This window comes from Tabrizicola sp. T74 (assembly GCF_057219935.1).
In genome coordinates this window covers 56136-110680 of sequence record NZ_JBXVVT010000003.1, presented here as the reverse complement: position 1 = coordinate 110680, position 54545 = coordinate 56136, and the positions used below count along the sequence as shown (strand labels likewise).

59 protein-coding genes and 1 tRNA gene (1 of these 60 only partly in view) are annotated in these 54545 nt (G+C 66.4%); 40 read left to right on the top strand and 20 right to left on the bottom strand.

Features of this window, described 5'->3' with window-relative positions:
• On the top strand, positions 1-478 hold the 3' end of the coding sequence (locus AC2EAL_RS09985) for a Kelch repeat-containing protein (protein WP_484724065.1). Its footprint begins 560 nt before the window's first position; the window shows 478 of its 1038 coding nt (coding positions 561-1038); its start codon lies beyond the left edge, outside the window; it ends in the stop codon at positions 476-478.
• Between the two features lie 23 nt (positions 479-501).
• On the opposite strand, the gene AC2EAL_RS09980 is transcribed toward AC2EAL_RS09985, so the two are convergent.
• From AC2EAL_RS09980 to AC2EAL_RS09970, 3 genes are all read right to left on the bottom strand, one after another.
• Positions 502-1890, bottom strand: a complete 1389-nt coding sequence (locus AC2EAL_RS09980) for a glutamine synthetase family protein (protein ID WP_484724064.1) — start codon at positions 1888-1890, stop codon at positions 502-504.
• Between the two features lie 2 nt (positions 1891-1892).
• Complete coding sequence (locus tag AC2EAL_RS09975; RefSeq protein ID WP_484724063.1) at positions 1893-3266, bottom strand: aspartate aminotransferase family protein; 1374 nt, start codon at positions 3264-3266, stop codon at positions 1893-1895.
• A gap of 130 nt (positions 3267-3396) precedes the next feature.
• A complete protein-coding gene (locus tag AC2EAL_RS09970; RefSeq protein WP_484724062.1) occupies positions 3397-4560 on the bottom strand; it encodes an alpha-hydroxy acid oxidase in 1164 nt (387 codons plus the stop codon).
• Positions 4561-4685: 125 nt separating this feature from the next.
• Here AC2EAL_RS09970 and AC2EAL_RS09965 point away from each other — a divergent pair, with 125 nt between their 5' ends.
• On the top strand, positions 4686-5828 hold the full coding sequence (locus AC2EAL_RS09965) for an Acg family FMN-binding oxidoreductase (protein ID WP_484724061.1): 1143 nt from the start codon (positions 4686-4688) through the stop codon (positions 5826-5828).
• The gene (locus tag AC2EAL_RS09960) at positions 5821-6279 is read left to right on the top strand and encodes a MarR family winged helix-turn-helix transcriptional regulator (protein ID WP_484724060.1); all 459 of its coding nucleotides are present in this window, start codon (positions 5821-5823) and stop codon (positions 6277-6279) included. Before AC2EAL_RS09965 ends, AC2EAL_RS09960 begins: the two co-directional genes overlap by 8 nt.
• On the opposite strand, the gene AC2EAL_RS09955 is transcribed toward AC2EAL_RS09960, so the two are convergent.
• On the bottom strand, positions 6276-6692 hold the full coding sequence (locus tag AC2EAL_RS09955) for a MarR family winged helix-turn-helix transcriptional regulator (RefSeq protein WP_484724059.1): 417 nt from the start codon (positions 6690-6692) through the stop codon (positions 6276-6278). The genes AC2EAL_RS09960 and AC2EAL_RS09955 overlap by 4 nt on opposite strands.
• A 124-nt stretch (positions 6693-6816) precedes the next feature.
• On the opposite strand from AC2EAL_RS09955, the gene AC2EAL_RS09950 reads away from it, so the two are divergent.
• Entirely contained in the window at positions 6817-7134 is a 318-nt protein-coding gene (locus AC2EAL_RS09950) for a hypothetical protein (RefSeq protein WP_484724058.1), read from the top strand.
• Complete coding sequence (locus AC2EAL_RS09945) at positions 7119-7739, top strand: class I SAM-dependent methyltransferase (protein ID WP_484724057.1); 621 nt, start codon at positions 7119-7121, stop codon at positions 7737-7739. Before AC2EAL_RS09950 ends, AC2EAL_RS09945 begins: the two co-directional genes overlap by 16 nt.
• On the opposite strand, the gene trpA is transcribed toward AC2EAL_RS09945, so the two are convergent.
• The gene (gene trpA / locus AC2EAL_RS09940; RefSeq protein ID WP_484724056.1) at positions 7740-8531 is read right to left on the bottom strand and encodes a tryptophan synthase subunit alpha; all 792 of its coding nucleotides are present in this window, start codon (positions 8529-8531) and stop codon (positions 7740-7742) included.
• A 113-nt stretch (positions 8532-8644) separates the two neighbouring features.
• Here trpA and AC2EAL_RS09935 point away from each other — a divergent pair, with 113 nt between their 5' ends.
• Positions 8645-8842, top strand: coding sequence for a hypothetical protein (locus AC2EAL_RS09935; RefSeq protein ID WP_484724055.1), 198 nt, complete (start codon positions 8645-8647; stop codon positions 8840-8842).
• Positions 8843-8906: 64 nt separating this feature from the next.
• The gene (ychF, locus tag AC2EAL_RS09930; protein WP_484724054.1) at positions 8907-10004 is read left to right on the top strand and encodes a redox-regulated ATPase YchF; all 1098 of its coding nucleotides are present in this window, start codon (positions 8907-8909) and stop codon (positions 10002-10004) included.
• Here ychF and AC2EAL_RS09925 read toward each other — a convergent pair.
• From AC2EAL_RS09925 to AC2EAL_RS09905, 5 genes are all read right to left on the bottom strand, one after another.
• A complete protein-coding gene (locus AC2EAL_RS09925; RefSeq protein WP_484724053.1) occupies positions 10001-11668 on the bottom strand; it encodes a hypothetical protein in 1668 nt (555 codons plus the stop codon). The two genes, ychF and AC2EAL_RS09925, sit on opposite strands and share 4 nt — an antisense overlap.
• A 94-nt stretch (positions 11669-11762) precedes the next feature.
• Positions 11763-12368, bottom strand: coding sequence for an amino acid synthesis family protein (locus AC2EAL_RS09920; protein WP_484724052.1), 606 nt, complete (start codon positions 12366-12368; stop codon positions 11763-11765).
• Between the two features lie 13 nt (positions 12369-12381).
• Positions 12382-13284 (bottom strand): flavin reductase family protein, encoded by a 903-nt coding sequence (locus tag AC2EAL_RS09915; protein ID WP_484724051.1) that lies wholly within the window; start codon positions 13282-13284, stop codon positions 12382-12384.
• On the bottom strand, positions 13281-14066 hold the full coding sequence (locus AC2EAL_RS09910) for an alpha/beta fold hydrolase (protein WP_484724050.1): 786 nt from the start codon (positions 14064-14066) through the stop codon (positions 13281-13283). The genes AC2EAL_RS09915 and AC2EAL_RS09910 overlap by 4 nt, the downstream gene beginning before the upstream one ends.
• Positions 14063-14443, bottom strand: a complete 381-nt coding sequence (locus AC2EAL_RS09905) for a RidA family protein (protein ID WP_484724049.1) — start codon at positions 14441-14443, stop codon at positions 14063-14065. The genes AC2EAL_RS09910 and AC2EAL_RS09905 overlap by 4 nt, the downstream gene beginning before the upstream one ends.
• 133 nt (positions 14444-14576) lie before the next feature.
• On the opposite strand from AC2EAL_RS09905, the gene AC2EAL_RS09900 reads away from it, so the two are divergent.
• Both AC2EAL_RS09900 and AC2EAL_RS09895 read left to right on the top strand, forming a co-directional pair.
• Complete coding sequence (locus tag AC2EAL_RS09900; protein ID WP_484724048.1) at positions 14577-16049, top strand: aldehyde dehydrogenase; 1473 nt, start codon at positions 14577-14579, stop codon at positions 16047-16049.
• 19 nt (positions 16050-16068) lie between these two features.
• On the top strand, positions 16069-17103 hold the full coding sequence (locus AC2EAL_RS09895; RefSeq protein ID WP_484724047.1) for an LLM class flavin-dependent oxidoreductase: 1035 nt from the start codon (positions 16069-16071) through the stop codon (positions 17101-17103).
• A gap of 61 nt (positions 17104-17164) precedes the next feature.
• Here AC2EAL_RS09895 and AC2EAL_RS09890 read toward each other — a convergent pair whose 3' ends face one another.
• Positions 17165-18262, bottom strand: a complete 1098-nt coding sequence (locus AC2EAL_RS09890; protein ID WP_484724046.1) for a GlxA family transcriptional regulator — start codon at positions 18260-18262, stop codon at positions 17165-17167.
• Positions 18263-18408: 146 nt separating this feature from the next.
• A tRNA-Thr gene (locus tag AC2EAL_RS09885) sits at positions 18409-18483 on the bottom strand.
• Between the two features lie 113 nt (positions 18484-18596).
• On the opposite strand from AC2EAL_RS09885, the gene AC2EAL_RS09880 reads away from it, so the two are divergent.
• Genes AC2EAL_RS09880 through AC2EAL_RS09870 form a run of 3 tightly spaced genes read left to right on the top strand, consistent with a single transcriptional unit; the run spans position 18597 to position 20514 of the window.
• Positions 18597-18770 (top strand): hypothetical protein, encoded by a 174-nt coding sequence (locus AC2EAL_RS09880; RefSeq protein ID WP_484724045.1) that lies wholly within the window; start codon positions 18597-18599, stop codon positions 18768-18770.
• 5 nt (positions 18771-18775) lie between these two features.
• Entirely contained in the window at positions 18776-20044 is a 1269-nt protein-coding gene (gene murA, locus AC2EAL_RS09875) for a UDP-N-acetylglucosamine 1-carboxyvinyltransferase (protein ID WP_484724044.1), read from the top strand.
• The gene (locus tag AC2EAL_RS09870) at positions 20041-20514 is read left to right on the top strand and encodes a DUF2948 family protein (protein ID WP_484724043.1); all 474 of its coding nucleotides are present in this window, start codon (positions 20041-20043) and stop codon (positions 20512-20514) included. The genes murA and AC2EAL_RS09870 overlap by 4 nt, the downstream gene beginning before the upstream one ends.
• Before the next feature lie 3 nt (positions 20515-20517).
• On the opposite strand, the gene AC2EAL_RS09865 is transcribed toward AC2EAL_RS09870, so the two are convergent.
• The 3 genes from AC2EAL_RS09865 to AC2EAL_RS09855 all read right to left on the bottom strand — a co-directional run bounded on the left by AC2EAL_RS09865 (position 20518) and on the right by AC2EAL_RS09855 (position 23100).
• A complete protein-coding gene (locus AC2EAL_RS09865; protein ID WP_484724042.1) occupies positions 20518-21222 on the bottom strand; it encodes a sirohydrochlorin chelatase in 705 nt (234 codons plus the stop codon).
• A gap of 39 nt (positions 21223-21261) precedes the next feature.
• Positions 21262-22392 (bottom strand): aromatic ring-hydroxylating oxygenase subunit alpha, encoded by a 1131-nt coding sequence (locus AC2EAL_RS09860; protein WP_484724041.1) that lies wholly within the window; start codon positions 22390-22392, stop codon positions 21262-21264.
• A gap of 66 nt (positions 22393-22458) precedes the next feature.
• On the bottom strand, positions 22459-23100 hold the full coding sequence (locus tag AC2EAL_RS09855) for an SGNH/GDSL hydrolase family protein (protein ID WP_484724040.1): 642 nt from the start codon (positions 23098-23100) through the stop codon (positions 22459-22461).
• Between the two features lie 153 nt (positions 23101-23253).
• On the opposite strand from AC2EAL_RS09855, the gene AC2EAL_RS09850 reads away from it, so the two are divergent.
• The 10 genes from AC2EAL_RS09850 (at position 23254) to AC2EAL_RS09805 (ending at position 32981) form a co-directional block, all read left to right on the top strand.
• Positions 23254-24306 carry a LacI family DNA-binding transcriptional regulator gene (locus AC2EAL_RS09850; RefSeq protein WP_484724039.1) on the top strand — a complete coding sequence of 351 codons (1053 nt, stop codon included), beginning with the start codon at positions 23254-23256 and terminating at the stop codon, positions 24304-24306.
• Between the two features lie 158 nt (positions 24307-24464).
• Entirely contained in the window at positions 24465-25787 is a 1323-nt protein-coding gene (locus tag AC2EAL_RS09845) for an ABC transporter substrate-binding protein (RefSeq protein ID WP_484724038.1), read from the top strand.
• A gap of 90 nt (positions 25788-25877) precedes the next feature.
• Positions 25878-26585 (top strand): hypothetical protein, encoded by a 708-nt coding sequence (locus AC2EAL_RS09840; protein ID WP_484724037.1) that lies wholly within the window; start codon positions 25878-25880, stop codon positions 26583-26585.
• Positions 26586-26588: 3 nt separating this feature from the next.
• Entirely contained in the window at positions 26589-27533 is a 945-nt protein-coding gene (locus AC2EAL_RS09835; RefSeq protein ID WP_484724036.1) for a carbohydrate ABC transporter permease, read from the top strand.
• Positions 27534-27708: 175 nt separating this feature from the next.
• Positions 27709-28650: a carbohydrate ABC transporter permease gene (locus AC2EAL_RS09830; RefSeq protein ID WP_484724035.1), complete on the top strand. Its 942-nt coding sequence runs from the start codon at positions 27709-27711 to the stop codon at positions 28648-28650.
• 67 nt (positions 28651-28717) lie between these two features.
• Positions 28718-28906: a hypothetical protein gene (locus tag AC2EAL_RS09825; RefSeq protein ID WP_484724034.1), complete on the top strand. Its 189-nt coding sequence runs from the start codon at positions 28718-28720 to the stop codon at positions 28904-28906.
• Positions 28903-29274 carry a bleomycin resistance protein gene (locus tag AC2EAL_RS09820; protein ID WP_484724033.1) on the top strand — a complete coding sequence of 124 codons (372 nt, stop codon included), beginning with the start codon at positions 28903-28905 and terminating at the stop codon, positions 29272-29274. The genes AC2EAL_RS09825 and AC2EAL_RS09820 overlap by 4 nt, the downstream gene beginning before the upstream one ends.
• On the top strand, positions 29267-30361 hold the full coding sequence (locus tag AC2EAL_RS09815) for an ABC transporter ATP-binding protein (protein WP_484724032.1): 1095 nt from the start codon (positions 29267-29269) through the stop codon (positions 30359-30361). The genes AC2EAL_RS09820 and AC2EAL_RS09815 overlap by 8 nt, the downstream gene beginning before the upstream one ends.
• Positions 30354-31346, top strand: coding sequence for an ABC transporter ATP-binding protein (locus AC2EAL_RS09810; protein ID WP_484724031.1), 993 nt, complete (start codon positions 30354-30356; stop codon positions 31344-31346). Before AC2EAL_RS09815 ends, AC2EAL_RS09810 begins: the two co-directional genes overlap by 8 nt.
• Positions 31347-31358: 12 nt before the next feature.
• The gene (locus AC2EAL_RS09805) at positions 31359-32981 is read left to right on the top strand and encodes a dihydroxyacetone kinase subunit DhaK (protein ID WP_484724030.1); all 1623 of its coding nucleotides are present in this window, start codon (positions 31359-31361) and stop codon (positions 32979-32981) included.
• Positions 32982-33090: 109 nt separating this feature from the next.
• Here AC2EAL_RS09805 and AC2EAL_RS09800 read toward each other — a convergent pair whose 3' ends face one another.
• The 3 genes from AC2EAL_RS09800 to AC2EAL_RS09790 all read right to left on the bottom strand — a co-directional run bounded on the left by AC2EAL_RS09800 (position 33091) and on the right by AC2EAL_RS09790 (position 35190).
• Complete coding sequence (locus tag AC2EAL_RS09800) at positions 33091-33267, bottom strand: hypothetical protein (RefSeq protein WP_484724029.1); 177 nt, start codon at positions 33265-33267, stop codon at positions 33091-33093.
• Between the two features lie 261 nt (positions 33268-33528).
• Positions 33529-34746 (bottom strand): ROK family transcriptional regulator, encoded by a 1218-nt coding sequence (locus AC2EAL_RS09795; RefSeq protein WP_484724028.1) that lies wholly within the window; start codon positions 34744-34746, stop codon positions 33529-33531.
• Positions 34747-34761: 15 nt separating this feature from the next.
• On the bottom strand, positions 34762-35190 hold the full coding sequence (locus tag AC2EAL_RS09790) for an RbsD/FucU family protein (RefSeq protein WP_484724027.1): 429 nt from the start codon (positions 35188-35190) through the stop codon (positions 34762-34764).
• Positions 35191-35424: 234 nt separating this feature from the next.
• On the opposite strand from AC2EAL_RS09790, the gene AC2EAL_RS09785 reads away from it, so the two are divergent.
• From AC2EAL_RS09785 to AC2EAL_RS09725, 13 genes are all read left to right on the top strand, one after another.
• A complete protein-coding gene (locus AC2EAL_RS09785; protein WP_484724026.1) occupies positions 35425-36447 on the top strand; it encodes a substrate-binding domain-containing protein in 1023 nt (340 codons plus the stop codon).
• 123 nt (positions 36448-36570) lie between these two features.
• Positions 36571-37650, top strand: coding sequence for an ABC transporter permease (locus AC2EAL_RS09780; RefSeq protein WP_484724025.1), 1080 nt, complete (start codon positions 36571-36573; stop codon positions 37648-37650).
• A 13-nt stretch (positions 37651-37663) separates the two neighbouring features.
• Positions 37664-38440 (top strand): ATP-binding cassette domain-containing protein, encoded by a 777-nt coding sequence (locus AC2EAL_RS09775; protein ID WP_484724024.1) that lies wholly within the window; start codon positions 37664-37666, stop codon positions 38438-38440.
• A 271-nt stretch (positions 38441-38711) separates the two neighbouring features.
• Positions 38712-41540 (top strand): monovalent cation/H+ antiporter subunit A, encoded by a 2829-nt coding sequence (locus AC2EAL_RS09770; protein WP_484724023.1) that lies wholly within the window; start codon positions 38712-38714, stop codon positions 41538-41540.
• Positions 41540-41881, top strand: a complete 342-nt coding sequence (locus AC2EAL_RS09765) for a Na+/H+ antiporter subunit C (protein ID WP_484724022.1) — start codon at positions 41540-41542, stop codon at positions 41879-41881. Before AC2EAL_RS09770 ends, AC2EAL_RS09765 begins: the two co-directional genes overlap by 1 nt.
• A complete protein-coding gene (locus AC2EAL_RS09760) occupies positions 41878-43383 on the top strand; it encodes a monovalent cation/H+ antiporter subunit D (RefSeq protein WP_484724021.1) in 1506 nt (501 codons plus the stop codon). Before AC2EAL_RS09765 ends, AC2EAL_RS09760 begins: the two co-directional genes overlap by 4 nt.
• Complete coding sequence (locus AC2EAL_RS09755) at positions 43380-43868, top strand: Na+/H+ antiporter subunit E (protein WP_484724020.1); 489 nt, start codon at positions 43380-43382, stop codon at positions 43866-43868. Before AC2EAL_RS09760 ends, AC2EAL_RS09755 begins: the two co-directional genes overlap by 4 nt.
• Positions 43865-44137, top strand: a complete 273-nt coding sequence (locus tag AC2EAL_RS09750) for a K+/H+ antiporter subunit F (protein ID WP_484724019.1) — start codon at positions 43865-43867, stop codon at positions 44135-44137. The genes AC2EAL_RS09755 and AC2EAL_RS09750 overlap by 4 nt, the downstream gene beginning before the upstream one ends.
• Complete coding sequence (locus tag AC2EAL_RS09745; protein ID WP_484724018.1) at positions 44134-44496, top strand: cation:proton antiporter; 363 nt, start codon at positions 44134-44136, stop codon at positions 44494-44496. The genes AC2EAL_RS09750 and AC2EAL_RS09745 overlap by 4 nt, the downstream gene beginning before the upstream one ends.
• 99 nt (positions 44497-44595) lie before the next feature.
• On the top strand, positions 44596-45585 hold the full coding sequence (gene deoC / locus AC2EAL_RS09740) for a deoxyribose-phosphate aldolase (RefSeq protein ID WP_484724017.1): 990 nt from the start codon (positions 44596-44598) through the stop codon (positions 45583-45585).
• A 3-nt stretch (positions 45586-45588) separates the two neighbouring features.
• Entirely contained in the window at positions 45589-45951 is a 363-nt protein-coding gene (locus tag AC2EAL_RS09735) for a hypothetical protein (RefSeq protein WP_484724016.1), read from the top strand.
• Positions 45948-48287, top strand: a complete 2340-nt coding sequence (locus tag AC2EAL_RS09730; protein WP_484724015.1) for an aldehyde dehydrogenase family protein — start codon at positions 45948-45950, stop codon at positions 48285-48287. The genes AC2EAL_RS09735 and AC2EAL_RS09730 overlap by 4 nt, the downstream gene beginning before the upstream one ends.
• A 105-nt stretch (positions 48288-48392) precedes the next feature.
• Entirely contained in the window at positions 48393-48800 is a 408-nt protein-coding gene (locus tag AC2EAL_RS09725) for a hypothetical protein (protein WP_484724014.1), read from the top strand.
• 18 nt (positions 48801-48818) lie between these two features.
• Here AC2EAL_RS09725 and AC2EAL_RS09720 read toward each other — a convergent pair whose 3' ends face one another.
• The gene (locus AC2EAL_RS09720; protein ID WP_484724013.1) at positions 48819-49292 is read right to left on the bottom strand and encodes an REP-associated tyrosine transposase; all 474 of its coding nucleotides are present in this window, start codon (positions 49290-49292) and stop codon (positions 48819-48821) included.
• 249 nt (positions 49293-49541) lie between these two features.
• Complete coding sequence (locus AC2EAL_RS09715; protein ID WP_484724012.1) at positions 49542-50099, bottom strand: YqgE/AlgH family protein; 558 nt, start codon at positions 50097-50099, stop codon at positions 49542-49544.
• A gap of 117 nt (positions 50100-50216) precedes the next feature.
• On the opposite strand from AC2EAL_RS09715, the gene AC2EAL_RS09710 reads away from it, so the two are divergent.
• From AC2EAL_RS09710 to AC2EAL_RS09690, 5 genes are all read left to right on the top strand, one after another.
• Positions 50217-51008, top strand: coding sequence for a protein-disulfide reductase DsbD domain-containing protein (locus tag AC2EAL_RS09710; RefSeq protein WP_484724011.1), 792 nt, complete (start codon positions 50217-50219; stop codon positions 51006-51008).
• Positions 51009-51050: 42 nt separating this feature from the next.
• Positions 51051-51839 carry a uracil-DNA glycosylase gene (locus AC2EAL_RS09705; RefSeq protein ID WP_484724010.1) on the top strand — a complete coding sequence of 263 codons (789 nt, stop codon included), beginning with the start codon at positions 51051-51053 and terminating at the stop codon, positions 51837-51839.
• Positions 51839-52468 carry a LysE family translocator gene (locus tag AC2EAL_RS09700; protein WP_484724009.1) on the top strand — a complete coding sequence of 210 codons (630 nt, stop codon included), beginning with the start codon at positions 51839-51841 and terminating at the stop codon, positions 52466-52468. The genes AC2EAL_RS09705 and AC2EAL_RS09700 overlap by 1 nt, the downstream gene beginning before the upstream one ends.
• A gap of 3 nt (positions 52469-52471) precedes the next feature.
• Positions 52472-53014, top strand: coding sequence for a molybdenum cofactor biosynthesis protein B (moaB, locus tag AC2EAL_RS09695; RefSeq protein ID WP_484724467.1), 543 nt, complete (start codon positions 52472-52474; stop codon positions 53012-53014).
• 152 nt (positions 53015-53166) lie between these two features.
• Positions 53167-54129, top strand: a complete 963-nt coding sequence (locus AC2EAL_RS09690) for an aspartate carbamoyltransferase catalytic subunit (RefSeq protein ID WP_484724008.1) — start codon at positions 53167-53169, stop codon at positions 54127-54129.
• Positions 54130-54545 lie beyond the last annotated feature (416 nt).

Genomic DNA, 54545 nt, shown 5'->3' with positions numbered 1-54545 from the left:
GTCCCGGTTCAACGCGGCGATGGCCCTGCCCGATGGCGGTGCGGTCCTCGGCGGATGGGCCGCAGTGAATGGCTCCCGATACGGCAGCGAAGCCCTGGTGATGATGGTCGATCCGGCGGGAAAGCCGGTCTGGCGGCTGCGTCTGCCCGGTTGGCCGAATCGCAAGGATGGAGGCTCGGAGCAGACCGAGGTCACCGGAGTGACGGTCGTTGCAGACGGCATCTACCTCTCCGGTTGGCGCGAAGATCCGACCACTGGTCAGCGACACGCCTGGGCGGCGATGGTCGGGCTGGATGGACGGCCGATCTGGCAGGATTGCTTTGGCGGCGATCTCAGCGGGGCTTTCAACAGCGTCGTTGCGCTGGATGATGGAACTGCGCTTTTCGCAGGCCGGATCCGGGATGCTATCGGCAAGGACGAGGCCTGGCTGGCCCGGATCGACGCCACGGGCAAGCTGCAGGACGAACCCCGGAACTAGGGGCCGAGGCCCCTGCCCCGTCGTCAGACCGTGTGCAGGTAGAGGTCGAAGTCCACTTCGCTGACCGTCCGCATCACGCGGGCATATTCGGCGGCCATGATCGCGGTGAAGGTGCGGTGCATGTCCTCGCCCAGCGCGTCCTTGAGGAAGGTGGAGCGCTTCGCGGCCTCGATGGCGGATTTCCAGTCGGCCGGGATCTCGGCGCCGCTTTCGTCCTCGTAGCCGTTGCCGGTGGTTTCGGGACCGGGGTCGATCTGTTCCTTCAGTCCCTTGCGGACTCCCGCGAGCACGGTGGCGGCGACGAGATAGGGGTTCGCGTCCACGCCTGCGGGGCGGTGTTCGATCCGGCGGGCCTTGATGTCTCCGGCCGGGATGCGGAGGGCCACGGAGCGGTTGTTGACGCCCCAGGTGGGCGAGACCGGCGCGTAGCTTTGGTTCGCAAAGCGCCGCCAAGAGTTGGCGTGGGGGGCGAAGACCAGCATCGACTCGCCCATCGTTGCCTTCAGGCCACCAAGCGCGTGAAGGATGGTGGGGTTCCACTTGCCCTCCTCCTTCTCGATGAAGACGTTCTTGCCCTTGTCGTCCAGCAGTGAGACGTGGAAGTGCATCCCCGAGCCCGCGTAGTTCTCGTTCGGCTTGGCCATGAAGCAGGCGACGACGCCATGCGCGCGGGCCTGCGCCCGGACGATCCGCTTCAGCCGCATCAGGTCGTCGGCGGCCTGCATGACGTTTTCGCGGTAGTGGAGCGTCAGTTCGTACTGGCCGGGCGCGTATTCGGAGATGAGCGTCTCGGCCTTGATCCCGGCCTTTTCGGCGCCCGCGTAGATGTCGGAGAAGAGCGGCAGCATCCCGTGCAGGTGGTCGACCGAATAGACCTCGGTCTTGGCGGACTTGCGGCGGTCCAAGACGTCTCGGGCGGGCTGCATCTTGCCGTCGGGGCCGCGTTCGGGGTCGAGGAGGAAGAACTCCAGCTCGAAGGCCCCGGCGGGATGCAGGCCCTCGGCGGCCAGCGCGTCCACCTGCCGCTGTAAGGAGTGGCGGGGGTCCGAGGTCATCGGCGCACCGTCGAGCGTGTACATCGACATGAACACTTCGCCGCGCGGCGGGGTGGTGTTGTGCAGCGCCTTCAGCGTGCCGGGGATCGGCCAGGCCCGCAGGTCGCCGTCGCCCTGGTCCCAGATCAGGCCCGTCTCGTGGACATCCTCGCCGCAGATGTCGAGGCCGAGGATGGAGATCGGCAGATGGCGGCCATTGTTGTAAAAGGACAAAAGTTCATGCCGCCGGATGATCTTTCCCCGGCCAATCCCGTTGGCGTCATGCAGGATAATGTCAAAAGCCTCGATCTCGGGATGGGCGGAAAGGAAGGCTTCGGCCTCGGCCACGGTGGAACCGGAGGGGCTAACTTGGGGCATGTTCAGGCTGCTTTGAAAAGGTCCGTCAGGATGGTGTCGAAGTTTGCGATCAGCCTGTCAACCTGCGCCTTCTTCGTGGCCGGGCTGATCAGCATCATGTTGTGAAACGGCGCGATGAGCGTGCCGCGGTTGATGAGGCCGGTGTGGATCGCGGCCTCGACCTGGGGCTGGTGGGCGTATCCGGCTTGCGTCCCGTTCTTCAGGGGGCCGGGGGCGCAGATGAACTCCACCCGCGCGCCGACTCGGACGACGTGCCAGGGGGCTTTGTGCCGGTCGATGATCCGCGCAAGGCCGTGGGAGAGGCGTTCGGCAAGCTTCTCCATATGGGCGTAGCTGTCGGGGGTCATGACCTCGGACAGGTTCGCGACCAGGCAGGCGAATTGCATCGGGTTGGCGGAGAGCGTGGTGCCCATGCCGGTGCGGCCGGGCTCGCGTTTGGCGTCGGCCTCCTCGTACCGCTTCGCGGTCTCGTCGGTGAGGCCCCAGACGGCGGTGGGCATGCCGCCTGCCACGCATTTGCCGACGACGAAGATGTCGGGGCGAAGGGAATGGACACGGGTATAGCCCCCAAGGCCGGAGGAGATTGTGTGCGTCTCGTCGACGATGAGGAGCGCGCCGTACTTCAGCGACAACTGGCGGAGGCCGTCGTGGAACCCGGCCTCGGGCAGGACCATGCAGGAGTTGGTCATGACGGGTTCGGTCAGGATGGCTGCGACGTCGCCTTTGGCCAGCGCGGCCTCGACCGATGCGAGGTCGTTGAACTCGGCGCAGACGGCGGTCTGCGTCAGGTCGTTCACCTGGCCGAGGAGGCCGGGGGAGTTGACGGTCTTGCCGTTCTCCAGGGAGACGAAGGTGTCGTCCACCGTGCCGTGGTAGCAGCCGTTGAAGACCAGGACCTTGGGCTTGCCGGTGATCGCGCGGGCGACGCGCAGGGCGAAGCGGTTGGCGTCGGTGGCGGTAGTGGCGATCTGCCAGCGGAAGGGGCCGAAACGGTCGGTCAGCAGGCGTCCGGCCTCAAGCGCGGCCTTGGTGGGCAGCATGTAGGTCAGTCCGCGGCGGGCCTGGTGGCGGATGGCTTTCGCCACGGGGGCCGGGGAATGGCCGAACATCGACCCGGTGTCGCCAAGGCAGAAGTCGTCGAGTTTAAGACCGTCGATATCCTCGATCCTTGTGCCGTGCGCCTTGGCCACCAGCGGCAGGTGTGGCATCGGCCAGTCGGCCATCCAGTGCATCGGGACGCCGCCAAGGAAGTTCCCGGCGCCAGCGGCGAGGGCTTTCAGGGCCTTGGGGCGGGCCTTGGCGTAGATCTCGGCCTCGCGCTTGGCAAAGGCGGCAAGGCAGGCGGTGGAAATACCGGCGATGGTTTCGGCAGTCATGGCAGGCCCCAGGGACGTCGCAGCGTTTATGCCGGAATTTGATCAAATAGCAAGAAGCTCCTCGTGCGCCTTCGGCTTCTCGTCGCGGGCGGTGAGCGAGGAGCGCCGAAGGCGAACGACAAGCGGGGGATCAGGCCCAGCGGCCCTCGAAATCCTCGGGGACCAGCACGTTGTGGCGACCCATGTTCTTCACGTCGCGCTCGCCGCAGAGGGCCATCGTGATGTCCATCTCTTTCTTGATGACCTCCAGCGCCTTGGTCACCCCGGCCTCGCCCATCGCGCCCAGCCCGTGGATGTAGGCGCGGCCGATCATCGTGCCCTTGGCCCCCAGCGACAGCGCCTTCAGCACGTCCTGGCCCGAGCGGATGCCGGAATCGAGCCAGACCTCCGTCTGGTCGCCGATGGCGCGCACGATGGACGGCAGCATGCGGATCGAGCTCAAAGCGCCGTCCAGCTGCCGTCCGCCGTGGTTCGAGACGATGACGGCGTCGGCACCCATGTCGGCGGCAATCTTCGCGTCTTCGGCGTCGAGGACGCCTTTCAGGATGAACTTGCCCTTCCACTGGTCGCGGATGCGGGCGACCTTGGCCCAGTCGAGCTTGGGGTCGAACTGCTCGTTGGCCCAGGCGGCGAGGTCGGCGAGGTTGGTCACGCCCTTCACGTGGCCCACGATGTTGCGGAACTGGCGGCGGGGCGTGCCAAGCATCCCCATCGACCAGCGCGGCTTGGTCATCATGTTGATGATGTTGGGAATCGTCAGCTTCGGCGGCGAGGACAGCCCGTTCTTCAGGTCCTTGTGCCTTTGCCCGAGGATCTGGAGGTCGAGCGTCAGGACCAGGGCCGAACACTTCGCGGCCCGGGCGCGTTCGATGGCGGCGTCGACGAAATCCTCATCCGTCATCACGTAAAGCTGGAACCAGAACGGGTCGGGGCTGGCCGCTGCCACGTCCTCGATCGAACAAATGGACATGGTGGAGAGGGTGAAGGGCACGCCGAACTTGGCGGCGGCGCGGGCGGCGTGGATTTCGCCATCCGGGTGCTGCATCCCGCAGGAACCGACGGGGGCAAGCGCAACGGGGATCGAGACCTTCTGGCCCGCCATGGCGCTTTCGAGGACGCGGCCCGAGAGGTCGCGGGCGACGCGCTGGCGGAAGCGGATCTTCGCAAAGTCCGAGGTGTTCTCGCGGAAGGTCTGCTCGGTGTAGCTGCCGCTTTCGCAATAGTCCCAGAACATCTTCGGCGTGCGCTTCTGGTGGAGGCGCTTCAGGTCCTCGATGCAGGTGATGACGGGCATGGGCAGCCTCCGGATTGGTCATCTTTGGTTACCAATCCGCCAGGCTGGGCGCAATGGAAATCCAGGGTTGATATTCGTACGGTATCGTACTATATGGTGCGATATCGTATCAAATGGAGACCGCCATGCCCCTGTCTCGCCGCCGCACGCTTGCCCTGATCGGAGGTGGCCTGATCCTTGCCGCCACGGGATCGCTGGGCGCCATCGCCACCCGCCAGCCGCGCACCGCGCTTTTGCCCTGGGGGCAGGCCGGCCAAGGCGAGGATGTGCGGCACCGGGCCTTGTCCTGGGCGCTCTTGGCGCCGAACCCGCATAACCGGCAGCCCTGGCTGGTGGACCTGCGTGAGGAGGGGGTGGTGACGCTGTATGTGGATACGGCGAAGCTTCTGCCGCACACCGACCCCTACAGCCGGCAGATCACCATCGGCCTCGGCTGTTTCCTGGAGCTGATGCGCATGGCGGCGAGCCATGACGGGCAGCGGGTCGAGATTACGCCCTTCCCAGAAGGCTTTGACGACCGGGCGCTGGACGCTCGCCCCGTGGCGCGGGCGGTGTTCACGGCGGATGCAGGGGTGACGCCCGACCCGCTGTTCCCCCATGCCCTGGCACGGCGGTCGAACAAGGAGCCCTATGATCTGGCCCGCCCGCTGCCCGACGGTACGCTGGAGAAGCTGGCCGTCGCCAACACCGCCCGCTTTGGCGGCACGCTGGACGCGAAGGAGGTCGCCGACTGGCGCGCCTTCACGCGTGAGGCGCTGCGGATCGAGATCGAGACGCCGCATACCTTCAAGGAATCGGTTGACCTGTTCCGCATCGGCCGGGCGGAAGTGGACGCAAACCCGGACGGGATCGACTTCACCGGCCCCCTGTTCGAGGTCCTCGGCGCAACCGGGCTGATGACGCGGGAGGCGTCGCTCGACACCTCTTCGCAGGCCTACAAGGCGGGGCTGGACGCCGTCTATGCCAATGCCGACACCGCGATGGGGCATGTCTGGCTGGTGACCACGGGCAACAGCCGCCCGGACCAGATCGCCACCGGCGCGGACTGGCTGCGGGTGAACCTGGCCGCGACGGCGGCGGGAGTGGCCTTCCAGCCGCTGAGCCAGGCCCTGCAAGAATATCCCGAGATGGCCAAGCTTTACGCAGACCTGCACGCAAGGCTTGCGCCAAAGGGCGGGACGGTCCAGATGTTGGCGCGTATCGGTTACGGGCCCGAGGTGGCCCCTTCCCCTCGCTGGCCGCTGGAGACGAAGATCCTGAATGCCTGACCAAGGCCCGACCCCGGAAGCGACGCTCTTCGCCTTCTTCAACGAGGTCGGGATTCTTGCGCAACTGAGCCGTGCCCTGTTCGAGGCGCGGCTTCCGCCCGGGTTCAACCTGCCGCAGTTCGCGGTCCTGAACCATCTGGTGCGGGTGAAGGACGGGCAGACCCCGCTGGCGCTGGCCCGCGCCTTCCAGGTGCCGAAGACCTCGATGACCCACAGCCTTGCAGTGCTGGAGCGGCACGGCCTGATCGAGATGCGCCCGAATGCGCGCGACGGCCGGTCGAAATGCGTCTTCCTGACCGAAGCCGGACGCGGCTTTCGCACGCAGGCCATTGCCGATCTTGCGCCGGACATGACGGCGATCGCTGCGCAGTATCCGGTGGACCGGCTGGCCCAGGTGCTGCCGGTCCTGTCCGAGTTGCGCAAGGTGATGGACGCGATGCGCGAGGCCTAGCGCCCGACAACCCGCCGAAGGAGGGCGTCCAGCTGGTCGAAGTCTGCGCTCCCAAGCTTGGCCCGCCACTTCTCCTCGATTTCTAGCTTGATCCGGTCGGCATCGCGCATCGCGGCCTCTCCCGCCGGGGTCAGGCGGACCCAGCGGGCGCGGGCATCCTTTTCGTCGCGGGTGCGGTGGACGATGCCGTCCGCTTCAAGCTCGTCCACGAACTGCTGGACGGCCTGCTTCGTAAGGCCCGCTTTTTCCACCAGGTCAGCCTGCCGGATGCCATTCGGACCGACATGGACCAGGATGTTGCCGCGCGCATGGGCGAACCAGCCATGGCCTGCCGCCGCCATTGCCGCGACGAAGTCCCGGCGCCACGCAAGCGTCGCCTGCCAGAGCGTCCAGCCGATATGGTCGGGAACCATCTATCCCCCGAATGGTCAAGTGTCTTGACAATGCGCCACGCATCGCCAATAGTCAAGCTACTAGACCAATTCCGGTCAGTTGCCAAGCGCCCCTCACAAGGGGGCGTGATGAAAGGATATTGTCATGACGGTTCTTGAGAAATCGGTGCTGGAGGTGCTGTTGCCCGGCTTCACCCACCATGTGGACATCGGCCAGGGCGAGGATGCGCGGATCAGCTATGGCGCGGGCGGGCTGGCGCAGATGGTGCTGCCGGGCCAGCCCGCGATGAACGGCGAATGGAAGCCCCTGCCCGACGGCTATCACGTCGCCTGGTCGGGCGGGCCGGAAGGTGCCTGGAAGATCGCGCATGATGTGGGGCGCCTGGTCTACATCGACCCGACGGGCCGCGAGGCGGGGACGGTCACGAAGATCGAGCCGATTGCCCCATGGCCCGCGACCTGACTGCAGCTTACGACGCTGCGGCAGAGCAATGGGGGCGGCGGATTGCCTGGCTGGGCTTTCCTGCCGCCTACCGTGCCATGGCGGCACGGGCAGCAAGCTTGCTGCCGCCTGCGGGCATGATCAGGGCCGTTGATCTTGGCGCGGGCGATGGTGCCCTTGCCGAAGCGCTGCTGGATCAGTTCGGCCCAAGGCTGAGGCTGGCGCTGCTAGACCGGTCACAGGCGATGCTCCGGGCTGCCGAGCGGAGGTTGGGCGCGGGGCGGGCCGAGCTGATTGCGGGCGATCTGGAGACGACCGACCTGCCTTCGGGCGGCTTTGATCTGGTGGCGGCTGCGCACCTTCTGGAACACCTGCCAGACCCAGAGGCGGCCTTGCGCCGGATGATGCAGCTGCTGCGGCCTGGTGGGACGCTGCTGCTTGCGGTCAGTCGGCCGCATTGGTGCAGTCGACCGGTCTGGTTCACCTGGCGCCATCGGCGCTTTCGCGCGGCTGAAATGCTTTGCCTGCTGGATGACGCGGGATATGTCGCCCGGCAAATCTGGCCGATGACCCCCGGTCCGCCGCGTCGGCTGAGCCTGGCCTACGCCGCCCGCCGCCCAGACTGATCAGGCGTAATGCGCGCCGTCGGCCAGCGCCTTGACCTTGGCCAGCACCTCCGCCACCGGGCGGCCTTCGCCGATGTCCTTGACGATGGCCGAGCCCACGACGCAGCCGTCCGCGACCGAGGCAATGGTCTTCGCGGCTTCGGGCGTGTTGATCCCGAAGCCCACGATGATCGGCAGGTCGGTCGAGCGCTTGATCCGCGCGACTTCGGGGCCAACATCGGTCGCCTGCGCGGCGGCAGCGCCGGTGATGCCGGTGATCGAGACGTAGTAGACAAACCCGCTGGTGTTCTGCAGCACCTTGGGCAGGCGCTTGTCGTCCGTTGTCGGCGTCGCCAGCCGGATGAAGTTCAGGCCCGCGGTCTGCGCGGGGATGCAAAGCTCGTCATCCTCCTCGGGCGGCAGGTCGACGACGATCAGACCGTCGATCCCGGCCTCGACCGCATCTTTTAGAAAACGGTCGACCCCGCGCGAATAGATCGGGTTGTAATAGCCCATGAGGACGATGGGCGTCGTGTTGTCCCCGGCGCGGAAGGCGCGGACCATGGCCAGCACCTTGTCCATCGTCATCCCACCTTCCAGCGCGCGCTGGCCTGCGGCCTGGATCGTCGGACCGTCGGCCATCGGATCGGTGAAGGGCATCCCCAGTTCGATCACGTCGACCCCCGCGGCCGGCAGGCCCTGCATGACGGCCAGCGAGGTCGCCTCATCCGGGTCGCCGCCCATGATATAGGCGACGAAGGCCTTCTTCCCCTCGGCCTTGAGCCGCGCGAAGGTGTCGTCGATCCGTGTCATGGTGGCCCCCCTTGTGAACGGCTCCATCTGCCACGCGGCGACGGGGGAAATCAATGGGCGGCTTTGCGTGCGCGGGTCTTGGAACTTCGCCCCGACATCCCATCTTTAGGGCCATGAACTACCTGCTCGCCCTCTTGCTCCCGCCACTCTCCATCGTCCTGACCGGACGGCCGTTCCTGGGCATCCTGGTCTTTCCGATCTGGGTGCTGGCACTTATCTTCTCCGGAGGGCTGACGCATCCGATGTTCATCCTCCTGGCCTGGCTGCTGATCTTCCAGTCGCGGGAAAGGGCTGACCTGCAGCGCTACTGACGGCTCCGGCTTGCGCAGGAACAGTCCGCGCCGTAGAGACAGCCGCGCGTGAATGGAGGGCAGCATGGGTTTCAGGATGGGTATCGTCGGGCTGCCGAATGTGGGCAAGTCCACCCTCTTCAACGCGCTGACCCGCACGGCGGCGGCGCAGGCGGCGAACTTCCCGTTCTGCACCATCGAGCCCAACGTGGGCGAGGTGTCCGTCCCCGACGCGCGGCTTGAAAAGCTGGCGGCCATCGCGCAGTCCAAGCAGATCATCCCGACGCGGATGACCTTCGTCGACATCGCCGGGCTGGTGCGGGGCGCGTCGAAGGGCGAAGGCTTGGGCAACCAGTTCCTGGCCAACATCCGCGAATGCGATGCCATCGCCCATGTGCTGCGTTGCTTTGAAGACGGCGACATCACCCATGTCGAGGGCCGGATCGACCCGGTGGCCGATGCCGAGACGATCGAGACCGAGCTGATGCTGGCCGACATGGAATCAATCGAACGCCGCCTGACCGCTTTGGCCAAGAAGCTGCGCGGCGGCGATCAGGAGGTTCAGGACCAGGACCGTCTGCTGCGCGCCGCTCTGGCGGTACTGAACGAAGGCAAGCCCGCCCGGACGGTGAAGATCGCGGACGAGGACAAGAAGCAGTGGCGGATCCTGCAGCTTCTGACGGCGAAGCCGGTGCTGTATGTCTGCAACGTCGAGGAGGCTTCGGCAGCCTCCGGCAACAGCCAGTCCGCCCGGGTGGCAGAGATGGCCACCAAGCAGGGCGCGGCCTCGGTGGTGATCTCGGCCCGGATCGAGGAGGAGCTGGCGCAGCTTCCCGAGGACGAGGCCGCGATGTTCCTGGAGGAGATGGGGCTGGCGGAGGCGGGTCTGGATCGGCTCATCAAGGCGGGCTACGCGCTTCTGGGCCTGCAGACCTATTTCACGGTGGGCCCGAAAGAGGCGCGGGCCTGGACGATCACCAAGGGTACGCTCGCCCCGCAGGCGGCGGGGGTCATTCACGGGGACTTCGAGAAGGGCTTCATCCGGGCGGAGACCGTGGCCTACGACGACTACATCGCCGGGAACGGCGAGGCGGGGGCCAAGGAAGCGGGCAAGTTCCGGGTCGAGGGGAAAACCTACGAGGTCAAGGACGGGGACGTCCTGCACTTCCTGTTCAACGCCTAAGGCGGCGCGACCCGGGTGTGTTCGGCCTCGACCGCGGCGCTGAGGCCGTAGAGGCCCTTGATCGTCAAGCCGTCCGCCGTGCAGGCAAAACTGAACGCGCCCGGCAGGAAAGGCGGGAAGTCCTCGGACGGGGGCAGCGCCTGCAGTTCGAGGCCACCCAAAGTGACCCTGCCTTCGGTCGCGACGCTGGTCTCGCCGTACCAGGCGGTGGCCACGCCCTCTTCGCGCACCTGCCAGTCAAAGTCGGCCGCTCCCCGAACGGTGGTCCGGGTATCGATGTCACCCTTGTCGGTCGACAGCGTGCAGCTGGTGGTCTGGTCATTGAAGGCGAGCGTGGCGGTGCCGTCCTCGCGGAAGGTCAGCCGCCAGTCACCGCTGCGGTGGCTGCACATCGTGGTGCCACTTTCGCCACCAAACATGAGCAAGGTCGCGCCGATGTCCTCGCTCATCACCGCCTGTCCCTCCAGCGCCTCCTGCGTCGGCGCCCATTCGCCCACCAGACAGCAGGTGCCGCCGCCAGTATCAGCGTCGGTCGTGACATTCAGCGTCCCTTCGCCGGTGCCTTCGGTCGTGGTCATGTAGAGGAAGTGCCTTTGCGCGCCGTCGCAGGTGCTGATCATCTCTGGCGGGTCCGCCCAGTCACCCCCTTCTGACGGGCGCATCGCCAGGTGGCCCGAGCCGGTGATCGTATGTGTCAGGTCATAGCGTTTGTCTGCGACGAAGTCCGCCCCGGCCCGGTCGATGACATAGGGCCGTGCCGTAAGGGTCAGCGTGCCCGACCGGCGAAAGACCTCAAGCCTACCCGAAAACTCCGGCTCGATCGCCCGACCACCCGGCAGGAGGATTTCACCTTCCAACCAGGTTTCGACAAAACTGATCCAGTCCGCCTCGGGCACCAGCCCGCGCAGCACCGCGATCTGGTCGCCGCCGCGCATCTGGTTGAGGAAGGTCGCAACCGCCGCTGGCCCGCCGCGATGGCCAAGCCAGGCGAAAATGACGACGTTCTGGTACTGCATCTGCGTCGGATCCATGCTGTACGAATCCGCGGTGAACGCATCGATCCAGATGTCGCTGACGTCGAGTCCGGGCACCGCGAGGTAGGCAAAGTATTCGGCGCTGCCTTCCACCCACCATTCTGATCCTTCGGCCGACGCGGCCATGCGCCAAGTCGCGAACTGGATGCAATGGAAGATCTCATGGGCGAGCGTGAACGCAAACAAATCCGGACTGGCCCCCTCGGCCAGCTTGTAGAACGTCACCTGGCACTCGCCGCTGGGATCGATGACAGTGGCATCGGCATGGGCTTCGCCCAATTCTTCGATCGTCATAGTCTTGTAAGAGAGGAACACGGTGATCTCGGACGGCAGTCGACCCGCCCCCATCTCATCCAGTGCGCGACCGACGCCGTTGGCCACGGCCAAGGCCTGGGGATGCCAGTCGCCGACGTCACGCGCGGCGGTCGACGGCAAGCTGATGAAGCGCAGCGTTGCCGTGCCGGAACTGGCGCGGATCGTGGTGTAGTAGTCCTCGTCGCAGACCTGTGGGGCAAGGCCCGGAATGAAGCGGGCAAGGTAACCGGGGTCGAGGCAACGTCCGAAGGCAAGGGCCGATTGCGGCACAAGGCCAGTCAAGACAAGGGCCAGCACAAGGAGAATGGCGCGCATTGGCACCTCTCTATTGGAGAGTGTGAGTGGGCCGATCCTACATTGGAAGGCCGTCGCCGCCTAGCCTTGCCTGGGCGACCGGCCGCACCTGCCTCTACACCCCCGCCGGATTGTCCACCTCGCCGCCCATTTCCTTCAGGTCCTGATAGCGGTCGCCGATGCGGTGGTGCGGGCGGCCTCCAAGTGACGCGCCAAGGGCGATGACCAGTTCGTCATGGCCCGGCGCGTCGGGGATCGAGAACTGGACGGTCAGGTAGTGCGACCGGCGCCCCGCATCATGCTTGTCCATCAGCGGGATCTGGATCTGCGTGTTGGCGGGGCCGCGGGTGTTGGTGAAGCCGAGATAGGTCTTGGCCCCCACCGCCTCACGATAGAAGTTGCCGAAGCGCAGGGTGTGGATGAGCGCCGAGCAGTGTTCCAGCTCGCACGCCGTGCCGCAGAGGGCAGCCTTGCCATAGGCCTCGATGGCGTCGCCGGACCCGGCGAGGCGGATCAGGCGGTCGGTGAGGAGTTTCCCCAGCGCCGGGCCCATGCGCTTGATCTCGGGTGAGAGGTCTTCGACGAAGCCACGTCCGTACCAGGGGTTCGTCACCACGGCGGCGACGGCGATCATGCGCAGGGGCGGCGTGCAGGCGCGGCCGCCGTCGGTGACGGTGTCCTCGTCATAGGTGACCAGTTTGCGGAGTTCGGGGAGGGACATGGTTTTCCTTTCTTCACGCGCCGATCTGGCGGGTTTGGCCCGTGGTTTCGGTGCCGTGGTAGATCGAGAAGCTGCCGTTGCGGAAGTCCTGCGCGTAGCGGGCCAGCATGGCGGCCTCGGCGGAGTTGGCGATCTGCGCGGTGGCGAGGTCGGCCAGGGGCAGGATGCGGTAGCCCGTCGGCAGGGGGCCGGAGACGGTGCCGTGGTAATAGACGGCATGGCCACCGGTCGTGCGGTCGTCGAAGGCGGCGTAGACGAAGTCGATCTGCGGCTGCAGGCCCAGACCGGCGAGCTTGGCGGTCAGGCTGTCGAGCGTCGGCTCCGGAGCGAGCGGCAGGCGAAGCTGGTTGGCTTCCTCCCTGAGAAGTACCCCGTCGTTGCAGGCCAGCACCGCGCCGAGACGATTGCCCTTGGCGGAGGCGGCCGCTTCGGCGAGGTCTTTCTCGATCCCGATGGAGAAGTAGTTGCCCCGGAAGTAGCCGAGGGGTTGGCCTTCGTTGGTCGAGAACGCCTCGATCCGGCCGATCAGGATCAGGTGGTCTCCGGCGTCGACAAGCTGATGGTTCGCGCAGGTGAACTGGGCGAGCGCACCGTCGATCAGGGGGATGTCCGACGGCCCCGGAGTCCAGGCGCATTGGGCGAACTTGTCCGGCGTGCGCGAGGCGAAGAGGCCGGAGACGGCTTTCTGGTCCTCGGCCAGGATGTTGACGGCGAAATGGGGGGCTTCGGCGAAGGTGTCGGCGGAGTGCGCGGTCTTGGCAAGGCAGACGAGGAGGAGCGGTGGGTCGAGCGAGACCGAGGTGAAGCTGTTCGCGGTGAAGCCCCGAGGCGTGCCGTCGGGCTGGCGGGTGGTGACGACGGTGACCCCGGTCGCGAAGGCGCCGAAGGCGTTTCTCAGCGCTTTTGGGTCGCTCATCGCAGCACCTCGGTCAGGAAGTCGACGACCGGGCGGTTCACGGCCTCCGGCGCCTCGGCCAATGCCATGTGGCGCAGGCCCTTCACGATGACAAGGCGCGCGCGGGGGATTTCCTCGGCAATGGCCATGCTCATCTCTGGCCCGTTGCCGGTATCCTCGTCGCCAGTGAGGACGAGAGTGGGGACGGTGAGGGGCGGCTGGGGCGCGACGATCTCCTCCACCCCATTCGCGAGGATGCGGTAGAGCTTGACGTAAACCTCACGCTTGTTGGCGAGGACCCAGCGGCGCGTCAGGTCCATCAGGTCGGGGCGGGTGGCCTGTGCGGCCTCGGTATACCAGCGTTGGAGGGCAAGCTCGACGGTGGCCTCGGGGCCGTGGTCCCGCGCCTGGTCGACGCGGTAGAGGATCGCGCCTTGCTGTTTCTCGGTGCGCTTGTGGGCGGAGTGGAGGACGACGAGGGCGGTGGTGCGGTCGCGGTGATCCTGCGCAAAGCGGCGGGCGATCATTCCGCCGAGGGAGAAGCCGACGATGGCGGCTTTCTCAATCTGCAGGTGGTCGATGAGGATTGCGAGTTGGTCCGACAGGTCCTTGAGGGTCGGGTCGCCCTGCGGCGGGGCGGACTGCCCATGGCCAATCAGGTCATAGGTTAGGACGCGGAATTTCTTGAGGTCGGGCAGCATCCACTGCCAGACGGAGCGGGTCAGGCCGAGGCCGTGGATCAGGACGACGACGGGGGCGTCCTCGGGGCCGGTCAGGTCGTAAGTGGTGCCGTTGTGGATCATTGCGGGTTCCAGGCGATGACCTCGACCTCCACCCGGATGTCGACGAGGAAGTCGGAGACGAGGGCGGAGCGGGCGGGCGGGTTCGTCGGGAAATATTCGCCGTAGACGGCGTTGAAGCCGGGGAAATCGGCGCGATCCTTCAGCCAGACCATCGTTTTCACGACATCGTCTCGGGTGCAGCCGGCCTCGGCGAGCGTCTCGGTGATCCGGTCGAGGCAGGCGCGGGTCTGGTCCTCGATGCTGCCGGTGGTCAGGACCTGGCCATCCACCATCGGGACCTGGCCAGTCAGGAACACGAAATCGCCCGCGCGGACGGCTTTCGAGAGGGAAAGCGTCCGTCCGTTGATGACCAGCGGGCCGCCGATGATTTCCTTCATGTCGTCCTCCGTGGTCTTTGGATGTGCCATTCCGGCGGAAGTGTCGATTGCGGATTTTCGTCAGCCGGTGGCGAAAAATCGGAAACATGCGGCATTTGCGCGCGGCATCAAGGGGGAAAGCCAGGAGGGTGGGATGGCCGAGTTGAAGCGCTGCCAGATGCTGATCGACGGGGAGTGGGTGGGCGCCTCGGATGGGGCCGTGTTCCCGTCGGTCTCGCCGGTGACGGGTGCCGTGTGGGCCGAGGTACCGGAGGCGACGGCCTCGGATGTCGATCGGGCGGTGCGGGCGGCGGACCGGGCCTTGTCGGGCCCTTGGGGGGCGATGACGCCCTCGGCGCGGGGCAAGTGCTTGCGGAAGCTCGGGGATTTGCTGGCCGACGCCTCGGAGGAGCTGGGGCGGGCGGAGACGCTGGACACCGGCAAGATGCTGAAAGAGACGCGCTGGCAGGCCAAATACATCGCGGAGTTCTTCCATTTCTACGCAGGCGCTGCGGACAAGATCGCCGGCGAGGTGCTGCCGATCGACAAGCCGGATCTCCTGGTCTTCACCAACCGCGAGCCGCTGGGGGTGGTTGCGGCGGTGGTGCCGTGGAACTCGCAGCTGTTCCTGTCGGCGGTGAAGCTGGGGCCGGCGCTGGCGGCGGGGAATACGGTGGTGCTGAAGGTGTCCGAGCACGCCTCGGTGCCGATGCTGGAGTTCGGGAAGCTGATCGAGGCGGCGGGGTTTCCTGCGGGCGTGGTGAACATCATCAGCGGGCATGGCGAGGTGGGGCGGGTGCTGACCTCTCATCCATTGGTCGCGCGGGTATCGTTCACCGGGGGCCCGCAGACGGCTCGGCATGTGGTGCGGAACTCGGCTGAGAACTTCGCGGAGGTGTCGCTGGAGCTGGGCGGGAAGTCTCCGTTTGTGGTGTTTCAGGATGCGGACCTGGACAGCGCGGTGAACGGCTGCATGGCGGGGATCTTCGGCGCGACGGGGCAGAGCTGCGTGGCGGGGTCTCGCCTGATCGTGCAGGACAGCGTGGCGGAGGAGTTCCTGGCGCGGCTGGTGGCGGCGGCGAAGGCGATCCGGATTGGCGATCCTCTGGCGGAGGAGACGCAGATGGGGCCGCTTTGCACCGAAGCACAGGTGCAGTTGATCGAAACGCAAGTGGCTTTGGCGGTCAAGGAAGGCGCGAAGGTCCTGACCGGGGGCAAGCAGCCAAGCCAGGGCGGGACCTACTATGAGCCGACGATTGTCGACTGCCCGTCGCCGGACCTGACCATCGTGGATACGGAGCTCTTCGGGCCGGTCCTGTCGGTCCTGCGCTTCAAGGACGAGGCCGAGGCCGTGGCTCTGGCGAACAAGTCCGTGCATGGGCTGGCGGCCGGGGTCTTCACCCGGGACGGGGCGCGGCAGATGCGGGTGGCGAAAGCCATCCGGGCGGGGATCGTCTGGGTCAACACCTACCGCGCGGTGTCGCCCATCGCGGCCTTCGGGGGCGTCAAGGGATCGGGCTACGGGCGCGAAAGCGGGTTCCAGGCGCTTTACGACTACACGCGGCCCAAGACGATCTGGGTCAACACCTCATCCGAGCCCATCGCCAACCCCTTCGTGATGCGCTGAGTTTTCAAGGAGATACGACATGAAATTCCACCTGGCGATCAACTTGGAGCGGATCGACGACTCTCTGGACATGAAGGAAGTCGCCCGCCACACGTTGGAGATGGTGCAGATGGCCGACCAGGGCGGCTTCCGCATCGCCTGGGCGGCAGAGCATCACGCGCTGGAGATGACCATCGCGCCGAACCCCTTCTCCATCCTCGCCTGGTGGGCCGAGCATACCAACGACATCCGCCTTGGCACGGCAGTGATCGCGGCGCCCTACTGGCACCCGATCAAGGCGGCGGGGGAAGCGGCGTTCATCGACCTGATCTCTGGCGGGAGGCTGGAGTTCGGCATCGGATCAGGCGCTTATCAGCGCGAGTTCGACCGGATGCGGCCGGGGCTGAAACAGACCGACGCCTGGAAGTACATGCAGGAGATGCTGCCGGTGATCCGGGAGCTGTGGAAGGGCGACTACGAACACAACGGCGAGTTCTGGTCCTTCCCGGCCTCGACCTCTTGCCCGAAGCCGGTGCAGAAGGACGTCCCGGTCTGGGTCGCGGCCCGCGCGCCGATCACCTATGACTACGCGGTCAAGCATGGCTGCAACATCCAGTCCTGGCCGCTGACCCGCGACATGGCCGAGGCCGAGCTTTACATGGCACGGATGGCCGAGGCCTTGGCGAACAACCCCGGCAAGAAGCGCCCGGTGATGGCGATGATGCGCCATACGGCGGTCTATGACCGGAAGGAGGACTGGATGGTCCCGGTCCGCGCGGCGCAACGGCAGCTTTCCCAGTTCGAGAACCTGTTCAAGAACATGGGCGATGTGGAGAACGGCTTTCCGAAGTCGATCCCCTTCGACCAGTTGGGCAACCGGGCGGAGTACGACCCGGAGATGCTGTCGCGGAACCTGATGTTCGGGACGCCGGACGAGGTGATCGCGAAACTGAAGCTGTACGAGGCGATCGGGGTGGACGAGTTCATCTACTACGCGTCGCTGGGCCTGGGGCTGAAAGAGCAGAAGCGGTCGATGGAACTGTTCTGCAAGGAGGTCATCCCGGCCTTCGCGTGACTGGTGCACGATTTTTCGGCGAAAAATCGGCAGCGATCCTTCGCCGAAGGATCGTCGCCCGTCAGGGCTGCGCGGCGGCCTGCGTGGCGCGGCGCTGCAGGTTCTCGATATAGGCGCTCAGCGTGCCGGGCCAGGACGGCGTGGCCTCGCTTGGGGCCCAGCCCTGGCGATAGTCGCTGGGCCGTCGGTCAAAGCATTTGCGGAAGGCGGATGCGAAGTGTGAAAGCGCGTTGAAGCCCGTGGCCGTGGCGATCTCGCGTACGGAAAGCTTGGTCGCGATCAAGAGGACGCGGGCGTGCTGCAGGCGGACCAGCGTGCCGAACTGCACCACCGAACAGCCAAACCCCTTGTGGAACTGCCGTTCCAGCTGGCGCTGCGACAGACCAAGGCGCGCGGCGATCTCGGGCACCGTCAGCGGCTCGGCGATGTTCGCCTCGATCAGCGCGATGGCCTGGCGCAGGATGGGCGGGAACTGGTCGGTTCCCTGCCCCAGTGTCCGGCGCTGCGGCGCGGTGGCCGGCCGGAGAGGCTGATGGAGGATCTGATCGGCGACCTCGCCCGCCATCCCCTCGCCATACCGGTCGGCGATCAGGCGCAGCATGAGGTCGACCCCGGCCATGCCGCCGGCACAGGTCATCACGCCGTCGCCCAGGGTGAACAGTTGCTCGACCAGCGGGATATCCGGATAGCGTTCCTGAAAGCCCGGCGCCCAGGACCAATGCGTGGCGACCGGGCGGTCGGCAAAGAGACCCGCCCGGGCCAGAAGGTAGCAGCCAAGCTCCACCGCACAAATCCGCGCGCCGTCGCGGGACTGGCGGCGCAGCCAGGCTGCAAGGTCGCGGTTCACATAGTCCTCGGCCCCCCATGAGGCGAGGACAAAGACCGTCTCGCCCCGGCGGTTCCGGTCATCCAGCGGCTCTGCCGTGATCGACAGCCCGTTCGATGCCGGGATGTCCGTGCCGTCGGGGGACAGGATGTCCCAGTGATAGAGCGGCGCGGGGGCGAGGTAATTCGCCACGCGCAGGGGTTCGATCATGGTGATCAGCGTCGCCATGTTGAACCGGGGGACGAGAACAAAGGTGACCCGGTCCGCCGACGCGACCGGACTGCCGGGACGCGGGGCGGCAGCCTGACCCACAGAGATGCGGTTTTTCGCCATGACAGCAGCCTATCTGGCGGAAAACCGGCAGGAAAGCCACAAAGGTGCCGGGCGGGATTACTCCTTGGCCGCAGGGGTTCTGTCGGAACGGCCCAGTGCTGGCCAATGCCATGGAACCGGAGGCGCACGCATGTGTGTGGGGGAAATGGTGCTGCAAGAGAGGATTGAACTCTCGACCTCTCCCTTACCAAGGGAGTGCTCTACCACTGAGCTACTGCAGCGCCGTCGGTGGGCGGCTGATTAGACGCAATCATTTCCGGGCGCAAGGGGGTTTGGGCGGGAAATCCGGACCCTCTCTGGACCCACCCGCTCCCTTACGGTAGAAGCCTTGGCCATGCGCAAGCCATCGGACCCCTCGCCTGGCGAAAAGTCCCGGAAACCTGAGCGCGCCCTGTCCCGGGAAGACCGGCTGAAGGCGGCGCTCAAGGCCAACATGGCGCGGCGGAAGGCACAGGCAAAGGCTCGGACTGCCGAAGACGCAGCCGGGGAAACCGGGGACAAGGAGTAGGGCAGATGGATTCGATTCTGGTGCGCGGCAACGGGGCCCTGTCGGGTGCGATCCCGATCGCGGGGGCGAAGAACGCTTGTCTCACGCTGATGCCGGCAACGCTGCTCAGCGATGAGCCGCTGACCCTGACCAATGCGCCGCGCCTGTCGGACATCCGCACGATGACGCAGCTGCTGCAGTCTCTGGGCGCGGAAGTGGCCTCCCTGCAGGACGGGCTGGTGCTGGCGCTGTCGTCGCATTCGATCACCAATTTCAAGGCCGACTACGACATCGTCCGCAAGATGCGCGCCTCGATCCTGGTCCTCGGCCCGATGCTGGCGCGCTATGGCCATGCGGTCGTGTCCTTGCCCGGCGGCTGTGCCATCGGCGCGCGGCCCGTCGACCTGCACCTCAAGGCGCTGGAGGCGATGGGCGCGGACCTTGACCTGCGTGACGGCTATGTCCATTCCAAGGCCCCCGGTGGCCGCCTGAAGGGCGCCGTGGTGGACTTCCCCTTCGTCTCGGTCGGCGCTACGGAAAACGCGCTGATGGCGGCGACGCTCGCCAAGGGGACGACCGTCCTGAAGAATGCCGCCAAAGAGCCCGAGATCGTCGATCTGGCCCGCTGCCTGAAGAAGATGGGCGCGAAGATCGACGGCGAAGGCAGCGCGACCATCACCATCGAGGGCGTCGACCGCCTCGGCGGGGCGACGCACCAGGTCGTCACCGACCGGATCGAACTGGGCACCTACATGCTCGTCCCCGCGATCTGCGGCGGCGAGGTCGAGTGCATCGGCGGCACGCTGGACCTCGTCGGCGCATTCGCCGAGAAACTGGACGCGGCGGGGGTCTCTGTCACCCAGACCAACCGGGGCCTTAAGGTTTCGCGCAAGAACGGGCGGGTGAAGGCGGTGGACGTCACGACCGAGCCGTTCCCGGGCTTCCCGACCGATCTGCAGGCGCAGATGATGGCTCTGCTGTGCACCGCCGAGGGGACCAGCGTTCTGGAAGAGAAGATTTTCGAGAACCGCTTCATGCATGCGCCGGAATTGATCCGGATGGGCGCGAAGATCGACGTGCATGGCGGGACGGCCACGGTGACGGGGGTCGAAAAGCTGAAAGGCGCGCCGGTGATGGCGACGGACCTCCGCGCCTCGGTCTCGCTGATCCTCGCAGGACTGGCGGCAGAGGGTGAGACGATCGTCTCCCGCGTCTATCACCTCGACCGCGGCTATGAGCGGGTGGAGGAGAAACTCCGGGCCTGTGGCGCGCATATCGAGCGCATCCAGGCATGACGGACGCCCGATTCGAAGAGGGTGGCGAAGGCCCGCTGCGGCTGATCGCGCAGGATGGTGATGACCTGAAGGTCATCTCCTCCCTGGTGCAGGATGCCGTCCTGCCGGTGACGGAACTTCAGTACGACGCCAAGCGGCGGCGTTTCGCCCTGATGCTGAACCGCTTCCGCTGGGAGGACCGGGCCGAGGCCGAACAGGTGGGCCGCGCCTATGAACGGGTGCGCTCGGTCATGGTGGTCGAGGATGTGCTGAAGGTTCGGACGCAAGGCTTTGACCGGGCCGACAAGGACCTGATCCTGTCGCTTCTGTCCTTGGACTTCACCCCCGGCGAGGAGGGCGCGGGGCGGGTGACGCTGGTCCTCGCCGGCGACGGCGCCATCGCGCTGGAGGTCGAGGCGCTGGAAGTCCGGCTGGACGACGTGACCCGCCCCTACCGCGCGCCCTCGGGCAAGCTGCCGCGGCACGACTGACGCCTAGTCCTGCCCCCTGGCCCAGCGGCAGGCCCCCGCGCAGACCGGCACGCCCCGCCGGATCGCCGCCGCGATGATCCCCGGCACACGGTCGTCCAGTCCCACAGGAGGCAGGATGCGGCCAGTGAACCCCGACTTTGCCAGTGCTGCCGGGATATCCTCGCCGACATGCCCACCTTCGGCGGCGAAGAACGGCAGGCAGACCCCTGCCCCTCCGGGCAGACTGGCAAGCTGCGGGTCTTGGTCGATGAAACCCGCCTCGGCCACCACGCCGGCCTCGCTGGCTATCCGCCCCGCCACGTGGAAGGCGATGTCGGAAGGCGCGGGCGACTTGAACGATCCGTGCGCGGCCAGGATCACGCGGGCCTCCCCCGCCTCGCGCACCAGCGTCACGCAGAGGTCATGCACCAGGGGATCGCAGCCGAAGGGTTCCAGCACTGTCCAACCTACTGCCCCCGCCTCGTCCAGCCTTTTCGGGATCTGTATCCGGGTGAACCAGCCCCCGGCCATGAACATCGGGAAGACGACCCCCCCGGCCCGCCCTGCCACGGCCTGCGCAATTGACCCTTCTTCAGCCAAGGTCGCCGCACTTATGGTCCAGCCCGGCATGAGCTCCGCGACCCTGGCCGCCAAAGCCTCCAGCGCCGCGCCTGCAGGGCGGGGATCGGAGGGCTGGCCATGGGCCACGATCAGGGCTTGTTTCGTCATGCGCCGATAGGTGACCCGCAAAGCGTCGGGGTCAACCCGTCACGGCATCCGCCCCGCGATATAGCGGGCGAAATCGTAGTTCGGTCGTTCCAGATGGCTCAGCGCCCCCGGCGCGGACATCCCGGCACGCAGCCCCTTCCACACCCGCTCCACACAGCCCTTGTCCTCGACATTTACGTCATCCAGCAGCGCCTTGACCTTCGCCAGATGCGCCGGCGCCTCGGGGTCGGCCATCCAGTCCGCGCTCATCCCGCCGCCGAACAGCACCTTGACCGACCCCGGCCCGTCGGGCGTCAAAGACAGATACCAGAAGTACCCCGGCGTGAGCGTGATCAGCAGCGCCGGGTAGATCGCCAGCAGCCAGGTGATCCGCCGGTCATCGCCCTGCAAAGTGGTGTTCGACGGATGCGCCAGCGCCAAGGGCACCAGGTCGTTCTTGACGATCCAGTGGTAGTTGAAGGCCTCTTCGCCTTCCGGGCATTCCATCTGGTTCAGGTCCGACGCGCCCCCAATGGTCCCCGCATGGCAGACCGGCAGGTGGTAGCTTTCCATGAAATTCTCGGCCAGGACCTTCCAGTTGGTGTCCCAGCTGAACTCCTCCCGGAAAACCTCGCGGTAGCCCGCCATCGGCAGGTGCCCGACCAGCCGCTCCACCCCTGCCAGCCGCTCCGCCACCGGCGGCGCATCCGGCGACAGCGTCACCATGATCCAGCCCTGCCAGTCCTCGACCCGGACGGCGGGCAGCTTCACGTCCTCCTTGCAGAACCCCTCATTCCGCGCCATCGCGGGCGCCCCACGAAGTGACCCATCCAGATTGTAGGTCCAGGCGTGATAGGGGCAGACGATGGACCGCACATTCCCCCGGCCCTCCAGCAGCGTGCTCATCCGGTGGCGGCAGACGTTTGACATGCCGCGCAAGACGCCCTCGCGGTCGCGCAGGATGATCACCGGTTCACCCGCGATCTCCATCGTCAGGTAGTCGCCCGGGTTCGGCAGCGCATCCGCCCGCCCCGCGCACAGCCATTCCTTCGAGAAGATGTGCTCCTCCTCGGCGCGGGCGAAATCTGGCGAGGTGTAGACCGACTTCGGCATCGCCCGGGCGCGTTCGAAGGGCACTCCGACATTGGCGCGCAGCTCGGCAATGGCAAGCGAGGGATCGTGCTGGGTCATGGGCCGCACCTCCTGCCGCCATCCTGCTCCCGGACCGGCCGCCCTTCCAGCAGAAATCCGACGCGATCAGGGAAAATGCGCCCGGATCGCCTCGGCGAAAGCCTTTGCCAGCTTGGGGTTCGCCTCGGCGTCGTAATGGATGCCGTCGATGGGCGAGACCTTCACCACCTTCCCCGCATCGAGGAACGGCACGCCCGCCCGCTTGGCCGCTGCTTCCACCTCGGCGGCCAGCCGCTGCGACTTTGCCGCCCCGCCCGCGAACATCTCCTTCAGGCAGCCCACCTCGATGATCGGCGGCGGCGCGACCAAGAGCACCCCCGGCGCTGCCCCATCCGGGCCGCAGTCGCTTGCCCGGATCACCCGCACCACCCGCTCCAGCGAGTGCCCGATGTCGCCCGCATTGACCGAAAAGCGTGGCTTCAGGTCGTTGGTCCCCAGCATGACCAGCACCACGTCGATGGGCTTGTGGCTCTCCAACAGCGCCGGCAGCACCCGCAGCCCGTTGCGGTGTTCGCCCTCAACCGGGTCGTCATGAACCGCCGTCCGGCCCGGGTGGCCTTCGGTGATGACCTCCCAATCCGGCAGTAGCTTCGCCAACCGCCCCGCCCAGCGTTCGTCCCGGTCAAAGCGACCCGCACCGTCCAGGTCGGGCAAGGGCATCGTGCCATGCGTGTTGCTGTCGCCGAATAGCAGGATCGTCCGTGTCATGCGCTTCCCCCCGATTTGCAGGCAGGCTAGCGCCCGGACCGCGGGAAATCCACCGTAGTCCTGACTGCCGCCATCGCGCATCACTGATTGACGTACCTCAGTCCGCGCCCGATACTGCCCCCCGGAAACCTGGAGCCCATCTTGCGGCCAACCGTGATCGATATTGCCCGCGAGGCTGGGGTCAGCCTTGCGACCGTGGACCGTGTCCTGAACGCCCGCCCCGGCGTGCGGGAAAAGACGATCCGCGCGGTCAATGACGCGATTGCCAAGCTGGGCTATGTGCGCGACCTGACCGCGGCGAACCTGGCGCGGGGGCGGACTTACCGGGTCGCCGTCGTGCTGCCGGACACGGAAAGCCAATTCATTCAATCTCTTGCCATGGCGCTGACCGAGGCAGGCTCAGCCGCCGCCACCAGCCGGACGGAACTCAAGCTGCACCGCTTCCCCGCCGAAGACCCGCATGCGCTGGCAGCCCTCCTCTCCACCCTGCCCGACCGCGACTATGTCGGCGTCGCTCTGATGGCCCCCGAGACGCCGGTCCTCCGCGACGCGGTCCGGTCCCTGCGCGCCAAGGGCATCCCGGTCGTCGCGCTCGTCTCTGACCTGCCCACCGCCGACCATTTCGTCGGCATCGACAACCGCGCCGCCGGGCGCACCGCCGGGGTGATGATGGGCCGCTTTCTGGGCGGCGGACCGGGGCAGGTCATGGTGCTGGGCCAGTCGCTTCTGGCACGCGACATGATCGAACGCCGCCGCGGCTTTGACGAGGTGATGCAGCGCGACTTCCCCGGCATCGAGGTGCTGCAGTCGCTGGAAACCCACGGCTCCACCACCACCCTGCGCCAGGTCGTGACCGAAATGCTGGCCAACGCGCCGCGTATCCGGGGCATCTATGCGATGGGCGACGGCAACCGGATGCTGACCCAACTCATTGACGAAATGGGTCTTTCCGGGAAACTGACCGTTATCTGCCACGAATTGACCCCCCATGTCCGCGAGGCGCTGGTCACCGGCAGCATCAGCGCCGTCATCACCCAGAACCTCGGCCATCTGGCGCGATCCACGCTGCGCGTCTTGCGGGCCAAGGCCGACAACCAGCCGCTGGACGAGGGCCAGGAACAGATTCGAATCGAGATCGTCCTGCGCGAAAACCTGCCCGCCCTGCCTGAACCGCCCGCCGCCTCGGACATCGAAAAGGTCGCCTAACACCGGCCCAAATCGGTTTGATCCGGCTTGGCGGGCGAAAATGAGGTACGTTCCTCAAAAATGCTTTACAGCCCCGCCGCGCCGTGTTTATGGTCGCCCCAATCCAAGAAGGCCCGGCCTCATGTACGGGTCCATTTCCATCAACCCGGGAGGAATTCATGAAACGGACGTCTCTCGCCGCTTCGGCGGCAATCGCGCTGGTCTGGGCGACCCAGGCAAGCGCTCAAGGCAGCGAGCTTACCCTCTGCTGGGCCGCATGGGACCCGGCCAACGCGCTGGTCGAACTGTCCAAGGACTTCGAGGCGCAGACCGGCACCAAGATGAACTTCGAGTTCGTCCCCTGGCCCAACTTCGCTGACCGCATGCTGAACGAGTTGAACTCGGGCGGCCAGCTCTGCGACCTGATGATCGGCGACAGCCAGTGGATCGGCGGCGCGGCTGAAAACGGCTGGTACGTCAAGCTGAACGACTTCTTCGACAAGGAAGGCATCTCGATGGATGCCTTCGTCCCCGCCACGGTGACCGGCTATTCCGAATGGCCGAAGAACACCCCGAACTACTGGTCGCTGCCCGCCTTCGGCGACGTCGTGGGCTGGACCTACCGCAAGGACTGGTTCGAACGTCCCGAAATCCAGGCCGCCTTCAAGGAAAAGACCGGCCGCGACCTGACGCCCCCCGCCACCATGGCGGAACTGAAGGAAGTCGCCGAGTTCTTCCAGGGCCGCGACATCGACGGCAAGACCGTCTACGGCGCCTCGATCTACACGGAACGCGGCTCCGAAGGCATCACCATGGGCGCGATGAACGTCCTATATTCCTTCGGCTTCAAGTACGACAACCCCGACAAGCCCTATGACATGGAAGGCTTCGTCAACTCTGACGGCGCCGTTGCGGGGCTGGAGTTCTACAAGTCGCTCTATGACTGCTGCGTCGCGCCGGGCACGTCCAACACCTACATGGGCGAGGGTATCGACGCGTACAAATCGGGCCAGGTCGCGCTTCAGATGAACTTCGCCTTCACCTGGCCGGGCTTCGAAGTCGACCCCAACGTCGGCGGCGGCAAGACCGGTTACCTGGTGAACCCGGCCGGCCCGAACGGCGAGAAGTTCGCCCAGCTGGGCGGTCAGGGCATCAGCGTCGTCGCCAACACCGACAACATGGACGGGGCGCTGGCCTACATCAAATGGTTCGCCCAGCAGGACGTGCAGCAGAAGTGGTGGTCGATGGGCGGCTTCTCCTGCCTGCGCGCCGTGGTGGAAGACCCGGCCTTCGCCACCAGCCAGCCCTATGCCCAGACCTTCCTCGACTCGATGGCCATCGTGAAGGACTTCTGGGCCGAGCCGTCCTACGCCTCGCTCCTCCAGGCGTCGCAGGCGCGCATCCACGAATACGTGGTCGCCGGGAACGGCACCGCGAAAGAGGCGCTGGACGGCCTGATCGCCGACTGGACCGAAGTCTTCGAGGACGAAGGCAAGCTCTGATCCCTTCCGGGGCGAAGGGTACCCTTCGCCCCGGCCTTTCCCCGGCGCGCGCCGCCGCCCGACCCCTCACCCCGATTCCGGAGCCATCCGATGTCCGCCGTCGCACGCCTTGGCCGCGCGCTTTCCCAGCCATTGCCCTGGACGCTTCTGGGCATCGGCCTGCGCCTGATGCCAACCGATGGGCCGCGCTCCAGCCTGGCATGGGTTGACGGGCCGCTTTACGTCGGCGTCATCGGCGGCTTTGTCGCCCGGCAGTTCGGCTGGCAGGGACTGCGCCTGTCGCGCCTCGCCGCCGCCCTGGCCTTTCTGGTCCTGACGCTGCTCTTTGGCGCGATCTACGAACTGTCCCTGACCGTCGACGGCACCGGCTGGGGCGGGATGCATCCGGACACCCGGACCTCCTTCGTGCTGGCCTTTGGCGATTACACCCTGCTCGCGTTGGCCAGTCTTGCCGCGATCCGCTGGCTGCGCCTGTCTCCGTCGCAGCTGTTCTGGCTCGTCTTCGGCGCCTCGATGACCGAAGGGGCGGTCTTTACCGGCGTCCTCTGGCAGATCCCGCTGCCGTTCCTGCCGGTCTTCATCGCCTACTACGCCCTGGCCTACGCCACGTTCCTGGTCCTGCCCGCCCTGGTCATCGACCCCCGCCCGATCTGGTCCCGCCCGGACCCCGGCCGAACCAACCCACTGATCCTGCTGCTTCTTGGCTTTGCGATCACTTTCGTGGTCCGTGTGATCTGGGGCCTTGCCTACGCCCCGCTGGTCAGCGACCTCTTTTCTCTCTTGCCCCCGGTTTCCTGAGCCATGCCAAACCCCATCGACATCGCGGCCAAGGCCACCCCGCCGACCATCGCCCGCAAGGTGCGCGGCCTGTCGGACCGGACGATCGCCTGGATCTTCGTGGCCCCCACGATCTTCCTCCTCCTCGCGATCAACATCTTCCCGCTGATCTGGACCATCCGCCTGTCCTTCACCAACTACGCCGCCAACAAGCCGAATGCCGAGGTGAAATGGGTCGGCCTGCGCAACTATGAGCGCATCCTGACTGACGAGGACATCTGGTCGAACATGACCACCACGGCGCATTTCCTGATCTGGACTATCTTCTTCCAGGTCCTGATCGGCTTCACGCTCGCCTGGCTCATCAACCGCAAGTTCAAGGGCAACGACCTGCTGACGACGCTGATCGTGCTGCCGATGATGCTGTCCCCCGCGGTCGTCGGCAACTTCTGGACCTTCCTCTACCAGCCGCAGATCGGCGTGGTGAACTACATCGTCGAATTCTTCACCGGCATCCCGGCCAACAGCTTCTCGATGCTTGGGCCGGGAGGCCTTGCCCCCTGGTCCATCGTCATCGTCGACACCTGGATGTGGACGCCCTTCGTGATGCTGATCTGCCTCGCGGGCCTCAGGTCGATCCCCGACTACATCTATGAGGCCGCCGAGGTCGACCGCGCCTCGAAATGGCGGCAGTTCTGGACGATCACCGTGCCGATGGTGCTGCCGTTCCTGATGCTCGCCGTCCTCTTCCGCGGCATCGAGAACTTCAAGATGTTCGACATGGTCAACTTGCTCACTGGCGGCGGTCCGGGCAGCGAGACGCTCCTGACCTCCATCGACCTCAAGCGCGAAGCCTTCGAGAAATGGCGCACCGGCTATTCCTCGGCCTACGCGATCATCCTCTTCGTCACCGTCTTCGGCCTGGCCTCGATCTACGTGAAGGCGCTCAACAAAGTGAAGGAGCGGTGATGACCCACGCATTCACCCTCGCCCTGGCCCCCCACCCCCAGCCCCTCCCCACTTGGGGGAGGGGAGCCACCCGGCCGAACCGTCTTGCGCCAGCGCATCCATCCCGCGCCTCCCTCCCGCCGCTGTGGGGGAGGGATGGGGTGGGGGGGCACCCGGCCCGAAAAGGAGCGCACCCATGAGCGCCTATTCCGTCACCGAACCCTCCAAGGCCTCGAAATGGGTCGCGGCCGGCCTCGTCACGCTTTACACGATCATCACCCTCCTGCCGCTCGTCTGGATCATCTCCACCAGCTTCAAGACCGGCCCGGACTCGATCTCCTACCCGCCGAAAGTGTTCTTCGATCCGACGGTCGAGGGCTACGTGAACCTCTTCACCACCCGCACCCGCCCTGCCGTGTCAGAGCTTGAAACCCTGCCGCCCCCCGACGGGATCATGGAAGAAATCGCCCGCCGCCAGGGCACCATCATCACCGGCCCCTCGCGCTTTGGCGAACGCTTCCTGAACTCAGTCATCATCGGTTTCGGGTCCACGGCCCTCAGCATCTTCCTCGGCACCCTCGCGGCCTACGCCTTCAGCCGCTTCAAGGTCCCGCTGAAGGATGACCTCCTCTTCTTCATCCTCTCGACCCGGATGATGCCCCCCATCGCCGTCGCGATCCCGATTTACCTCATGTACCGCGAGCTCGGACTCTCCGACACGCATCTCGGGATGATCCTCCTCTACACTGCCGTGAACATCTCGCTCGCCGTCTGGCTCCTGAAAGGCTTCATCGACGAAATCCCGCGCGAATACGAAGAGGCGGCGCTGATCGACGGCTACACCCGCTTCCAGGCCTTCCGGAAGGTCGTCCTGCCCCAGGCCGCCACCGGCATCGCCTCCACCGCCATCTTCTGCCTGATCTTTGCCTGGAACGAATACGCCTTCGCCGTCCTCCTCACCTCCGGCAACGCCCAGACCGCGCCGCCCTTCATCCCGACGATCATCGGCGTCGGCGGCCAGGACTGGCCCGCCGTGGCTGCCGGGGCGACGCTGTTCCTCCTGCCAGTGATGATCTTCACTATCCTTCTGCGCAAACACCTGCTGCGCGGGATCACCTTCGGAGCCGTCCGCAAATGACCCGATTTTTCGACGAAAAATCGCTTCCCGAGTTTTCGCAGAAAACTCGTGCCACGGGGGCCGCAAGATGACCGCTTTCCTCACCGGCCTCCTCCGCCTGAAACGCGGCCCGTGGGAGATGCTCGCCACCATCCTCATCGCGCTTGGCGTCGTCATGCTGATGCAGCCCTTCTTCCTCTGGGCCTACACCTGGTCCTTCCTCGTGACCCTTGTCGGCACGGTCATGTTCATCATCGTCAGCCATTTCCCGGAATGAAGATGCTGGAAAAGCTCTCCCCCATCCTGCCCGCCCGCGACATCGCCGAGACCGAGGTCTTCTGGCAGCGCTTGGGCTTCCACACCGTCTATGACGACGCCGAGTACCTGTTGATGAAACGCGAAGGGGCCGAAGTGCATTTCTTCCACCACCCCGCCCTCGACCCCGCCAAATGCGACCACGGCGCCTACCTGCGCCCCGCGGACGTCAACGCGCTCGACGCCGAATGGGCCGCCATAGGCCTGCCTTCGACCGGCATCCCGCGCCTCGAACGCGCCGCCGACAAACCCTGGGGCATGCGCGAACTGGCGCTCCTCGACCTCAACGGCAACCTCATCCGCGCCGGGCAGGAGCTTCCCCTTGGCTGAAATCGTCATCAAGAACCTCCGCAAGGAATTCGGCGCCTTCACCGCCGTCAAGGGCTCGTCCTTCACCATCAGGGACGGTGAGTTCTTCATGCTCCTCGGCCCCTCCGGCTGCGGCAAGACCACCACGCTGCGCATGATCGCGGGCCTCGAACTTCCGACCTCCGGCGAAATCCTGATCGACGGTGAGGACGTCAGCCAGAAACCGGCAAGCCAGCGCGACATCGCTATGGTCTTCCAGATGTTCGCCCTCTACCCGCACATGAACGTCCGTAAGAACATCGCCTATCCGCTGGTCTCCCAGGGCGTCTCCAAGGCCGAGGTCCAGCGCAAGGTGGCCGAGGTCGCAAGGATCCTCCGCATCGACCACATGCTCGACAAACCCGTCGGCGGGTTGTCAGGAGGCGACCGCCAGCGCGTCGCCCTTGGCCGCGCCATCGTGCGGAACCCCAAGGCCTTCATGATGGACGAACCCTTGGGCGCGCTTGACGCCGAATTCCGCGAGATCATGGCCGAGGAGCTTCGCGCCCTCCACGACCGGATGCACGCCACCACCGTCTACGTCACCCACGACCAACTCGAAGCCATGCAGATGGGCGACAAGATCGTGGTGATGAACCACGGCGTCGTCGAGCAATTCGGCACCCCGCAAGACATCTACGACCACCCCGCCACCCTGTTTGTGGCCGATTTCATCGGCAGCCCCGCGATGAACTTCCTGCGCTTCGACGGCACCGCCACCGCAGGTGCGGAACAGGTCACTTTGGGAGACACCTCCATCACCCTCCCCCAACTTCAGGAACCCGCCTCCGGCCAACTCGTCCTCGGCGTCCGCCCCGAACACGTCGCCCTTTCCGACACCGCCCCCCTCCGCGGCCGGATCGAGGCCGTCGAATACCTCGGCACCACCCAGATCGTCACCCTCTCCACCGCCTTCGGCCCCGTGAAAGCCCGCACCCCTTCCACCCAACCCGCCAAACCCGGCGACCTGACCGGCCTCAAACTCTCCGCCCCCCGCCTGTCGCTTTTCGACGCCACCACCGGCCGCGCCTTCCGCACCGCCGCCAACGCCGGGGTCCACCATGGCTGAGGTCCAGCTTCTGAACCTGTCAAAGTCCTACGGCGCCACCAAGGCCCTCAAGGACGTCACCATGACCATCCCCAGCGGCGCCTTCGTCGTCCTCCTCGGCCCCACCGGCGCGGGGAAAACCACCACGCTCCGCCTCATCGCCGGCCTCGACAAACCCGACGCCGGGGACGTCCGCATCGACGGCGCCTCGGTCCTGCAGGAAACCCCCGCCCAGCGCGACGTGGCGATGGTCTTCCAGCAATACTCGCTCTACCCCCACCTCACCGTGCGCGACAACCTGGCCTTCCCGCTGCGGTCCCCGATGATCGCAATGCCCGAGGACCAGATCGCCAAGCGCGTGCAAGAGGTGGCCGAGGTCCTGCGCATCCCCCACAAGCTCGACAACAAGGCCACGGCGCTTTCGGGCGGAGAGATGCAGCGCGTCTCCATCGGCCGGGCCCTCGTCCGCAACCCCCGCATCTACCTGATGGACGAACCGCTCTCCTCGCTTGACGCGAAACTCCGCGCCGACCTCCGGATCGAGCTCAAGCGCATCCACGCCGACATGGCCGCCACCTTCCTCTACGTGACCCATGACCAGATCGAGGCAATGACGATGGCCACCCACGTGGGCGTCCTTGACCACGGCAAACTCGTCCAGTTCGGCACGCCAAGGGACATCTACGAAAACCCCGTCTCGACCTACGTCGCCTCCCGCCTCGGCCAGCCGCACATCAACCTCCTGCCCGCCGATGCCTTCCCCGGCGCACCCGCCAATGCCGCACAAATCGGCCTGAGACCCGAACACATCCACGTGGGCGACGGCCAGCCAGCGACCATCCAGCGTGTCGAACACCTCGGCGACCAGACCCGCCTGCACCTTGCCCTTGGCCCGCACAGCCTCATCACCCTCACAGAACCCCACACCGCCCTGAAACCGGGGCAGACCCTCAACATCCGCCCCCACAACCCCCTCTGGTTCGACGCCTCCGGCAACCGCATCTGAAAGGCCAACCCCATGAAACAGTTCATGAACTCGCGCGAGAGCCTCGTCACCGAAGCCATCGACGGCCTCCTCAGAACCAGCGGAGGCAAACTCGCCCGCCTAGACGGCTACCCCCACATCCGCGTCGTCATCCGCACCGACTGGGACCGCTCCAAGGTCGCCCTCGTCTCCGGCGGCGGCTCCGGCCACGAACCCTCGCACGCCGGTTTCGTCGGGCAAGGAATGCTCACCGCCGCCGTCTGCGGCGATGTCTTCGCCAGCCCCTCCGTCGACGCCGTCCTCGCCGGCATCCTCGCCGTCACCGGCAAGGCGGGCTGCCTCCTCATCGTCAAGAACTACACCGGCGACCGCCTGAACTTCGGCCTTGCCGCCGAACGTGCCCGCGCCTTCGGCCTCAAGGTCTCGATGGTCATCGTCGACGACGACATCGCGCTGCCCGACCTGCCGCAAGCCCGCGGCGTCGCCGGAACCCTCTTCGTCCACAAGATCGCCGGAGCCATGGCCGAATCCGGTGCCGACCTCGACACCATCACCGCCGCCGCCACCCAGGTCATCAAGGGCGCCATCTCCATCGGCATGTCGCTGGACACCTGCACCGTCCCCGGCTCGCCCAAGGAAGACCGCATCAGCGCGGGCAAGGCCGAGCTTGGCCTCGGCATCCATGGTGAGGCCGGGATCGAACAGGTCGACTTCTCCGGCGCCCGCTCCGCCATGCAAATGGTGGCGGAAAAGCTCCTGCCCCACACCGGCAGCGGAGACCACGTCGCGCTTCTCAACAACCTCGGCTCCACCACGCCGCTGGAGATGTCGATCCTCGCCGAGGAACTCGCCCGCTCGCCCCTCGGCGGCAAGGTCAAGTGGATGATCGGCCCCGCCCCCCTGATGACCTCGCTCGACATGCACGGCTTCTCGGTTTCGCTCCTCCCCGTGGACCACGCGCAGGTCACGAGCCTCGCCGCCCCCGTCGCCCCGCACGCCTGGCCCGGCCTCTCCCCCTTCGGCGCCGTCGCCGTCAGACCCCTCCCCGACGGCCTCGCCCCGATCCAGCCGGTGCCCAGCGCCCACCCCGCCCGCCGCGCGCTGATTGAACGCTGCTGCAAGGCCCTGATCGCCGTCGAATCCGACCTCAACGCCCTCGACGCCAAGTCCGGTGACGGCGACACCGGCAGCACCCTCGCCGGGGCCGCCCGCGCCCTCCACGCCGCCCTCGACCGCCTCCCCCTCGCCGACCCCACGCAACTCTACCGCGCCATCGGCATGGAACTGTCCCAGACCATGGGCGGCTCCAGCGGGGTCCTCCTCGCCATCTTCTTCGCCGCCGCCGGCGACGCGAGCGCCTCCGGCAAGACCTGGATCGGAGCGCTCACGTCAGGCCTAGACCGCGTGATGCAGGTCGGAGGCGCCGCCCCCGGCCACCGCACCATGATCGACGCCCTCGCCCCCGCCCTCGCCGCCCTCCCGCAGGGAGTGTCAGCCGCCGCGAAAGCCGCCCGCGAGGGCGCAAACGCCACCGCCCAGATGACCCGCGCCAAGGCAGGCCGCGCCAGCTACCTCGCCGCCGACAAGCTCAAGGGCCACAACGACCCGGGGGCGGAAGGCGTGGCGCGGCTTTTCGAGGACCTCGCAAAGGGCTGACCTTCACCCCGCCAGTCATCCCCGCCCCGCCTGTCATCCCCGCGAAGGCGGGGATCCACAGGGACCAACGCCGCGACAGCGTAGGGTGCGCTACAGCGCACCGAAACGGTCACCACCAGTCACGCTCGTCGTCCTTCTTCCCCAAACGGTAGAGGGGCCAGGCGACAATCGCGGCCAAGGCAAAAAACGCAATTACCCCGCGTTCATTGTACAGCGCGTAGCCCAAGCCGGCGAAGCAGATCAGCAGCTTCCACCAGTCCTGCTTTACTGCATCCCTGAACTTCACTCAGACTACCCACTTGTTGCTTCGAAAAGCCGACTTTCCCTTCCCCAAATATCCCACAGGGGTCCGGGGGTGTGAAACCCCCGGCGGCCAGCCAGAGGCGCAGCCCTCACGGCCCCCAGGACCGAACCCCAGCCCCGGGGCGCCCCCTCTCCCCTCGGGGGAGAGGGTCGGGGTGAGGGGGAAAACCGGTTAACACCCGGTATACGCCCACGCCCATCCCACTGATTCCAAACAGAAATCAGAAAATGTCCACCGTGGACACTACCCCTCGCGCACCGCGACGTTCTGGTCGATCAGATACCGCTGCGACAAGGGGATTGCCGCCGCCCCCAGGGCGCGGGCATCCGCCCCCACCGTCCCCTCCCGGATCACCGGTGGCTCGATCCCGGCGAGGTCCAGCCCCAGCAGCGCCCCCCGCGTCCGCCGCACCACCTCGGCCCGCACCGCGACCGGCATCCACCCGTCGATCAGCACCGCCTCGATCTCCAACAGCGCCGCCGCCGCCAGCGTGGCATGCGCGAGCGCCCCCGCGGCCTGGTCCAGCCAGGGCTCCAGCACGGCGGAAGACACCTCCCACCGGTCATGCTGCGACCAGAGATGATCCGACCCCTCCCCCGCCGCCTCCATCGCCTCGGCCAGGACGGACATCGAGGCCAGATCAATCAGCCGCCGCGTCTCGCCGCCCGGGGCGGGCACCTGGATCGACCCAACCGCAGCCGCATTTCCGGTCCGCCCCAGGAACAGCTGGCCGTTCATCACGAGGCCACCGCCAATGAAGGTCCCGAAGTAGAAATAGAGGAAGTCCTTCGGCCGCTCCCCGGTCCCGAAGATCAGCTCGGCCCCGCAGGCGGAGGTCGCGTCGTTCTGGACATAGACCGGCAGGCCCGTCACCGCGCCCAGCTCTGCCGCAAGGTCGCGCGCCCGCCAGGCGTCCATCTCGGCCTGCGGCACCCCAAGGACCGAGACCCAGTTCCACAGCTGGAACGGCATTGCCACGCCCATGCCCATCACCCGGCCGCGCAGCGCTGCGGGCAGTTCGCCCACCAGGACCGGAGCCGCCTCGCGGACAAAGCCCACCACCGCGTCGGGCGTGGGGTAACGGTAGACCCGCCGCCGCGCCGCGCGCAGGCGCCCCCGGAAATCGGTCAGCACCAGGTCTGCCGAGCGTCGCCCGACCTTCAGCCCGAAGAAGAATGCCCCCTCGGCGGCCAGTGACATCGGGATCGAAGGCTGGCCCACCCGCCCCCGCACCGGCTGGCCGCGTTCCAGAAGCCCCTCGTCCTCCAACCCCCGCATGATGACGCTGACTGTCTGCGCCGACAGCCCCGTCATCCGCGCGATGTCGGACTTGGCCAGCGCCCCCTGCTGGCGGACCAGCGACAGGACCAGCCGTTCGTTGTGGTCGCGCATGCCCGACTGGTTGGTGCCGCGTAAGGCAGCGCCTTCGGCAATGCTGCGATCGGGCGAGGCATCCTGCATGCGAAACGCCTCCCCTCAGGCCCCGATCACGCCCTTGCGCAGGATGATGTTGGCGAACAGCGCGGTCTCGCCGGTCGCCACGATGGCAAAGGCCGACCGGATGCGCGGGTACAGCGCCTCGCCCGACAGGGGCACGACCGTCATGCCGGGGGCCATCCGCGCAAACAGCGCATCGATCTGCCGGTGGATGTCCGCCGCCTGGCCCGGGTCGTTGTTCAGACTGGCCCGGAACAGGGCCGACGGCACCGCCCGGTCCAGCGGCATCACGGTCAGCACTGCCTCGGCCACCGCCAGCACGCCATGGCCATCCGCCCGCACCAGCCGCCGCGCATGGTCCGCCGCCGGATAGTTGCCGTCCACGATGGCGATTTCGTCGCCATGCCCCATCGCCCGCAGCGCGGACAGGAAGTCAGGCCCCAGAAGGGTCGGTATACCGATCAACATGCAGGCCTCCCCTCCTCCAGGGCGCAGCAGACTCGGGTGCGGCGGGTCCAAGCCCCGACAACATTGCGCAGACTGGCGGGCGAGCGGGCCTCTGTCAATAATAAATCACTGAGATTTAATTATCTTGACGCAAGGGAGGGAATCAGCTTTTCTGTGCCGCGTCGCAGGGCCTGCCAGGCCCGGCGCACGGATTTTGAAACGGGGGCGCAATTGCCCCCACTTGGGAGGAAGACCATGAAAGTCATCACCAAAGCCCTTCTGGGCGCGGGCGCCCTTGCGCTGTCGGCCGGCTTCGCCTCGGCACAGGACGGCGTATCGGCCTGCCTGATCACCAAGACCGACACCAACCCCTTCTTCGTGAAGATGAAGGAAGGCGCCGAGGCCAAGGCGGCCGAGTTGGGCGTGACCCTGAAGTCCTACGCCGGCAAGGTCGACGGCGACCACGACAGCCAGGTGGCTGCGGTCGAAAGCTGCATCGCCGACGGCGCGAAGGGCATCCTGATCGCCGCCTCGGACACCAAGGCCATCACCGGCCCGCTGGCCAAGGCCCGCGAAGCCGGCCTGCTGGTCATCGCGCTCGACACGCCGCTTGACCCGGCGGACGCTGCTGACGCGACCTTCGCCACCGACAACCTGGAAGCCGGCCGCCTGATCGGCGCCTGGGCTGCGGCGACGCTGGGCGACAAGGCGGCTGACGCCAAGATCGCCTTCCTGAACCTGACCCCGTCGGAACCGACCGTCGACGTCCTGCGCAACCAGGGCTTCATGATGGGCTTCGGCATCGACGTGAAGGACCCCAACGACATCGGCGACGAAGATGATCCGCGCATCGTCGGCCATGACGTGACCAACGGGAACGAGGAAGGCGGCCGCAAGGCGATGGAGAACCTCCTCCAGAAGGATCCGGGCATCACCGTCGTCCACACCATCAACGAGCCTGCTGCCGTGGGCGCCTACCAGGCGCTGAAGGCCGTGGGTCTGGAAAGCCAGGTCCTGATCGTTTCGGTCGACGGCGGCTGCCCGGGCGTGGCTTCGGTCAAGGACGGCGTGATCGGCGCCACCTCGCAGCAGTATCCGCTGCTGATGGCTGCCCTCGGCGTGGAAGCCATCGCCAAGTTCGCCGCTGACGGCACCAAGCCCGCGCCGACCGAAGGCAAGTCGTTCTTCGACACCGGCGTGGCGCTGGTCACCGACAAGCCGGCTGCTGGCGTCGACTCGATCGACACCACCAAGGGCACCGAGCTCTGCTGGGGCTGATCTTGCCCGACATCGCATCCGGCACCTGATGCCGGACACGGAAAGGGCGGCCTTTGCGCCGCCCTTTCTTCAAGCCGAAGGTTAGGGCAGGATCGGACCGGCCACAGGGGAGGGAAGCCAAGCATGACCCAAGCGCAAGACTTCGAAAGCGCCTCGAAGGGAGCCGACCAAAGCGTCGCCCATTTCGAGGAAAGGAAATCGCCGCTGGCCAAGCTGCAGCACGTGCTGCACGGCAACCCGGCGCTGGTACCGTTGATCGTGCTTCTGGGCCTGATCGCGTTTTTCGGCATCTTCGCCGGTGACCGCTTCTTCAGCGCCTACACCCTGACCCTGGTGATGCAGCAGGTCGCCGTGGTGGGTATCCTGGCCGCTGCGCAGACCCTGGTCGTGCTGACCGCAGGCATCGACCTCGCCATCGGCGTGATCATGGTCTTTTCCTTCGTCGTGATGGGCAACTGGGTCCTGACCGACGGCTCGCCCGGCGACTTCGCGGTGCCTGCGGTCCTTGCGCTGATCGCGGGCTTCGTGCTCGCGGGCTTCTGGGGGTTCGTTAACGGCAACCTCGTCGCGCGGCTGAAGCTTCCGCCCTTCATCGTGACGCTGGGCACCTGGAACATCATCATGGCGATCTGCCTGATCTATTCCGCCAACGAGACGATGCGCGAGGCTGACCTGACCGCGCAGACCCAGCTTCTGCACGTCTTCGGCCAGAACTTCCGCGTCGGCCCCGCCGTTGTCACCTACGGCGTTGTGGCGATGATCGCATTGTACGTGGCGCTTTGGTTCATGCTGAACCACACCGCCTTTGGCCGCCACATCTATGCCGTGGGCGATGATCCGGACGCGGCAGAGCTGTCGGGGATCTCGACCAAGAAGGTCCTGATCGCGGTTTACACGCTTGCCGGCCTGATCGCGGGCCTCGCGGCCTGGGTGTCCATCGGCCGCAACGGCTCGGTCTCGCCCTCGACCGTGGTGACCGACTTCAACCTGCAGGCCATCACCGCGACGGTGATCGGGGGCATCTCGCTGTTCGGCGGACGCGGCTCGATCCTGGGGGTGCTGTTCGGAACCCTCATCGTCGGGATCATGTCGATGGGCCTGAACATGATGAACGCGGACCCGCAGTGGAAGGTGCTGCTCACGGGGGTGCTGATCATCGCCGCGGTGGCGGTCGACCAGTGGATCCGCAAGGTCTCGAGCTGAGGGAGGACGCGACATGGAACCCATTCTGACCGCACGGGGCCTGACCAAGCGCTATGGCCGTGTCACCGCCTTGGACAACTGCGACTTCGACCTGATGCCGGGGGAAATCCTAGCCGTCATCGGCGACAACGGCGCCGGGAAATCGACGCTGATCAAGGCGATCTCGGGCGCCGTCATCCCGGACGAAGGCGAGATCCGCCTGGAAGGCCAACCCGTCCAGTTCCGCACGCCGATCCAGGCGCGCGAAGCTGGGATCGAGACGGTCTACCAGACGCTGGCCATGTCCCCGGCGCTGTCGATCGCCGACAACATGTTCATGGGCCGCGAGATCCGCAAACCCGGCATCATGGGATCGGTCTTCCGCCAGCTTGACCGGCCGAAGATGCAGGCCTTCGCCCGGCAGAAACTGTCCGAGCTTGGGCTGATGACGATCCAGAACATCAACCAGGCGGTGGAGACGCTCTCGGGCGGCCAGCGCCAGGGGGTGGCCGTGGCGCGCGCGGCGGCCTTCGGGTCGAAGGTGGTGATCCTGGACGAACCGACGGCGGCGCTTGGCGTCAAGGAAAGCCGCCGGGTGCTGGAGCTGATCCGCGACGTGAAGAACCGGGGCATCCCGATCATCCTGATCAGCCACAACATGCCGCATGTGTTCGAAATCGCCGACCGCATCCATATCCACCGGCTTGGCCGCAGGCTCTGCGTCATCAACCCGAAGGACTACACGATGTCGGACGCCGTGGCCTTCATGACCGGCGCAAAAGTCCCCGAAGGCGTGACCGAGGTCGCCTGACCAGCTTTGCGGCAGCCGTTTGATCGGCTGCCGCCCCCTTGCAGGGAATCGGCCGAGTGCGGCCGCAGGCCCGGCACCGAGCCTTTGCCAGTCGATTTCAGCGATCCCTTACCGCCCCCGTGCAAAGCGCAGGGGACACTCCTCGTTCGAAAAACTGCGGTATCACGACGCAAGGGGCTTGAATCCCTTGACGGCAGGCCCAAAATCGCCCGAAACCCGCCGCGACGCGATCAGAACCAACAACAGCCGCCACGACGAGGACCCAACCCGCATGTCCCTAGCCCTGATTGCGGCGCTGCCCTTCCTTGGTGCGCTCCTTCCCGGTCTGATGATCCGTGCGGGTCGCAATGCCTGCGCCGTGGCCACCGGGGCAGTTACGGCTCTGGCCCTGATCCTTCTTGCCCTCGAAGCCCCCGCCGTCCTGCGGGGTGAAATTGTCCAGACCCGCATCGACTGGATTCCGGCGCTTGGCCTGAATGTCACCTTCTTCCTTGACGGGCTTGGTCTTCTCTTCGCCGGTCTGATCCTGGGGATCGGCCTCCTCATCATCCTCTACGCCCGCTTCTACCTGGGCCGAAGCGACCCGATGGGGCAGTTCTACACCTATCTCCTCCTGTTCCAGGGCGCGATGGTCGGGATCGTCCTGTCGGACAACATCCTCCTCCTCCTGATTTTCTGGGAGCTGACCTCGCTCTCCTCCTTCCTCCTCATCGGCTACTGGAAGCACCTCCCCGAAGGCCGCCAGGGCGCGCGGATGGCGCTGGCGGTGACTGGAGGCGGGGGCCTCGCAATGATCGCGGGGATGCTGATCCTGGGGAACATCGTCGGCAGCTATGACCTAACCGTGATCCTTGAAAACAAGGACCTGATCCAGGCCTCGCCGTGGTATCTGCCCGCGCTGATCCTGATCCTCTTGGGCGCCTTCACCAAGTCGGCGCAGTTCCCCTTCCACTTCTGGCTGCCACACGCCATGGCCGCCCCCACCCCGGTCTCGGCCTACCTGCACTCGGCCACCATGGTGAAGGCGGGGTTGTTCCTGATGGCGCGGATGTGGCCGGTGCTGGCGGGGACGCCGGAGTGGTTCTGGATCGTCTCTACTGCGGGCCTTGTCACCATGGTCATGGCCGCCAAGATCGCCCTCTTCAAGGATGACCTGAAGGCGCTCCTCGCCTTCTCCACGGTCAGCCACCTGGGCCTCATCACCATGCTCTTGGGCTTCGGCACCAAGGCCGCGGCAACGGTTGCCGTGTTCCACATCATCAACCATGCCACCTTCAAGGCCGCCCTCTTCATGTCCGCCGGGATCGTCGATCACGAGGCGCATACCCGCGACCTGCGCCGTCTGGGGGGCCTCCGCACCCTCATGCCCATCACCTTCGGCATTGTCACCCTCGCCTCTCTCTCCATGGCGGGCATCCCGCCCCTGAACGGGTTCCTCTCGAAGGAGCTGATGCTGGAGGAAGCCGCCCACACCACCTGGCTGACCCCCTGGGCGATGGGCCTTCTGGCCACCATCGGGGCGGCGTTCTCGGTCGCCTATTCCTTCCGCTTCCTCGCCCACGGCTTCCTTGGTCCGGTGCGCAACGACTATCCGCACAAGCCGCATGATCCGGGCTTCGGCCTCTGGGCCGCGCCCGCATTCCTTGCGGCCCTTGTCGTGCTGATCGGCCTTCTGCCGATGACCTCTGCCGCCTGGCTGGTCGATGTCGCAGCGGGGGCCGTCACCGGTACGCCGGTCGCGGTCGAGATCAAGCACTGGCACGGGCTTTACGCGCCTGCTCTCTGGATGTCGCTGGCTGCGGTTGGCGGCGGTCTGATGCTGCTTGGGACCTACCCCCGCCTCCGCGCGATCTGGGATGCCGCCCCGCGCCCCGAGGCCAAGCGCATCTTCGACGGCATCGTCGAGCCGCTGGCCGCGCTGTCGCGCAGCGTGACCGAGGGCCTGCACAATGGCAGCTTCGGCCGGGCGCTGGTTCTTTCGGTCCTGGCCATCGCCGGGGCTGCGCTGTGGGCCTTCCTCGGCGGGACCCACCTGCCGGGAACCCTGCCGACCCTGGCCATCGATCCCGCCATTGCCGCGATCTGGCTGGTGATGATGCTTGCAGCCCTGGTCACCCCCGTCCTCCACCGCAACCGCCTGGTCGCGCTGATCCTGACCGGGGTCGTCGGCCTGTTGATCGCCCCCCTGTTCATGCTGTTCTCGGCGCCCGACCTGGCGCTGACGCAGGTGTCGGTCGAGGTGGTGACGATCCTCCTCATGCTGCTCGCACTGCACTTCCTGCCCAAGGACACGCCTGTCGAAAGCCCCCTGCCCCGCCGCCTGCGCGATGCGGGCATCGCCGGGATCGCGGGCCTTGGCATCGGCGGGCTGGCCTGGGCGATGATGACGCGGGCCCCGGCCTTCGAGCCGATCTCGCATTATCATCTGGCGCAGTCGAAACCCGGCGCGGGCGGGACCAACGCGGTCAACACCATCATCGTCGACTTCCGCGGCTATGACACCTTTGGCGAGATCATCGTCCTCGGCATCGCCGCGCTGGTGATCTTCGCCCTGTCGCTAACGCTCCTGCGCAATACCGAGGTCACCCGCCGCCTGGCGGCCATGCCGAGGTCCCGCGAATCCGGCGACCGCCACCCGATGATGCTGGTCGTCTCGACCCGGCTGCTTCTGCCCATGGCGATGATGGTCGGGGTCTACATCTATCTGCGCGGCCACAACATGCCGGGCGGGGGCTTCGTCGCGGGCCTTGTCTTCGCCATCGCCTACCTGATGCAGTACATGGCCTCGGGCTACGACTGGTCGCACGCCCGCCAGCGCTATGACCACCACGTCCTGATCGGCTGGGGCGTCCTGATCGCCGCGCTGGCCGGGATCGGCCCCTGGGCCTTTGGCCTGCCGTTCCTGACCTCGGGCTACGAATATGTCGACCTCTGGCCGCTCGAGAAGTTCGAGCTCGCCACCGCCGCGATCTTCGACCTTGGCGTGTTCCTTTGCGTCCTCGGTGCCGTGCTCCTGGCCCTCGCCTCGCTATCACGGCTGGCGCTGCGCACCGGAGAGGCCGCCAACACGCGCGCCTATGACATCGAGGAGGGCCGCTGATGGAAGCCCTCGTCGCCATCGCCATCGGCACCCTGACCGCGGTCGGCATCTACCTGATGCTGCGGCTGCGGACCTTCCCGGTGATCCTCGGGCTCACCTTCCTGTCCTATGCCGTCAACCTCTTCATCTTCGTCTCCGGCCGCCTTGCGGTGAACGCCGCGCCCATCATCGGGACGCCCGAGCCCTACGCCGACCCCCTGCCCCAGGCCCTGGTCCTGACCGCCATCGTGATTTCCTTCGGCATGACCGCGGTCATCATGATCATGGCCATCGGCGGCTACCTGACCGCCGGGCACGACCGGATCGACCTCGACGCCAGGGACGAAGGGGACGCCAAATGAGCCACTGGATCATCGCCCCCGTAGCCCTGCCCGCGCTGGTTGCCGCACTGATGGTCATCGGCCTGCGCGGCCAGTTGTCCCTGCAGCGCATCGCCAGCCTCGCCACGATCCTCGCCCTGAACGCCATTGCCGCAGCGCTCCTCTGGTCCGCCACCCTCCACGGCCCCGAGGCCTATTTCCTCGGCGACTGGCCTGCGCCCTTCGGCATCGTCCTCGTCCTCGACCGCCTCTCAGCCCTGATGGTGGCCCTCCTCTCCCTGCTCGCCCTCCTCACCACCCTCTACGCCATAGGCTCCGGCTGGGACCGCAAGGGCGCGCATTTCCACCCGCTTCTGATGTTCCTCCTGATGGGCATCGGCGGGGCCTTCCTGACCGGCGACGCCTTCAACCTCTTCGTCTTCTTCGAGGTCCTGCTCATCGCCTCCTACGGCCTCATGATCCACGGCGGGGGAGAGGCCCGGACCCGCGCGGGCATCCAGTACATCGCCTTCAACCTCGTCGGCTCCTCGCTCTTCCTCTTTGCCCTCGCGCTGATCTACGGCGTCACCGGCACGCTCAACATGGCCGACCTTGCCGCGAAGCTGCCCAGCCTGCCCGAAGGCGACACCGCCCTCCTCCGCACCGCCGCCGTCATGCTGATCCTGGTCTTCGCGATCAAGGGCGCGCTGGTGCCGCTTCAGTTCTGGCTGCCGGGTACCTATGCCAACGCGCCCGGGGTCGTCGCCGCCCTGTTTGCCGTCATGACCAAGATCGGCGCCTATGCGACGCTCCGCGCCGGCACCCTGATCTTCCCGGAAAGCCTGCCCGCGACCGGACCGCTCCTCCATGACCTGTTGCACCCCGCGGCCCTGGTCACCCTGATCCTCGGTGCCGTCGGAGTCCTCGGCGCCTCCACCCTCCCCCGCCTCGCAGCGTTTGCCGGCATCGCCTCGATGGGCACGGCCTTCCTCGCGATCTCGGCCTTCACCCCCGCGACCACCGCCGCCGCGCTCTACTACATCCTGCACTCCACCCTGGCCACGGCGGCCCTGTTCATGGTGGCCGACCTCGTCACCCGCCGCCGCGCCCATGTCCGGCTGACCGCCACCGCCCCCGCCATCGCGCAGTCCGGCCTGATCGCCGCGCTGTTCATGGCCAGCGCCATCGCCGCCGCCGGGATGCCGCCCCTGTCGGGCTTCATCGGCAAGCTTCTGGTCCTCGACGCCTTCCGCGCCCAGGCCCCGCTGGTATGGAGCGTGATCCTCGTCTCCTCCTTCCTGATGATCCTCGGCCTCGCCCGCGCAGGATCGCTGATCTTCTGGAAGACCGATGCGCCGGGGGATGAGGCCGCGCCGCAGCCCACCGAACCGCTGGCCATCGCCGCCACCCTGGCCCTGCTCGCCACCCTCGTCGCGCTGACCGCCTTTGCCGGCCCGATTACCGACTGGCTGGCTGCCACCGCTGAAACCCTGCACGCCCCGCAGGCCTATATCGACGCCAACCGCCTGGGGGTCGCGCCATGAGACGACTTTTCCCCCATCCCTACCTGACGCTGACGCTGATCGTCCTTTGGTTCCTTCTGGTGAACCAGTGGAAGGTCGGCAGCCTGGTCATGGCAATTTTCCTTGGCACGGTCATCCCGCTCCTCACCTCGGCCTGGTGGCCGAACCGCGCCCGGATCAAGCACCCCCTGCTTCTGGCGGCCTACAGTGTGCTTGTCCTCTGGGACGTGATCGTCGCCAACTTCCAGGTCGCGCGCATCGTCCTCTTCATGCCGCGCGACAAGATCCAGTCGAACTGGGTCACCGTGCCCCTCGACCTCACCTCGCCCGAGGCGATCTCGCTTCTCGCCGGGACCATCACCATGACCCCCGGCACGCTGACCGCCGACATGTCGGCCTGCGGTCGGGCGCTTCTGATTCATTCGCTGCACGCCCCCGACCCCGACGCCGTCCGCGACGACATCAAGACGCGCTACGAATCCCGGCTGAAAAGGATTTTCGAATGATCCTGCCCTATGCCCTTGGCTTCTTCGTCGGCTGCATCGCGCTGTCGCTGCTGATGAACCTCTGGCGGCTCTTTACCGCGCCCACAGTGCCCGACCGCATCCTGACGCTGGACACGATGACCGTGAACGCGCTGGCCCTGGTCGTCGCCTACGGCATCTGGGCAGGCACTGGCCTCTACCTGGAAATCGCGATCCTCTTCGCGCTGACCGGCTTTGTCGGCACCGTCGCCTACTGCAAGTACCTCCTTCGGGGGAGCATCATCGAATGACCCTCGCGATAGACCTCTTCCTGTCTGCAGTGCTGTTCGGCGGCGGCGTCTTTGCACTCGTCGGCTCCTACGGCCTTCTGCGCCTGCCCCGCCCGATGCAGCGCCTGCATGCGCCGACCAAGGCCACTACCATCGGTGTCGGCGCGGCGCTGCTCGTCTCGGCCCTTGATCTGTTGGGCCAGGGTCAGATCAGCTGGCAAGAGGCGCTGATCACCCTCTTCCTCCTTCTGACCGCCCCGATCTCGGCGCTGTTCCTGGCCAAGTCCCTGATCCTGCGCGGCGAGGCCGACCCTGACATTCCCGATTCAGGTACCGGCAAACCCTGGGCCACCCTTGCCGAAGAACGCCCTGACCCCTGATTTTTGACCATCCGGTCAGAAATTCGCCCCCTCGCCCCTTGCGCGGGGCCGCCCTCGCATGGCATCGTCGCCCGTATCCGGCACCTTCGGGGAAATCCCATGAACACGCTGTCCCCGGCCCAGGCGGGCCTTCTGCCCCAGGTCACCCATGCCCGGAACCCCGGCATGGCCTTGGACCTCGACTGGGTCGCCTCGGTCCAGGCCAACACCTCCGCCATCGAGCGCCGCGCCGCGACGCTGCCCGGCCGCCGCAGCGTCAAGAAGGAGTACCAGGCCGCCTGGCTGTTGAAGGCGATCTCCCTCATCGACCTGACCACCCTCAGCGGAGACGACACCGAGGGCCGCGTCCAGCGCCTCTGCGCCAAGGCCCGCCAACCCGTCGCCCCCTGGATGCTGGAGAAGCTCGGGATGCCCGGCCTCACGGTGGGCGCCGTCTGCGTTTATCACGAAATGGTCGCCCCCGCTGTCCGCGCGCTGGAAGGGACATCCATCCCTGTCGCCGCCGTCTCCACCGGCTTCCCCGCTGGTCTCTCGCCCTACAAGCTCCGCATTGCCGAGATCGGCGAAAGCGTGAAGGCGGGCGCGAAAGAGATCGACATCGTCATCTCCCGCCGCCATGTCCTGACGCAGAACTGGCAGGCCCTCTATGACGAGATGCGCGACATGCGCGAAGCCTGTGGCGATGCCCATGTGAAGGCGATCCTCGCGACCGGCGAACTCGGCACCCTCCGTACCGTCGCCCGCGCCAGCCTCATCTGCATGATGGCAGGCGCCGATTTCATCAAGACCTCCACCGGGAAAGAGGCCGTCAACGCCACCCTCCCCGTCTCCCTCACCATGATCCGCGCCATCCGCGACTACGAGGCCCGCACCGGCTTCAAGGTCGGCTACAAGCCCGCAGGCGGCATCGCCAAGGCCAAGGACGCGCTGGTCTACCTCAGCCTCATGAAGGACGAACTCGGCCACCCCTGGCTGCAACCCGACCTCTTCCGCTTCGGCGCCTCGTCCCTCTTGGGAGACATCGAACGCCAGCTCGAACACCACCTCACCGGCCACTACTCCGCCGCCAACCGCCACGCGATGGGCTGACGGATGGCAGACGACTCCGAAGACGAGGAATGGGATGAGGCGTCAAAGTTTGTTGCCCAAGGCAACGACAAGGCTTGGCTGAAGGCGATCGCCGGCGACGCAGAAGGCGCATTGGCGGATTTGGATGCGGTGCGTGACGAAGGCGTCCGGATGGCAGAAGCTGACCCCGACCTGCAGAACGAAATTGAGTGCCGCCGATTGGAGAGTCGGCTGATGGTTGCCGAATTCGCCCGGGACCACGAACTGCTTTGGCAGGCCATGCGGGAAATCGGCGACTCCAATCGGTTCTCGGCAGAACGCCTGCATGAAAACATGACCCTCGCGTCATCTCTAGTCCGCGACGCGCTACGGAGGCTCAAACCATGACCATCAAGGAAATCTTCGACAGCATGGCCTACGGCCCCGCCCCCGAGTCCGCGACCGAAGCCCTCGCCTGGATCGCCAAGCACAACGGCACCTTCGGCCACTTCATCGACGGCCAATTCACCGCGCCGGCTGACACCTTCACCACCCACAACCCCGCCAGCGGCAAACCCCTCGCGAAAGTCACCCAGGGCACCCCCGACGACATCGCCCGCGCCGTCGCAGCCGCCCGCCGGGCGCAACCGAAATGGGCCGCCCTCCCCGCCTTCAAGCGCGCGCAATTCCTCTACGCCCTCGCCCGCCTCGTCCAGAAACACTCCCGCCTCTTCGCCACACTCGAAACCCTCGACAACGGCAAGCCGATCCGCGAGTCCCGCGACATCGACATCCCGCTCGTCGCCCGCCACTTCTCCTACCACGCCGGCCTCGCCCAACTGCTGCCGAGTGAACACCCCGACCTCCAGCCCCTCGGCGTCTGCGGCGCCGTCATCCCCTGGAACTTCCCCCTCCTCATGCTCGCCTGGAAGGTCGCCCCCGCGCTGGCCGCCGGGAACACCATCGTCCTCAAACCCGCCGAATACACCCCCCTCACCGCCCTCCTCTTCGCCGAAATCTCCCGCGAGGCAGGCCTCCCGAAAGGAGTCCTCAACATCGTCACCGGCGACGGCACCACCGGCGCGGCCCTCGTCGACGCGCCCGTCGACAAGATCGCCTTCACCGGCTCCACCTCCGTCGGCAAGCGCATCCGCGAGGCCACCGCGGGCACCGGCAAAGCCCTCACCCTGGAGCTCGGCGGCAAATCCCCCTACATCGTCTTCGACGACGCCGACCTCGACAGCGCCATCGAAGGCCTCGTCGACGCGATCTGGTTCAACCAGGGCCAGGTCTGCTGCGCCGGCTCCCGCCTCCTTGTCCAGGAAGGCGTCGCCCCCCGCTTCTACGACAAGCTCAAGCGCCGGATGGACGGCCTCCGCGTCGGCGACCCGCTCGACAAGGCCATCGACATCGGCGCCATCGTCGACCCCATCCAGCTGAAAACCATCACCGACCTCGTCGCCGCCAACCCCGAGGGCCAACACTACCAGGCCCCCTGCCCCCTCCCGGCCGCAGGCTCCTTCTACCCCCCCACCCTCATCACCGGCCTCGGCACCGCCTCCCCGCTGATGCAAGAGGAAATCTTCGGCCCCGTCCTCGTCGCCATGACCTTCCGCACGCCCGAGGAAGCCGTCGCCCTCGCCAACAACACCCGCTACGGCCTCGCCGCCACCGTCTGGACCGAGAACATCAACCTCGCCCTCGACGTGGCCCCGAAGCTCAAAGCCGGGGTCGTCTGGATCAACGCCACCAACCTCTTCGACGCTGCCGCTGGCTTCGGGGGCGTTCGCGAATCCGGCTTCGGCCGCGAAGGCGGGTGGGAGGGCCTGATGGCCTACCTCAAACCCACCGCCAAACCCGCGGCGCTGAAACCCGCGCAACCCATCCCCGCGCCGCAAGAGCCCCAAGTCGACGCCCTCGACCGCACCGCCAAGCTGTACATCGGCGGCAAACAGGCCCGCCCCGACTCCGGCTACTCGCAACCCGTCTACGGCCCGAAAGGCAAACTCCTCGGCCATGTCGGCATCGGCAACCGCAAGGACATAAGGAACGCGGTAGAGGCCGCCCACGCCGCCAAAGGCTGGGCAAAAACAACGGCCTACAACCGCGCCCAGGTCCTCTACTTCATCGCCGAGAACCTCTCCGCCCGGGCCACCGAGTTCGCCAACCGCATCCAGGACCTCACCGGCAAGCCCGGCCAGGCCGAGGTCGACGCGAGCATCCAGCGCCTCTTCACCTACGCCGCCTGGGCCGACAAATACGACGGCCACGCCAAATCCGTCCCGATCCGCGGCATCGCGCTTGCGATGAACGAACCCACCGGCGTCATCGGCGCCCTCCTCCCCGACGAATGCCCCCTCCTCGGCCTCGTCTCCGTCATGGCCCCGGCCATCGCGATGGGCAACACCACGGTCCTCGTCCCCGGAACCGCGCCGCTCTCCGCCACCGACTTCTACCAGGTCCTCGACACCTCCGACGTGCCGCCCGGGGTCGTCAACATCGTCACCGGCCTCGCCCCCGACCTGGCGAAAGCGCTCTCCGGCCACATGGACGTCGACGCGGTGTGGAGCTTCTCCTCCCACCCCCTCTCCGCCCTCATCGAGCGCGAGGCCGCAGGCAACCTCAAACGCACCTGGGTCAACCACGGCCGCGCGCGGACCTGGATGGGCCCCGAGGGCGAAGGCCGGACGTTCCTGTCCCAGGCGACCGAGGTCAAGACGGTCTGGGTGCCGTATGGGGAGTAGAGCCGCCATCGCCCCCATCGTAGGGTGCGCTACAGCGCACCGTCCGACGGTGCGCTGTAGCGCACCCTACAAATGAAATCTGCTTCTGACCAAGAATCGTAGCGCATGAATCGCACATTGGAAGAAGCGATCATCTCAATTGAGCTTTCGATCCGTCCTCCATTCTTAGGGTTTATGCAGTCTTCCACAGAGGCGCTTTCCGAACGACTGAATCTGACGATCTATTTCAGTCGATTTGGCGGCGCAAAGCGATACACAATTGACAAGGTGAACGGGCGCAAATCCAGTTTGGCTTGGGGTGACACGCTCTTGTCGATCTGGTTGCCCAAGCCTGACGCGGCGTTCCGAGCAATGCTCCAACCAACCGCCGGAAGACAGCAATACGGCAGATATCGATGGCAATGGACCCGTGATTCTTCGACATTGATCGCAATGGACGACATGGAATTTCATTTTAGGCCGGATGAAGCTCGCTCATTGGAGAAAGCCTTGTTTCGTGAGAATCTAGTGTAAGGTGCGCTGTAGCGCACCCTACGCTGCCGCACCGACATCGCGATGCCACGACGAATAGGGCCAGTCCTGAACTTCCTGGACGAGCCCATGCTTCACCGGATTGGCCCAGCAATACTGTACGCAGGCCGAAAAATCCTGCTCTCCCCTCACATGGTGCTCCCAGAACCGACGCTGCCAGATGCCCTTCTCCCGCCGCAGGACATGGCTCGACCGCAACCGCCCCTCCGGCAGCGCCTTGGAGAAGGTCGCCTTGATCTGCCCCATCCTTGCGCCGTAGTCCGCATCTCCCTCCGGCAAGGTCCAGACGCAATGCATGTGATCCGGCAGCACGACCCAGGCATCGATTTGGAATGGCCGACTAAGCCGCGTCACGCGAACCGCATGGCGCAGGGCTTCAATTTCCCGCACGAGCAAATCAGACCCTCGTTCAGCAAGGGTGACCGTCAGATAAACCGAAGCTCCGGGGATCTTTGGACGAAGATAATTGGACATGCCCGAAAGCTACCGACCAAACCTTAACACCCAGTAACCAACATTTCGCACATCGTAGGGTGCGCTACAGCGCACCGCCCCGGCCAGTCAAACGCGATTCGCCCGCCAAGGTTAACGCCCCACCACCCAGACGCGCGTATGCATGGAATGCATACGCGATGTATACGGGGTGTAGCCCCCGACGCAGCCCGAAATCCCCCGGATTAACCCAGCGTTCCCAACCCCTTGACCCGGAGTCTCTTGCGGCCCTCAGGCCCGCCCCGCCGCCGCGCTCAGGGTCAAAGGATCGATCCCCATCCCCCGCAGCGCCGCCGACCACTTGCCCCCGTCATCCGGCGCGAAGACCAGCCCCTCGGGGGCCTCACAGGTCAGCCAGTCGTTCCGCGCGATCTCGGCCTCCAGCTGACCCGGCCCCCAGCCGGAATAACCCAAGGCCAGCAAGGCCTTACCCGGCCCCCCGCCCGAAGCCAAAGCCTCCAGGATGTTGATCGTCGCGGTCATCTCCAGGCCCCCCGGCACCTGCATCGTGCCCTCGCCCAAAGGCCGCCAGTCGGCGGAATGCAGCACGAACCCCCGCCCCCGCTCCACCGGCCCGCCGAAATGCACGCGGATGTCGCGACCCTCAGGCGCCACGGGGATCTTCAGATGCTCCAGAAGCCCGGAAAAGCTCAAATCTTCCAAGGGCTTGTTGACGATCAACCCCATCGCCCCCTCGGCCGAGTGGGCGCACAAAAGCACCACGCTCCGCTCGAACCGCGGGTCCGCCATGCCCGGCATGGCGATCAGGATCTGTCCAGCTAGGTCCATGTCCCAAACATGGCCCCCAAAACCCCGTCGGGCAAGACCCGTTACCCCAAGATCACGCTCACGCCATGTCGCTGCAACGTGATTTCCTTTGGCCCTGCAAGATCTTATCTTGCCCGCATGATCTACCGCGCCCTCTGCCTCTGCTCCCTTGCCGCCCCCGCCCTTGCCACCACGCAGGATGAGGTGCTGCAGGCGCAGCTAAGGCCCGGATGGCAAATGGAAAACGGTGCGCACATGGCGGCGGTCGAACTGCAGCTCGCCCCCGGCTGGAAGACCTATTGGCGCAGTCCGGGCGATGCCGGGATCCCACCAAGTTTTGACTGGTCGCGGTCGGAAAACGTGAAGTCCGTCCGTATCCACTGGCCCGCGCCCGCGGTATTCCTGGCGAACGGCATGCAGACCATCGGCTATCATGACCAGCTTGTCCTGCCGGTCGAGGTCCTCCCCATCGACCTGGCCAAACCGGTCCGTCTGGATGTCCGGATGGAGTTGGGCGTCTGCGACGAGATCTGCCTGCCTGCCTTGGTCGAGCTTGGCACCGACCTCGCACCCCCCGGCGCGCCCGATGCCAGCATCAAGGCCGCGCTCGCCCAGCGCGCAGCCACCGCGCAAGAGGCCGGGGTCACCGGCGTCTCTTGTCAGGTCGACCCGATCAAGGACGGGTTGCGCCTGACCGCTCGGCTGGGTTTGCCCGACCCAGGGATGCCAGAGGTTGTGGCCTTCGAGACCGCCGACCGCGAGGTCTGGGTCGCCGAAGCGATCACCGAGCGGCAGGGTGGAGAGCTGGTGTCGATGACCGAGCTTGTTCCCCCCAGCGGCGCACCCTTTGCGCTGGACCGGTCCAAGGTCACGATGACGATCCTTGCGGCAACCGGGGCGGTCGAGATCCGGGGTTGCCCCGCGCCGTGATGGCCGGTTGTGGGGCTGGTCACCGGGCCGTAGTCTCGCCGCATGGGAATCGCCACTGACATCGCAAACGACTGGGAGGCCGCCTTGGCCGCCCTGGTCTGGCAGGTCGAGGCCGGGGCGGACGAGCCGGTCGGTGATACGGCGATCAATCGCTATGACCTGGGGGCCGAGGCCCCGAAGCCCGCAGCGGCAAAGCCGTCCCCCGCAGCCAGCGAGCCATCCCGTGCCGATGTCGATCCCGTCGCGGTGGCAACGGAGGCCGCCGGTCAGGCAGGTTCGCTGGAGGCCCTGCGCGAGGCGATCGTCGCTTTCGACCTGTGTGACCTGAAGAAGGGCGCGCGGAACACGGTCTTTGCCGATGGCAACCCCAAGGCGCGCGTCCTGATCCTGGGCGAGGCCCCGGGCGCGGACGAGGACCGCGAGGGCCGGCCCTTCGTCGGCCGCGCCGGGCAACTGCTGGACAAGATGTTCGCCGCCATCGGCCTGTCGCGCACCTCACCCGATGCGCAATCGGCGCTTTACATCACCAATGTCCTGCCCTGGCGGCCGCCCGGCAACCGCGACCCGGAACCTGCCGAAATCGCGATGATGCTGCCCTTCGTGAAACGCCACATCGCGCTGGTCGATCCGCAGGTGATCGTCGTCGTCGGCAACACGCCCTTGTTCGCGCTGACCGGGTCCAAGGGCATCCTGCGGGCGCGCGGAAACTGGTCCCAGGCCCTTGGCAAACCGCTGCTGCCGATGACGCATCCGGCCTATCTTCTGCGCACCCCCAGCGCCAAGCGCGAGGCCTGGGCGGACCTTTTGTCCCTGCAGGCAAGGCTGCGCTGATGCTGCCCGTCGAGCCGCTGATCCTCCTTGCCTTTGTCCCCGCGGGACTTGCGCTGAACCTCACGCCGGGGGCGGACATGATGTTCTGCCTGGGCCAGGGGTTGAAGTCCGGGCGGCGGGCGGCGATGGCGGCGAATTTCGGGATTGCGGTCGGGGGCATGGTCCACACTCTGTTGGCCGCGCTTGGCCTTGGCGCGCTGGTCGCGGCCCATCCGGCGGCGTTCGAGGCGATCCGCTGGCTGGGCGTCGGCTATCTGTTGTGGCTGGCCGTCGGCGCGCTTCGGTCCTCGCCCTTCGCGGCAGAGGCACAGGTGACGCCGACCTCCACCGCACGGGCCTTCTGGCAGGGACTGATGGTCAACCTCCTGAATCCCAAGGTGATCCTGTTCATCCTGGCCTTCCTGCCGCAGTTCGTGGACCCATCCCGCGCGATCCTGCCGCAGTTCCTGACGCTGGGACTGGTCTTTGCGCTGGGCGGTCTGGTGGTGAACGGAGCCGTGGGGATATTCGCCGGGTCCATCGGCCAGCGGGTCGCCCGGTCGGCTGGACTGGCGAAATGGCTGTCCCGGATCAGCGCCACCATCTTCGGCGCGCTGGCCTTGCGGCTGGCACTGATGCCTAGGAGTTGACCCATTTCCCGTATTGACGAGACACTGCCCTTCCACCCGGTCCGCATCGCCGTCCTGACCGTGTCTGACACCCGGACGCCCGAGACGGACAAGTCCGGCGACACGCTGGTCGCCCGGCTGGCCGAGGCCGGGCATGTGCTGGCCGACCGGGGGATCGTCCCCGACGACCGCCCGGCCATCGTCGCCCGGCTGCGCCAGTGGATCGCCGACCCGCTGGTCGACGTGATCCTGACCACCGGCGGCACCGGCCTCACGGGGCGCGATGTCACCGTGGAGGCCCACCGCGAGGTCTACGAGAAGGAGATCGAGGCTTTCGGGACCGTCTTCACCATCGTCAGCATGCAGAAGATCGGCGCCAGCGCCGTGCAAAGCCGTGCCACCGGCGGGGTGGCTGGGGGGACCTACCTCTTCGCCCTCCCCGGCTCGCCTGGCGCCTGCCGCGATGCCTGGGACGAGATCCTGAAACCCCAGCTCGACAGCCGCCACCGGCCCTGCAACTTCGTCGAGATCATGCCGCGCCTGGAAGAGCATCTTAAGCGGAAGTAAAACCTTCTGGGCGCCTCCTCGTGCGCCTTCGGCTTCTCGTCGGAAGACCAGCGAGGAGTGACGAAGTCATCGACGAGCCTTTCCCTTGCCGCGCCCCGCGCCCTTTGCGATAGAGGGGGAGACCGGACATCAGACCCTAGAGGGGGACGACCATGGCCTTCCGCGCCCGCCATCTTCTGGGGATCGAGCAGCTTTCGCCGCTGGAGATCACCACAGTCCTCGACCTTGCAGACCGCTATGTCGACCTGAACCGCCGCACAGTGAAGCAGTCCGACGTGCTTGCCGGGATGACGCAGATCAACCTCTTCTTCGAGAACTCGACCCGCACGCAGTCGTCCTTCGAACTGGCCGGCAAGCGGCTGGGCGCCGATGTGATGAACATGTCGGTGGCGAATTCATCCGTGAAGAAGGGCGAGACGCTGATCGACACCGCGATGACGCTGAACGCGATGCACCCGGACCTCTTGGTTGTGAGGCACGGGGCCTCGGGCGCGGTAAACCTTCTGGCGCAGAAAGTGGATTGCGCCGTCCTGAACGCGGGCGACGGGCGGCATGAACATCCCACCCAGGCCCTTCTCGACGCGCTGACCATCCGCCGCGCCAAGGGCCGCATCCAGCGGCTGACCATCGCCATCTGCGGGGACATTGCGCACAGCCGCGTGGCCCGCAGCAACCTGATCCTCTTGGGGAAAATGGAAAACCGCCTCCGCCTGATCGCCCCGCCGACCCTGATGCCCTCGGGCGTCGAGGACTTCGGCTGCGAACTCTTCGACGACATGCGCGAGGGGCTGAAGGGCGCGGACGTGGTGATGATGCTGCGGCTGCAGAAGGAACGGATGGACGGCGGGTTCATCCCTTCGGAACGCGAATACTACCACCGCTACGGCTTGGACGCCGAGAAGCTGTCCTTTGCGTCCCCGGAGGCCATCGTCATGCACCCCGGCCCGATGAACCGGGGGGTAGAGATCGACGGCGATCTGGCCGACGACATCAACCGGTCGGTGATCCAGGACCAGGTGGAGATGGGGGTGGCGGTGCGAATGGCCTGCATGGATCTTCTCGCCCGCAACCTGCGGGCCGAGCGGGGACGGAAGATCGTGGGGATGATGGCGTGAGGTCGACGTGACCAAGGCGGACACTCCTGTTTACTGGGAATGCACGTCAAAGGAGCACCCGCCCGCCATGCTGACTGAATTGCTTAGGGATGATGAAATTCTGCTTTGGGCTGTTCGTTTAAGCAGCGCAATGACGGTTGGTCGACACTTGCTCGAAGCGATACTTGCGTTGAGTGCGGCAATACTCTTTGCCCTGGTTGCACCTTGGACAATGAGCCTTACTGACTATTGCGGCCCCAAACCATCTGGCAGGTGCACGGTCCTGGCTTACATCTTGTGGCCGGCAGTTGCCTTCCTTGCGGGCACCTCGCTATGGCGCTTCTCGTACATATGGCGAGCCACCCATCGACCGTGGATGATTACGTATGGTCTGACAGACAGACGCGCCTTGTTCGTTGATGAACGGAGCTCCAAGA

Coding starts and splice junctions, on each gene's coding strand:
- AC2EAL_RS09980 (WP_484724064.1), bottom strand. CDS start 1,890: ATGCCCCAAGTTAGCCCCTCCGGTTCCACCGTGGCCGAGGCCGAAGCC.
- AC2EAL_RS09975 (WP_484724063.1), bottom strand. CDS start 3,266: ATGACTGCCGAAACCATCGCCGGTATTTCCACCGCCTGCCTTGCCGCC.
- AC2EAL_RS09970 (WP_484724062.1), bottom strand. CDS start 4,560: ATGCCCGTCATCACCTGCATCGAGGACCTGAAGCGCCTCCACCAGAAG.
- AC2EAL_RS09965 (WP_484724061.1), top strand. CDS start 4,686: ATGCCCCTGTCTCGCCGCCGCACGCTTGCCCTGATCGGAGGTGGCCTG.
- AC2EAL_RS09960 (WP_484724060.1), top strand. CDS start 5,821: ATGCCTGACCAAGGCCCGACCCCGGAAGCGACGCTCTTCGCCTTCTTC.
- AC2EAL_RS09955 (WP_484724059.1), bottom strand. CDS start 6,692: ATGGTTCCCGACCATATCGGCTGGACGCTCTGGCAGGCGACGCTTGCG.
- AC2EAL_RS09950 (WP_484724058.1), top strand. CDS start 6,817: ATGACGGTTCTTGAGAAATCGGTGCTGGAGGTGCTGTTGCCCGGCTTC.
- AC2EAL_RS09945 (WP_484724057.1), top strand. CDS start 7,119: ATGGCCCGCGACCTGACTGCAGCTTACGACGCTGCGGCAGAGCAATGG.
- trpA (WP_484724056.1), bottom strand. CDS start 8,531: ATGACACGGATCGACGACACCTTCGCGCGGCTCAAGGCCGAGGGGAAG.
- AC2EAL_RS09935 (WP_484724055.1), top strand. CDS start 8,645: ATGAACTACCTGCTCGCCCTCTTGCTCCCGCCACTCTCCATCGTCCTG.
- ychF (WP_484724054.1), top strand. CDS start 8,907: ATGGGTTTCAGGATGGGTATCGTCGGGCTGCCGAATGTGGGCAAGTCC.
- AC2EAL_RS09925 (WP_484724053.1), bottom strand. CDS start 11,668: ATGCGCGCCATTCTCCTTGTGCTGGCCCTTGTCTTGACTGGCCTTGTG.
- AC2EAL_RS09920 (WP_484724052.1), bottom strand. CDS start 12,368: ATGTCCCTCCCCGAACTCCGCAAACTGGTCACCTATGACGAGGACACC.
- AC2EAL_RS09915 (WP_484724051.1), bottom strand. CDS start 13,284: ATGAGCGACCCAAAAGCGCTGAGAAACGCCTTCGGCGCCTTCGCGACC.
- AC2EAL_RS09910 (WP_484724050.1), bottom strand. CDS start 14,066: ATGATCCACAACGGCACCACTTACGACCTGACCGGCCCCGAGGACGCC.
- AC2EAL_RS09905 (WP_484724049.1), bottom strand. CDS start 14,443: ATGAAGGAAATCATCGGCGGCCCGCTGGTCATCAACGGACGGACGCTT.
- AC2EAL_RS09900 (WP_484724048.1), top strand. CDS start 14,577: ATGGCCGAGTTGAAGCGCTGCCAGATGCTGATCGACGGGGAGTGGGTG.
- AC2EAL_RS09895 (WP_484724047.1), top strand. CDS start 16,069: ATGAAATTCCACCTGGCGATCAACTTGGAGCGGATCGACGACTCTCTG.
- AC2EAL_RS09890 (WP_484724046.1), bottom strand. CDS start 18,262: ATGGCGAAAAACCGCATCTCTGTGGGTCAGGCTGCCGCCCCGCGTCCC.
- AC2EAL_RS09880 (WP_484724045.1), top strand. CDS start 18,597: ATGCGCAAGCCATCGGACCCCTCGCCTGGCGAAAAGTCCCGGAAACCT.
- murA (WP_484724044.1), top strand. CDS start 18,776: ATGGATTCGATTCTGGTGCGCGGCAACGGGGCCCTGTCGGGTGCGATC.
- AC2EAL_RS09870 (WP_484724043.1), top strand. CDS start 20,041: ATGACGGACGCCCGATTCGAAGAGGGTGGCGAAGGCCCGCTGCGGCTG.
- AC2EAL_RS09865 (WP_484724042.1), bottom strand. CDS start 21,222: ATGACGAAACAAGCCCTGATCGTGGCCCATGGCCAGCCCTCCGATCCC.
- AC2EAL_RS09860 (WP_484724041.1), bottom strand. CDS start 22,392: ATGACCCAGCACGATCCCTCGCTTGCCATTGCCGAGCTGCGCGCCAAT.
- AC2EAL_RS09855 (WP_484724040.1), bottom strand. CDS start 23,100: ATGACACGGACGATCCTGCTATTCGGCGACAGCAACACGCATGGCACG.
- AC2EAL_RS09845 (WP_484724038.1), top strand. CDS start 24,465: ATGAAACGGACGTCTCTCGCCGCTTCGGCGGCAATCGCGCTGGTCTGG.
- AC2EAL_RS09840 (WP_484724037.1), top strand. CDS start 25,878: ATGTCCGCCGTCGCACGCCTTGGCCGCGCGCTTTCCCAGCCATTGCCC.
- AC2EAL_RS09835 (WP_484724036.1), top strand. CDS start 26,589: ATGCCAAACCCCATCGACATCGCGGCCAAGGCCACCCCGCCGACCATC.
- AC2EAL_RS09830 (WP_484724035.1), top strand. CDS start 27,709: ATGAGCGCCTATTCCGTCACCGAACCCTCCAAGGCCTCGAAATGGGTC.
- AC2EAL_RS09825 (WP_484724034.1), top strand. CDS start 28,718: ATGACCGCTTTCCTCACCGGCCTCCTCCGCCTGAAACGCGGCCCGTGG.
- AC2EAL_RS09820 (WP_484724033.1), top strand. CDS start 28,903: ATGAAGATGCTGGAAAAGCTCTCCCCCATCCTGCCCGCCCGCGACATC.
- AC2EAL_RS09810 (WP_484724031.1), top strand. CDS start 30,354: ATGGCTGAGGTCCAGCTTCTGAACCTGTCAAAGTCCTACGGCGCCACC.
- AC2EAL_RS09805 (WP_484724030.1), top strand. CDS start 31,359: ATGAAACAGTTCATGAACTCGCGCGAGAGCCTCGTCACCGAAGCCATC.
- AC2EAL_RS09795 (WP_484724028.1), bottom strand. CDS start 34,746: ATGCAGGATGCCTCGCCCGATCGCAGCATTGCCGAAGGCGCTGCCTTA.
- AC2EAL_RS09790 (WP_484724027.1), bottom strand. CDS start 35,190: ATGTTGATCGGTATACCGACCCTTCTGGGGCCTGACTTCCTGTCCGCG.
- AC2EAL_RS09785 (WP_484724026.1), top strand. CDS start 35,425: ATGAAAGTCATCACCAAAGCCCTTCTGGGCGCGGGCGCCCTTGCGCTG.
- AC2EAL_RS09780 (WP_484724025.1), top strand. CDS start 36,571: ATGACCCAAGCGCAAGACTTCGAAAGCGCCTCGAAGGGAGCCGACCAA.
- AC2EAL_RS09775 (WP_484724024.1), top strand. CDS start 37,664: ATGGAACCCATTCTGACCGCACGGGGCCTGACCAAGCGCTATGGCCGT.
- AC2EAL_RS09770 (WP_484724023.1), top strand. CDS start 38,712: ATGTCCCTAGCCCTGATTGCGGCGCTGCCCTTCCTTGGTGCGCTCCTT.
- AC2EAL_RS09765 (WP_484724022.1), top strand. CDS start 41,540: ATGGAAGCCCTCGTCGCCATCGCCATCGGCACCCTGACCGCGGTCGGC.
- AC2EAL_RS09760 (WP_484724021.1), top strand. CDS start 41,878: ATGAGCCACTGGATCATCGCCCCCGTAGCCCTGCCCGCGCTGGTTGCC.
- AC2EAL_RS09755 (WP_484724020.1), top strand. CDS start 43,380: ATGAGACGACTTTTCCCCCATCCCTACCTGACGCTGACGCTGATCGTC.
- AC2EAL_RS09750 (WP_484724019.1), top strand. CDS start 43,865: ATGATCCTGCCCTATGCCCTTGGCTTCTTCGTCGGCTGCATCGCGCTG.
- AC2EAL_RS09745 (WP_484724018.1), top strand. CDS start 44,134: ATGACCCTCGCGATAGACCTCTTCCTGTCTGCAGTGCTGTTCGGCGGC.
- deoC (WP_484724017.1), top strand. CDS start 44,596: ATGAACACGCTGTCCCCGGCCCAGGCGGGCCTTCTGCCCCAGGTCACC.
- AC2EAL_RS09735 (WP_484724016.1), top strand. CDS start 45,589: ATGGCAGACGACTCCGAAGACGAGGAATGGGATGAGGCGTCAAAGTTT.
- AC2EAL_RS09730 (WP_484724015.1), top strand. CDS start 45,948: ATGACCATCAAGGAAATCTTCGACAGCATGGCCTACGGCCCCGCCCCC.
- AC2EAL_RS09725 (WP_484724014.1), top strand. CDS start 48,393: ATGAATCGCACATTGGAAGAAGCGATCATCTCAATTGAGCTTTCGATC.
- AC2EAL_RS09720 (WP_484724013.1), bottom strand. CDS start 49,292: ATGTCCAATTATCTTCGTCCAAAGATCCCCGGAGCTTCGGTTTATCTG.
- AC2EAL_RS09715 (WP_484724012.1), bottom strand. CDS start 50,099: ATGGACCTAGCTGGACAGATCCTGATCGCCATGCCGGGCATGGCGGAC.
- AC2EAL_RS09710 (WP_484724011.1), top strand. CDS start 50,217: ATGATCTACCGCGCCCTCTGCCTCTGCTCCCTTGCCGCCCCCGCCCTT.
- AC2EAL_RS09705 (WP_484724010.1), top strand. CDS start 51,051: ATGGGAATCGCCACTGACATCGCAAACGACTGGGAGGCCGCCTTGGCC.
- AC2EAL_RS09700 (WP_484724009.1), top strand. CDS start 51,839: ATGCTGCCCGTCGAGCCGCTGATCCTCCTTGCCTTTGTCCCCGCGGGA.
- AC2EAL_RS09690 (WP_484724008.1), top strand. CDS start 53,167: ATGGCCTTCCGCGCCCGCCATCTTCTGGGGATCGAGCAGCTTTCGCCG.